Source organism: Actinophytocola sp. (genome assembly GCF_035762905.1).
Classification (GTDB): Bacteria; Actinomycetota; Actinomycetes; order Mycobacteriales; family Pseudonocardiaceae; genus DASYTH01.
In genome coordinates, this window is record NZ_DASUCC010000130.1 from 57,672 (window position 1) to 112,409 (window position 54,738).

Consider the following 54,738-nt stretch of genomic DNA (forward strand, 5'->3'; position numbering starts at 1 on the left):
GAAGGACGCCGGACTCATTCGGCCGCCGCTCTGGCGATCGCGACCATCTTCCGGCACGCGTCCCGGGCCGCCGTCGCCGGTGGCATGCCGGTGCCGAGGTCACGCACGAGTTGTTGCAGGACAAGCGCAAGGCCGTCGCGGCCGCCGACCGGGCCGAGCTGGTCGGCGAGCGCGAACCGGATCGGCTGCCTCGGGTCGCGCAGCTGGCGTTCGTGCCGGCGCAGGGTCCGGCTGTAAAGGCTCGAATCGGTGTCCTGGTTCGCCGCGATGAAGCCGCCGGTGTCCTTGATCCACGGGATCGGCGCATCCTCGCCACCCAGGTAACGCAGCAGATCGAAGGCGGACGCCCGCGCCGGCTTGACCGCGACCAGCAGGTCGCCGGCGATCGCGATCGGAGCGGTGACGCCCGGATCTGCCGGGAAGGTGAAGCTGTCCGCCTCGTCCTCCGGCGTGCCGAACCTGCGGATCACCGACTCCGCGAAGTCCGGTGCGACCACCATCGCGGCCCGCCGGTACGGGAACACCTCCTGCACCGCGTCCGGATACTGCAGTACCAGGGCGCGGTCCAACCCGCCCGAGACCGCCCCCGGCACCGCCCACATGCCGGCGAGCATGCGCAACGCCGTTTCGACTTCGGACCCGCGCCAGGTTTCGGGGTCAGCGGCGGGCCGGATCAACTGGTCGTAGGTGTCCGGAAAGTGCCGCAGCAGAACGTTTTGGAAGGAGACGGCCAGCAGCCAGCCGTCCGCACCGCCGACGGCGAGCGGCGCGATGCCGGCGCCACCCAGGTCCGGGTCGTCGATGATCCGCTGGTTCAGGTCCATCCACTCCGACCACGTCCGCGGTGCCGCAAGGCCGTGCTCGTCGAACAGCCGCTTGCGGTACCAAACCACCGACGAGTGCGCGACCTTGAACGGCAGCGCATGGTGCCGATCGCCCGATTCGGTGCCCGCGATCCGGTTGTACTCCGGGCGCCACATCGTGTCCGGTATCGGCTCCAGGTCGTCGATGCTGGCGCTGACCGTTCCGGGTTGCGGCATCGCCACCAGGTCGGGCCGCCCCGCGGTCCGTGCGCCGAGCGCGGCCGCGATGTCGTCGCCGAGCGGGACCAACTCGTAGCCGTTGGGATAGCCGGCGAGGATGGCCCGGAACGCCTCGAGTTCCCCGGCGCTCCACGCGACGGCCACCCGGACGTTGTCCCCGACCCCGGCGGTGCTCGCCAGCACGGAGCAGCCGGACAGCCCCGCCGCCGCGGCCGTGAACCCGCCGGCGCGGAGCAGGACCCGCCTGGACACACCGGCACCCGGCCGCGGCACGGCTCGCGAATCCGCCATTCCACCCCTCGGCACTGACCAATGGACGGGCATTCGCGCTCACCATACGCGCACAATCCGGCACCTGGGGCCAGGACATACCGGCCTCGACCACAACCCGAAAACCCATTTGCCCGCGACCCGACGCGACTGTCCGCGCTGGGCACAATGGCGCAAAGCGGATGCTCGAGTACGGCTCCGACGCCGACCGGGCGAAGCCGCTGCGCGGCATCGTCCCGGGCCGTCCGCACGGTCACTGAACGTTGTCCAAAACTTCGCCGTCTGGTAGAACGTGTTCTAATACTGCGAGGAGGCGGCGGTGGCCGACGTGCTCGACGGACAGGCCTGGTCGGAGTTCTGCCGGGCCCTGGAACGGGCCGGCGACGTGGTGCTCCGGGACACCGCCCCGGCCACCGCGCTGGACCGCGCCGAGGGCTTCCGCTACCTGACCCGACTGGTCCGCGAGATGCTCTACGCCACAGTGGAGAACGCCGACCCGGACTTCCCCCGGCTGCACGAGCTGGACCTGGTCAAGATCGGCGCGGACAACCCGGACAACGTCTACCTCTCGGCCACCGTCCGGGGCGACCGCGACTACCGGATCACCGGGCGGCGCGGCACGATCGCGTACTTCAGCGTGGGTTCCAAGGCCAACCGGTACGCCAAGGACGGCACGATGGCCTCGACCGGCGAGCTGTCCGACCGGGACCTGGTGGTCGAACCGGACGGCACGGTCGAGATCATCGCCAGCCGTACGCCGCGGGACCGCAACTGGCTGCCGCTCGCGCCCGACTCGACCGGTATCGTGGTCCGCCAGTCCTATTTGGACCGCAGCGCCGAGGAACCCGGCACGTGGCGGATCGAGCGCATCGGCGGCCCGGCGTTGCCCGCCGCGCTGGACCCGGACGCACTGGTGCGGGCACTGCGCCGGGCCGCGCTGGCCGTGCACGGCACCGCGGCCACCTTCGCCGGATGGACCGAGCTGTTCATGACCCGGCCCAACGAGCTGCCCGACTTCGGCCAGGAGCTGTTCCAGCGGGCCGGCGGTGATCCGGAGATCTTCTACCTGCACGGGTACTGGACGCTGCGGCCCGGCGAGGCGTGGCTGATCGAGACCGAGGTTCCGGACTGTCCCTACTGGAACTTCCAGCTCAACAACTGGTGGATGGAGTCGATGGACCACGCACACCGGATCACCGTGAACAAGCACACCGCCACACTGGACGACGACGGCAGGTTGACCATCGTCGTGGCCGACAAGGATCCGGGTTGGGGCAACTGGATCGACACCACCGGCCACACCAGCGGAACCGCGCTGCTGCGCTGGCTCGGCGCCACCCACCACCCCATCCCCCGCTGCCGGGTAGTGAAGCCGTGACCGAACCATGTCGGCCGCCCACCTGCCAACCGCACCCAAGGGGAACGGGACGCAACCCGGCCACCGAAACCCTGTCAACCGAGCGGGATCAACTCACCGCCACAACAGCAGTAAATTCCGGAGCGGCGGAACTGCGCGCTCTGCGGGTGGACGAACTGTTGGACGCGGCCAAGACCAAGGCGGGCCTGACCGAGTTCGGCGACGACTGGTTCGTCGAACCGCTGCAGGTTCTCGTCCGCAGCCTCAACGCACAGGCGCGGCTCTCGCCCGCCGGGCTGGAACTGACCCGCCGCAGGCTGACCGCGCTCCTCGTCGACCGGCTGCGGCTGCGGGCCCTGCAGCGGACCCACCCGGAAGTCCGGGCGGTCGAGGTGCCGGTGGCCGCCGCGATCTGCGGTCTGCCGCGTACCGGCTCGACCCTGCTGCACCGGTTGCTGGCCGCCTCGCCGCGACTGACCTCGACGCTGTCCTGGGAGGCCTCCTACCCGATCCCGTTCCCCGGCGAAGGACCGGACGCCGCGGAGCGCAAGCGGCGGGCGCGGGACCGGGCCGAGCTGTTCCTCCGGATGTCGCCGGAGTTCGCCGGCATCCACACCATCGAGTGGGACGGGCCGGAGGAGGACGTGATCCTCCTCGACCGCTCGTTCACCTCGATGAGCTTCGACTCCTTCTACCGGATACCCGACTATGGCGCCTGGCTACGCTCGGCCGACCAGAGCATGGCCTACCGGGAGCTGCGCGAGTGGTTGCAGGTGCTGCGATGGCAGCGGCCGGACCGCGCCGGGCGTCGGTGGATCCTGAAGTCGCCGCACCACCTGACCGCGGTGGACACGGTGCTGGACACCTTCCCGGGCTGCCGGATCCTGATGACGCACCGGTCGCCGGTCAGCGCGGTGCCCTCGTACGCCTCGATGGTGGTGTCGATGAGCTCGCAGTACAGCGCCGCGGTCGACCCGGTGGCGACCGGCCGGTACTGGAGCACGCGGTTCGCCGCGACCCTGCGCGGGTTCGCCGAGGCACGGCGGCACCGCCCGGACCGGTTCGTCGACGTGCCGTTCGCCGAGCTGACGGCCGATCCGCTGGCCGTGGCCCGCCGCGTGCTCGATGCCGTCGGCCTCGCCTCCGGCTTCGAGTCCGGCCCGTTCCTGGCCTACCTCGACCGCAACCGGACGCAGCGGCACGGCGCGCATTCCTACGCACCGGAGGACTTCGGCCTGTCGGCCGCGGAGTTGAAGCGGGACTTCGCTTTCTACACGGAGGCATTCCTGTGATCCTGTCCGGGGAGGTCGTGGTGATCGCCGGGGTCGGGCCCGGGCTGGGCGCCAAGCTGGCCGTGCGGGCCGCCGCGGAGGGCGCCAAGGTGGTCATGGCCGCCCGGTCCACCGCGGTCATGGACCAGGTGGCCACGGAGGTCGCGGCCGGCGGCGGTGCGGCCATCGGGGTGCCCTGCGACGTGCGCCGGGCCGAGGACGTCGCGGCCGTGGTGGCTGCGGCGGCCGACCGGTTCGGCACGATCACCGGGCTGGTCAACTCCGCGTACTCGCACCCGGGCTTCTTCGACCTGCTGGACACCCCGGACAAGGGATTGCGGCGCGCACTGGAGATCATCCTGCACGGCTCGCTGACGATGACGCGGGCGGTGCTGCCGCACATGAAGGCCGCCGGCCGCGGGTCGATCGTGAACATCGGCACGATGACCACCCGGGCGCCGATGCGCGGCGAGGGCGGCTACGCCGTGGCCAAGGCGGCGATGTCGTGCGCGTCCCGGTACCTCGCCCTCGAGCTCGGCGAACACGGCATCCGGGTCAACCAGGCCGTGCTGGGCTGGCTGGACGGGCCCGGAGTGCGCTACTACCTGCGGATGACCGCCGAGGCTCGGGGCGTCAGCGAGCAGGACGTGTACGACGAGATCGCCGCCCGCAACCCGCTCGGCCGGATTCCACCGGACGAGGCGTGCGCGGGCACCGTGCTGTTTCTGTTGTCCTCACTGGCTTCCGAGGTGACCGGCGCGGTGCTCGACGTCAACGGAGGGGAGTTCCTGCCACAATGAGCATGATCACCTCCATCACGGTCGACATCGCCGCTCCGGCGAGTTTCGTGTGGCGTGTGCTGATCGACTACCCGAACTATCCACAGTGGAATCCCTACACGGTGCGGGTGGAGACGACGCTGGCCATCGGCGACCCGATCGACCTCACCCTCCCGTCCCCGGACGGCTCCGGCGGCACGTTCGTCAACCGCGAGTTCATCCGCGTGGTGGATCCCCCGCATCACCTGCGCTACGACACCGGTGCGGCGATCCCGGGCCTGTTCGCCGTCCGGGACCAGTGGATCACCGAGACCGGCCCGGACCGCTGCGCCTATCACACGACGGACACCATCACCGGCGAGCACGCCGGGTTGGTGCTGGACCAGAACGGCGCCTGGGTCAAGGCCGGGTTCGACGCGGTGGCCGTGGCCCTCAAGGAGCGGGCGGAGCGCCTGTTCATTCCCGGGGTTCGGCGCGCGGACCGCTGAAGGTCACGACGCCCATCGCGAGCAGCCGGTCCAGCACGACCGCCGCCGCCGCCGACGGGGCCAGCACCGCCGTGTCCAGCCGCAGCTCCGGGTTCGCCGGAACCTCGTAGGGCGAGTCGATGCCGGTGAAGTGCGGAAGCTCGCCGCGGCGCGCCCGGGCGTAGAGCCCCTTGGCGTCGCGGGCCTCGGCGACCGCCAGCGGCGTGTCCACGTGGACTTCGCAGAACTCTCCCGCGGCGACGAGGCTTCGGGCCAGCGCGCGTTCCGCCTCGAACGGGGAGATGAACGACACCAGGACGATCAGGCCGGCGTCGACCATGAGAGCGGCGACCTCCGCCACCCGGCGGATGTTCTCCACCCGGTCGGCGTCGGTGAAGCCCAGGTCCCGGTTCAGGCCGTGCCGCACGTTGTCGCCGTCGAGCAGGTAGGTGCGATGGCCGGTCCGGTTCAGGCGCTGCTCGACCAGGTTGGCGACGGTCGACTTCCCGGCACCGGAGAGCCCGGTGAACCACACCACACAGCCCCGGTGCCCGCCGAGGGCCGCGCGCATCTCCTTGGTGACGCTGAGGGTCTGCCAGCGCAGGTTCGCCGGGCGGACGCGGTCCAGCAGGCCGGCGCCGACCGTGTCGTTGGTGAGCCGATCGATGATCAGGAAGCCGCCGAGGTCGCGGTTGACCGGGTACGGCTCGTAGGCCACTGCGGCGTCGAACCGAACAACGGTGCCGCCGATCTCGTTGCACCGCAACGAATCCGACCCGGTCACGCCGACCGTTCTGGCGCCGATCTTGGCGAGGTACGATCGGCCGGGCACCAGGTCCGCGGCCGCCATCCAGATCACCCGGGCATCGAACTCCGATCCCACGTCGCACGCGGACGACGCGGCCGCCAGGATCGCGCCGCGTCCCACGTCGAGATCCTCGGCCAGGACCACGGTCACCGACTGCCCTTCGACGGCGATGTCGAGGTCGCCGTCGAACGCCACGATCCGGGCCACCGTGGCCGGCAGGCCGGCGGGCAGCACGACGACCCGGTCACCGGGACGCACCGAGCCGCCCACGATCCGACCGGCGAAGCCGCGGAAGTCCGCGGCTGGCCGGATCACCCACTGCACCACCATCCGGAACGGCCCGGCCGGGTCGTCGGCGGGCACCGCGACCGACTCGAGCCAACCGAGCAGGGCCGGCCCGTCATACCAGGGCGTCTGCGCGCCACGCCGAACCACATTGGTCCCGTGCAGCGCGGAAACCGGAATGCAGGCGACCGAGGTGATCCCGAGAGCGGCCGCGAGAGCCGAGTACTCGGCGGCCACCGCGTCGAACACCGTCCTGGAGTAGCCGACCAGGTCGAGCTTGTTCACCGCCAACGCCACGGTCCGGACCCCGAGCAGCGCGACGATCTCGGTGTGCCGCCTGGTCTGCGGCAGGATTCCCGTGCGGGCGTCGACCAGGATCACCGCGGCGTCCACGACCGATGCCGCGGTGACCATGTTCCTGGTGTACTGCTCGTGGCCCGGTGCGTCGGCCACCACGAACTTCCGGGTCGCGGTGGCGAAGTACCGGTAGGCGACGTCGATCGTGATGCCCTGCTCCCGCTCGGCCAGCAGGCCGTCCAGCAGCGTTGCGAAGTCCATGCCGTGCCGCTCAAGGGCGGCCAGCTGGTCGTCGGGCAGGGTGCGGGCCTCGTAGAGCAGCCGGCCGATCAGCGTGCTCTTGCCGTCGTCGACGCTTCCGCAGGTCATGAACCGCAGCAGGGACATCAGAAGTAGCCCTCGTGCTTCTTGCGTTCCATCGAGCCGGACTGGTCGTGGTCGATGGCCCGGTCGGCCCGTTCGGAGGTGGTGACCTGCCGCAGTTCCTCGATGATCTCCGCGACACTCGCCGCGGTGCTGGGCACGGCGCCGGTGAGCGGGTAGCAGCCGAGCGTACGGAACCGTACGGTCGCCCGGCGGATCTCCTCCCCCGGCCGGAGTCGCAGCCGGTCGTCGTCGACCATGATCAGCATGCCGTCCCGGCGCAGCACCGGGCGCGCCGCGGCGAAGTACAGCGGCACCACCGGGATACGCTCGCGCCGGATGTACTGCCACACATCGATTTCGGTCCAGTTGGACAGCGGGAACACCCGCAGGCTCTCCCCCGGGTCCTTGCGCGTGTTGTACAGCCGCCACAGCTCCGGGCGCTGACTGCGCGGATCCCACCGGTGTGCCGCAGTGCGCAGGGAGAACACCCGCTCCTTGGCGCGGGAGCGCTCCTCGTCCCGGCGGGCCCCGCCGAAGGCGAGGTCGAACCGGTGCTTGTCCAGCGCCTGCCGCAGCCCCTGGGTCTTCCACATGTCGGTGTGCCGGGCCGAGCCGTGGTCGAACGGGTTGATGCCGAGAGCGAGGCATTCCGGGTTGCGGTGCACGATCAGCTCGACGCCGAGCCGCTCGGCCGTCCGATCCCGGAAGGAGATCATCTCCCGGAACTTCCAGGTGGTGTCCACATGCAACAGCGGGAACGGCACCGGCGCGGGATGAAACGCCTTGCGGGCAAGGTGCAACAGCACCGAGCTGTCCTTGCCGATCGAGTACAGCAGCACCGGGCGCTCGCTCTCGGCGACCGCCTCGCGCAGGATGTCGATGCTCTCCGCCTCGAGCCGGTCGAGCTGGGTGAGCGTCATGACCCCATGGTACAAAGTAAACTGGACAACGTTCAATAGTCTCTGAACGTTGTTCAACGTGCGGTACCGTTGCGCCCGTGGAAACCACTGCCGCCTGGGGCGACGCGAAGGCCCGCCGCGCCGACATCCTGTCCTCCGCCGAGCGCCTGCTCGAGCGGGACGGCTACGCAGGGCTGACCGTGCGCGCCATCGCGGACGGCGCCAAGATCAGCTCAGGCACCGTCTACCAGTATTTCCAGGGCAAGGAGGACGTGTTCGTCGCGCTCATGGCGGCTCGGCTGGACGCCCTGCGGGCCACGTTCGACGAGCTGGACCGCGAGCTGGGCATCCCCGGCCTGCTGACCGCGACGCTGCCACAGGTGCGGGAGCTGTGGCGGCTGTTCGGCCGCTCGGCCCAGCAGTGGGAGTCCAAGGTGCTGGCCGGCGGGCGGCGCGGCAAACAGGCGGTGACCTCGGCGACGGTGTTCCGGCGCACGATCCGCGCGCTGGACCGGGCCCTGCGCGAGACGGCCGCGGCCGGCGGCCGGACCGTGGTCGACGATCCCGCGCTGGCCCACTGGGTGTGGGATGCGCTGATCGGAGTCGCCGACGACCTGCTGCACGGCGGGTCGGTGCAGGGCCGGGTCCCGCCCCGCCGCCTGATCGAGTTCGCCATCGCCGCCATCGAACGCAGCATCATCACGAGCTGAGGAGACGGCCTGACGGGCCGGTGGCCGGTCGTCGCGGGACGACCGGCCACCGGGCGTTGATGTACCAGGGCTCAGACGGTGACGATCCGCCACTGCTGGTTGGTCTGCCCGGAGCCGAGGCAGTCGAACAGCTGGATGGGCGTGCCGTTGGCCGTCCCACCGTCGTTGTTGCGCACGTCCAGGCACTTGGTCTGCGCGTGCATCGGTCGCAGCTGGAAGAGGATCGGGGTGATCTGTACCGACCGCCAGAGCTGGTTGGCCTGTCCCGTCCCCAGGCAGTCGAACAACTGGATGGGCGTGCCGTTGGCCGTCCCGCCGTTGTTGTTGCGCACGTCCAGGCACTTGGTCGGCGCGTGCGCGGGACGCAGCTGGAAGAAGCCCCCGCCCACCGCGACCGCCTGCCACACCTGGTTGGTCTGCCCAGCACCCAGGCAGTCGAACAACTGGATGGGCGTGCCGTTGGCCGTCCCACCGTCGTTGTTGCGCACGTCCAGACACTTGGTCGACGCGTGCGCGGGACGCAGCTGGAAGAACGGACCCGCCGCGCTGGCCGCGGGCTCCGCACTGGACACCCCCGCGCCCCCGAAGAATGCCGCTGCCATTGCCAGGACGGCGGCGATCAGCGACACCCACGCGGCCGGACGGCCCCGCTTGGAATACTTACTCTTCTGCAGATTCATCGGATCTCTTTCTGTCGTGAATTGCGCCGGCCATTCCCCTCGTGATGCCGGCCGATTCAGTCCATCAAGCCCCCGACTGAACCGCAATACGCACTAATACGTATGAGCGTGAACAGTATTGTAGAACATTTCCAGAATAGTGGTGATCTACCGGCCAGAAGATGGCGGCGCGAACGACAGTGCAATGAGGCTCGCCCGATTGGGCAGCCCAAGCTTCCGGTAGATCTGTTCCAGATGCTTGTGCACGGTGCGGGGGCTGATCTCCAGGTGCCGGGCGATCTGGCGATCGGTCGTGCCGCGCGACACCTGCTCGGCCACCTGCCGTTCCCGTGGGGTGAGCTCCAGCCACCACGCCGGCCGCGAAAGACCCGGATCCGGCTTCCGGGCCGCGGCCAGCCGGTCCCGGCAGGCCATCGCCCTGGCCAGATGCGGCGCCACCAGTTCGACGACCGCGCGGTCCCGGTCGGAAAAGCCGGCTCTCGACCGGTTGAAACTCAGGCTGCTCCCGCGCCGTCCGTCCGCCCGCACGAGACACACCAACTGGTCGACCGTCCCACGTGGACGAAAGACGTCGGCATAGAGCGGTATCCGGCGCAACGCACTCAGTTCCGCGAGGTCGGTCAGGGCGACCGAAGATCCCGGCGCCAGCCGCCCGGACTCGTACGCGGCAAAACCCGGATGCTGGTGAGCGAGCGAATCGAACAGCGCCTTGTCGACCTCGTAGTGCTCCGGAGGATCGGTGACGGCGCCGACAATCCGGCGCTGCGGATACTCGACCCGGTTGAGGGCCGCGATGTCACACCCGACCAGCCGCCCCAACGCCGCCAAACCGGCATCCGACACCTCGGCGTCGTGCCCATCCTCGTGCAGGACACCGACCACGTCCAACACCCGAGACAGATCGCGGGCGCTCAGCACGTCCCTCGATGACCGATCCCCTCCCACACAGACAGGAGCCGGCAATCCGGTCACGGATACACGGGTGTTCTGGTCCCATCGTACGGTCGCACCGACAACGCAGTTGACCCAACAACCCGGCGAATGCTATTCCACAAATGGCGGCATGACCGCCACAGATACCCGCGGAACATCAATTGAAAGCAGCGGAGCCCACATCTCCGGTCCCGGCCTCCAAGGCGCCGTCCTCGACGCCATCAGACCCAACCCGGGTCTGACACAGGTCACCGTGACCGGATTCGAGACCGGAACCGGCACCACCGACCCGTGGTTCGTCGATGCCTACGCGACTCGCGCCAACCCGCTGCCGGGACTCCAACCGGCCACCGCCGCCATCGCGGCCCGCAAGCGCCTCAACGTCACCTGCCCTGGCGGAACCAGGACCGGTGGTGGTGGCCATGTGACCAGGTCGGATACTGCTCCCCCGGCTGGACTCGAACCAGCAACCCTTCGGTTAACAGCCGAATGCTCTGCCAATTGAGCTACGGAGGATTGGCGGGGTCAACTGTAGCGCACGGGGCGACGGGGTTACCCGGCGGAGGCCACCGGGGTGGGGGACGATGGAGGGGACAGCTTCGGCGGACGGGAGTTGACGTATGAAGGCGTTTCTGTTGGGTGCGGCGGTGGGGTACGTGATGGGCGCTCGGGCCGGACGGGAGCGGTACGAGCAGATCATCCGGATGTACCGCAAGCTGGCCGACCATCCGGCGGTGCAGGGGGCGGCGGGGATCGCCCGGGCGAAGATCGGGGAGAAGACCGGGTTCGGGCAGGGGCCGGGGTCGGACAACGGGCAGCGGACGGCCGACTCGACCGGGTATCAGCGGGCCTAGGCGGGGACGCGGGCCACGGCGAACACCCGGCGGAACGGGAACCAGGTGGTTCCGTCCGGGCGCTGGGGGTAGGCGTCGCGCAGCAGCGGGGCCAGGGCGGCCCGGAACCGGGTCCAGGCGTCCTCCGACAGGGCGGACCGGATCGGGCGCAGGGCGGTGCCGGCGATCCATTCGAGGACGGCATCGGCGCCGGTCAGACGGTGTAGGTAGGTGGTTTCCCAGGCGTCGACGGCGCAGCCTGCGGCGGCGAGCAGGGCGGCGTAGCCGGACGGGTCGAGCACCGCGTCCTCCGGGCGGAGGGGGAGGTCGGCCAGGTGCGAGCGCCATTCGGGGGTGCCGGCGAGGGCGCGGACCTGGGCGTGCGACGGGGCGTCGAAGTTGCCGGGGACCTGGAAGGCGAGCCAGGCGCCGGCCGGGAGGGCGTCGACCCAGGCGCGGAGCAGCGGGCCGTGGTCGGGGACCCACTGGAGCACGGCGTTGCACACGGCGACGTCGGTGTCCGGCGCCGGGATCCAGTCGCGGACGTCGCGGACCTCGGCGGCGATGCCGCGGTCCCGGGCGGCGGCGACCATCTCCGGCGACGAGTCGAACGCCTCGAGCCGGGCGCCGGGCCAGCGTTTGGCCAGGGTCTGGGTGAGATGGGCGGGCCCGCAGCCGATGTCCACCACCCGGCGCGGGGACTCGACGCGAATCCGGGCCACCAACTCGTCGAACGGGCGGGACCGGTGGTCGTCGAACATCAGGTACTGGTCCGGGTCCCACATGGAGCGACCTCCACCGAGCGGTAAACAGTACGAACGTACGGTTTACTCTACACTCCGGAGCCGCTCCGCGACCTCGGCGGCGAGCCGGCCAAGGGCCGCGCGATCGGCGCCCGGGTCCGGGCGGACCTGCAGCAGCAGGCCGTCCCGCCCGGGCACCTTGCGCTGCACGAACCAGGCACCGCCGCCGGGCAGGTCGTGGTGGTGCCGGGACCGGATCGACGACGTCACCCGGACCTGGACCGTCCTGGGCACCGTGCCGGGCCGGTCCAGCACGAACCGGCGAGGCGGCAGGTCGGCCAGCACCACGGCCTGGCCCACCGTCTCCTGCTCGGCCGCCTCGACCACCGCAAGCACGCCATCCGACCAGGTCGCCTTGCTGATCAGGTGCCAGCCGATCCGACGCACCCCGTCGTCATCGGGCACCCACAGGCCGAGCGAGGTGGCCACCAACCGGCCACCGCCGGCCACCGCCGCATGGCCCAACACGTTCTCGTCCTCGGCCAGCTCACCGGTGAAATCCGGCGGCACCCCGCCGGAGAGCAGCCGCTGCAACCACCGGGTCATGCCGCCGCCTCGCAAGCTCGGCGCCGGCCAACCCCGCCCATCGGTTCGCTCGCAAGCTCGCTCACGCCAACCCACCGGTGGCCTGCTCGCCGAGTGCCTTGCGGTACTGCTCCAGCGCGACCAGATCGCCGAACAGCGCCCGGTAGTCATCGGCGTCCTCGACCGGGTTCAGCCGGTGCAGCCGCGACTTCAGGTCCGCGATCTGCCCGGCGACCACGCTCTCCAGCAACCGGGCGACCAGGCTGCCGACATAGCGTGAATCGGGTTCCTGCTTGTGGTGCATCGGTTCCACCGCCAGCTCGGTGACCAGCGTCCGCACTGTCTGATGTGGACAGTTCCGCCCGGCCGCGTCCACCAGCGCCGGGCCGGACAGCCCGGACGAGGTGCCGCCGACCGCGAGCAACGCCTCGTACAGCTCGCGGTACGCGGGGTGGGTGAACGCCTCCTTGGGCACCGAGTTGTCGTAGTACGGCCCGGCCAGCTCCGGTGCCTGCAGCGCCGCCTTGAGCGCCTCGCGCTGCACCCACAGCCGCGGGTCGTTGCGCGGCGGGCGCGGCGGCCCGTCCACGTCCACCGCCAGCGCGCCCTGGCCCGGGTCGGCCGGCTGCCGGCCGCGCCGAGGCGGAACCGGCGAGCCACCGGCCGTCTCCCGGACCCGGCGCACCACGGTCTGGATGTCCTCCCAGCCGACCCAGCCGGACAGCTGCCGGGCGTACTCGTCGCGCAGCGACTCGTCCTTGATCCGGGCGATCATCGGCACCGCCCGGCGCAGCGCGTCCACCCGACCCTCCGCGGTGTCCAGGTCGTGCTCGGTGAGCTCGGCGCGGATCCAGAACTCGATCGCCCGCTGCCGCCGGGCGACCAGGTCGCGCACCGGCTGGTCGCCCTTTGCCTGGCGCAGCTCGCACGGGTCCATCCCGCCGGGGGCGACCGCGATGAAGGTCTGCGCGGCGAACCGCTGGTCGTCCTCGAACGCCTTGATCGCCGCCTTCCGGCCGGCCTCGTCCCCGTCGAAGGTGAAGATCACCTCGCCGCGGAAGAACGAGTCGTCCATCAGCAGCCGGCGCAGCACCGAGATGTGGTCGGTGCCGAACGCGGTGCCGCAGGTGGCCACCGCGGTGGGCACGCCGGCCAGGTGCATGGCCATCACGTCGGTGTAGCCCTCGACCACGACCACCTGGTGCCGCCGGGCGATCTCCCGCTTGGCCAGGTCTAGCCCGAACAGCACCTGGGACTTCTTGTAGATCGGGCTCTCGCTGGTGTTGAGGTACTTGGCCTCGATCTGGTCGTCGTCGAAGATCCGCCGGGCGCCGAAGCCGACCACGTCCCCGCCGAGGTCGCGGATCGGCCACAGCAGCCGGCGGTGGAACTTGTCGATCGGCCCCTGCCGGCCCTCCCGGGACACCTGCGCCTTGTACAGCTCGGTCAGCTCGAAGCCTCGCCCCAGCAGGTGTTTGGTCAGCCGGTCCCAACCGGCCGGCGCGAAGCCGCAGCCGAACCGGGTCGCCGCGGCCTCGTCGAACCCGCGCTGGGTCAGGAACTCCCTGGCCTTGGCCGCGTCCGGGGTGCGCAACTGTTCGGCGTAGAACTCGGCGGCGGCCCGGTGCACGTCGAGCAGCCGGGTCCGGGTGCCGCGGTCGCGCTGCACGGTGGCGCCGCCGCCCTCGTAGGTCAGCGCCACGCCGACCCGGTCGGCCAGCCGCTCGACCGCCTCCACGAAGCTCAGGTGGTCGATCTTCATCACGAAGGCGATCACGTCCCCGCCCTCGCCGCAGCCGAAGCAGTGGAACGTGCCGTGCGAGGCCCGCACGTTGAACGAGGGCGTCTTCTCGTCGTGGAACGGGCACAGGCCCTTCAGCGCGCCGCCGCCGGCCCGGCGCAGCGCCACGTACTCACCGATCACCTCGTCGATCCGGTTCCGCTCGCGCACCGTCGCGATGTCGCTTTCCCGGATTCGTCCCGCCACGAGGCCCAAGTCTAGGCTGGTTGCTGTGACCGTCAGCGATGACGTACTGGCCGAGCGGTTCGCCGCGCACCGGGCCCACCTCATCGGCGTCGCGTACCGGCTGACCAGCACGCTGTCCGACGCGGAGGACGCGGTGCAGGAGGCCTGGCTGCGACTGTCCGGTTTGGACGGTCAGCGCCGGGAAGCGATCCGGGACCTGCGCGCCTGGCTGACCACCGTGGTCGGCCGGATCTGCCTGGACCGGCTGCGGTCGGCGGCCGTGCAACGCGAACGCTACGTCGGGCCGTGGCTGCCCGAGCCGGTGGTCACCCCGTTCGGCGCACCGGTGTCCGATGATCCACTTGAGACGGTCGTGCGGGACGAGGGCGTGCGGATGGCCGCCATGGTGCTGCTCGACCGGCTGACCCCGGAACAGCGCGTGGCGTTCGTGTTGCACGACGCGTTCGGTGTGCCGTTCGGTGAGATCGCCGAGACCCTCGGGGTCTCCGAGGCGGCCGCCCGGCAGCACGCATCCCGCGGCCGGCGGGCCGCGGCCGAGGCCGATCCGCCGCGGCGGGTGCCGCTGGACGAGCAGCGGGCGGTGATCGAGCGGTTCACCGCGGCGCTGGCCAGCGGCGACCTGGCCGCCGTGGTCGAACTGCTGCATCCGGATGCGGTGCTGATCGGCGACAGCGACGGCAAGGCGCCCACCGCCCGCCGGATCATCGTGGGAGCCGACAAGATGGCCCGGTTCCTGCTCGGGCTGCTCCAGCAGTACGGCCCGCACCGGCTGCTCGCCGTCCAGCCGGTCCTGGTCAACGGCGATCTCGGGATCACGCTGCCGGACCTGCCGGGCGAGGAGGACTACCGGGCGATATCGCGTCGGGTCGGCACCTTCGCCATCCGGGACGGCAAGATCGTGACGATGTACGACATCGTCAACCCGGACAAGCTCACTCGGGTGCGGACTCCGTAGCCGCGTCGGCCGGAACCGGCACCCGGCACGCCGCACCGGAGGTGAAGCCCTGGTCGGTGATGCCCAACGCGCTGTTGAACCGGGCCCGGTGGTTTTCCAGGGCGATGTGGTAGGTCAACTCGAGCACGCCCTTGTCGCCGAACTCGGCGCGCAGCTCGGCGACCTGCTCGTCGGTCACCGACATCGGGTTCGCGGTCATCGCGTCGGCGTAGCCGATCGCCAGCCGCTCCGCCGCGGAGTAGGCGGGCGAGGTCTGATAGGCGTCGATCTGTTGCAACCGCTGGATGTCCAGGCCCTCGTGGCGCTGCAGCATGGTGCCGAAGTCAACACACCACGAGCAGCCGACCTGCTGCGCCACCCGGTAGACGGCGATCTCCCGGACGTTGGCCGGCAGGGACTTCGACGCCCGCTGCACGGCCAACTCGTGCCGGGCGCCGGCGATGGTCAGCTTCAGGTGGTGCGCCGAGACGGTGACCGGCTCGGGCACGGCGCCGAACCGGCGCCGCGCGAACCGGTAGATCAGGCGCAGCAGCGGGCCGGCGTCCCTGGTGGGGATCCCGGGAATCCTCGGCATGGTCGTCTCCTCCTGGTCGACGGGTTGTCGACCGGTGGACGGGCCGGCTCACCGGGGTGTGACAACGCGGGCCATGAAGTAGACCACTCCGGTCGCGGCGTGCTCGATGAGCAGCAGGAACGGGCGGTCGACGTCGACCGGAACCGGCTGCTCCACCGGCATCATCCCGGTGAGCGCGAACATCACCGCGGTGGCCGCGGCACCCTCGAGGCCCTGTTCGTCCACCTTCAGCACGGTGTCGTGCAGCACCTGCTGCACGGCCAACGGATCGGGGCTGATGCCGGACAGGTCGGCCCGGTCGGTGAACACCGTCCGCACCCCGAGCCGTTCGAGCGCCCCGGTCAGCTCGATGCTCAGGGACAACCGGAGCCGGGGCAGCCGCAGCCGCACCCGGGTCGGCCGCAGGGTGTCCAGCATCGCTTCGAACGCCGACCCGTCCAGCTCCGCCTCGGCGGCCCGCTTCGTCTCCGCCGGCAGGTCGCGGTCGAGCAGCAGCACGACCGCCCGCACCCCGCCGGCCGCGGGCAGCCGCACCACCTGCCAGGGGCCGACCCTGGCGTACTCGACCGTCTCGATCAGCTCCATGGTGGGCAGGTCGACCGGTCCGTCCGGGGTGTGGAACGGTCGCGGCCGGGTCGCGTGCTCGGCGAACGGGTACAGCCACGCGCACCTCAGGTACAGCGCGTTGACCAGCGCGGCCACCGTGTCCTCGGTGATGGCACCCGGCGGGACCAGCTCCCGGATGAGGTCCCTTGTGGTCTTCGCGACGTCGGCGTTGATCAACTCCTGGGCCCGGTCCGGCGCGTCCCGGAACGGCGCCGGCCGAACCGAGCCGACCTCGTCGGCGAACGACTCGTTGATCGTGATCGACCGATCGACCCACAGCGTGTCGGACACGGCAAGGACCGGTTGCTCGCCGTCCGCATCGGACTGGCTGAGCCGGCCGGCCCGCACGTGCAGCCGGCCGAGCGCGTCGAGGTCACCGGAGACGTCGCCGAGCAGCAGGGCGACCAGTTCGTCCCGGGTGATCCCCCGGGCGCCGGCGGCGACCAGCCGCAACGCGCAGGCCACGGAGAACGGTGCGAGGCAGACGTCCAAGGCCGGTTCGGGCGCCACGGCCCGGTGCAGCGCGAAGGCGAACTCGAGGGCGTGCGATCGGTCACCGGCGGGCGTCGGCGAGCCGCAGATAGGTGGGCGGCTCCGGCACCGGCAGCTCCCCGGCAGCGGACAGCGGGCCGTTCGGCTTCGGCCGACGCGGCTCGCGCACCCCGGCCGGGCCCGGGCCCGGGTCCTCGTCCCCCCACGGATCCACATCGTCGGCGTAGACCGGATCCCGCCGCGGCCCCAGCTCGGACCGGCCGGGCCCGTCGTAGTTCGGACTCCGTCGCGCTTTCCTGCTACCTCTCCCCATGCACTCGAGTGTGCCACGAGTCACACGAAAGTGGAGTGCCAGGCGACGGCCTGTGCGTCGGTGAGTGCGGCGACCTGATCCACGACGACCCGCAGCCGCGCCGCGTCGTCCGCGGCGACCTGCCAGGCCGGCCGGAACGCCGGCTCCAGCGCGTCGGGCACCCGGCGGGTCAGCGCTTCGACCAGCTCGGCCAGCAGCTCCCGCTGGCCGGCCTGCACGACCAGCCGGCTCGGGTCGCTCATCACCCAGCGCAGGGCCACGGCCTTGAGCAGCGCCACCTCGGCGGCCACCCGGGCGGGCACCACCAGGTCGGCGGCGTAGCGGGTCAGCTCCGCGTCGCCGTACTCCCGCCGGGTCCCGGTGACCGCGGCCGAGGCGAACCGCCCGACCAGCTCGCTGGTCAGCCGCTTCAGCGCGACCTGGGCGCCGAGCGAGCCGTCGTAGCCGGCGGCGGCCAGCTCCGCCACCACCGGCAGCCGCAGCAGTTCCTCGGCCGCGTCCTCCAACGCCGAGACCGGTTCGCCGGAGAAGTGCTTGGCGGCGAGCTCGGCGACCGCCCCGCGCTCGGCCGGATCGGCAAGGGCGCCAAGGGAGATCCGGCCGGAGCGGACGCCGTCCTCCACGTCGTGCACCGAGTAGGCGACATCGTCGGCCCAGTCCATCACCTGCGCCTCGAGGCAGCGCCGCTCCGCGGGCGCGCCCCGCCGCAGCCAGTCGAACACCGGCCGGTCGTCGTCGTAGACCCCGAACTTGACCAGGCCGGGCCGGCGCGGCCACGGGTACTTGGTGGCGGCGTCCAGCGACGCCCGGGTCAGGTTGAGCCCGTGCTCCCGGCCGTCCGCGCCGAGCGCCTTCGGCTCCAGCCGGGTCAGGATCCGCAGGGTCTGCGCGTTGCCCTCGAACCCGCCGCAGGACTGCGCGACCTCGTCGAGCGCCCGCTCCCCGTTGTGGCCGAACGGCGGGTGCCCGATGTCGTGCGCCAGCCCCGCGGTGTCCACCACGTCCGGGTCGGCGCCCAGCTCGTCGGCGATGCCCCGGCCGATCTGCGCGACCTCGAGGGAGTGGGTCAGCCGGGTGCGCGGGATGCCGCTGACCTCCGAGCTCTCGTCCGGCCCGACCACCTGGGTCTTGCCGGCCAGCCGGCGCAGCGCCGCCGAGTGCAGCACCCGGGCCCGGTCCCGGGCGAACGGGCTGCGCCGGGACCGCCAGGCGCCGGGCAGCGTGGCCGACTTGGGTTGCTCGGGTACCAACCGGGCGCTGTCGTGCTCGGTGTACCCCGGACTCGGCATGCTCACCGGATCCGATGGTTCGCTCGCAAACTCGCTCACCGGTCCGCCGTGACGTCCTCGGTGATGCTGATGCCCTCGGCGGTGGCCCTGGTGGCCCGGTAGTACAGCAGGGCGGCCGTCTCCCGGACGATGTAGCGCAGCTGGGTCTCGCGGGTCTGCACGATCGGCCCGCTGTGCGTCGGGGAGGTCCAGGCATCCAGGCCGACGTCGGCGGCCATGGTCCTGGCCCGCTGCGAGTGCCACGGGTCGCTGACGATCACCGCCGAGCGCCACCCCCTGGCCCGCACCTCCTCGGCCACGGCGCGCAGCGTGCCAAGCGTGTCGGTGCCCTCGTCCACCTCGACCACCCGGTCCCGCGGCACGCCGTGCGCGGTCAGCCAGCGGGCACCCGCGTCGGCCTCGGTGTAGTTGTCCCCGGCCTGGCGGCCGCCGCCGGTGACGATGTGGCCGGCCACGCCCTGCTCGAACAGCTCCTTGGCGTGCAGCAGCCGCGCCTCGAAGATCTTCGACGGCTTCCCGTCGTACTGCGCGGCGCCGAGCACCACGGCCACGTCGGCCGGGCTGCGGTCGTCGACCCTGGCCACCTGCCAGACCCGGATGCCGGTGCCGCCGACGACCAGCGCGCCGATCAGGAGCGCGCCGAGCACCAGTCGCCGAACGAACCTCACCGTCTCATCCTCGCAGATCTCGCGGGCGGCAACCGGTTTCAGCAGCCGAGCAGCTGGCCGGCCAGGTAGGACTCGAGCGCGTCGACGGATACCCGGTCCTGCGACATCGAATCCCGCTCCCGCACGGTCACCGCGTGATCGCCCAACGTGTCGAAGTCGACGGTCACGCAGAACGGCGTGCCGATCTCGTCCTGCCGCCGGTAGCGCCGGCCGATCGCGCCCGCGTCGTCGAAGTCGACGTTCCAGTGCCGGCGCAGCGCCGCGGCGACGTCCCGGGCCTTGGGCGAAAGGTCCGCGTTGCGGGACAACGGAAGCACCGCCACCTTGACCGGGGCCAACCGGCGGTCCAGGCGCAGCACCACCCGCTTGTCCACCCCGCCCTTGGCGTTGGGCGCCTCGTCCTCGGCGTAGGCGTCGAGCAGGAACGCCATCAGCGGCCGGCCCACCCCGGCCGCCGGCTCGATCACGAACGGCCGGTACCGCGAGTTGGTCGCCTGGTCGAAGTAGGACAGATCCACGCCGGAGTGGTTGGAGTGCGTGGTGAGGTCGAAGTCCGTCCGGTTCGCGATGCCTTCGAGTTCGCCCCATTCCAGCCCGCCGAACTGGAACCGGTACTCGATGTCCACGGTGCGCTTGGAATAGTGCGACAGCTTTTCCGCCGGGTGCTCGTACACCCGGAGGTTGTCCTTCGCGATTCCCAGATCGGCGTACCAGCGCATCCGCTCGTCGATCCAGTACTGGTGCCATTCCTCGTCGGTTCCCGGCTCGACGAAGAACTCCATCTCCATCTGCTCGAACTCCCGGGTGCGGAAGATGAAGTTGCCCGGCGTGATCTCGTTGCGGAACGACTTGCCGATCTGCCCGATGCCGAACGGGGGCTTGCGCCGCGAGGTGGTCAGCACGTTGAGGAAGTTGACGAAGATGCCCTGCGCGGTCTCCGGCCGCAGGTAGTGCATGCCCTCCTCGGTCTCCACCGGCCCGAGATGGGTGCGCAGCATCATGTTGAACTCGCGCGGCTCGGTGTACTGCCCGCGGTTGCCGCAGTTCGGGCACGGCACGGTGGACAGGTCGCCCTCGGCCAGCGCCGTCCCGGTGCGCGCGGCGAACTCCTCGGCGAGTTGGTCGGACCGGAACCGCCGGTGGCAGAAGGTGCACTCGACCAGCGGATCGTGGAACGCGGCGACGTGCCCGGAGGCCACCCACACCTGGCGCGGCAGGATCACCGAGGAGTCCAGGCCGACCACGTCCTCGCGGCCCTGCACCATCGACTTCCACCAGGCGCGCTTGATGTTCTCCTTGAGCTCGACGCCGAGCGGGCCGTAGTCCCACGCCGACCGGGTCCCGCCGTAGATCTCCCCGCACGGATAGACGAATCCACGACGTTTGCACAGGCTGACTACGGTCTCGATACGGTCGGCAGGCACGGGCTCTCCAGGAATTGGGCCACCGGTGGCGGGGAAGATGCCAGATTACCTGCGCGCGGGACGCCCCGATCGAGGGATGTGCGGTCTGTAGCAGGATGAAGCCGTGCCCCGAGATCGACGTTCCAGCCGGACCAAACTGCTCGCCGGCGACGGGCCCCTGACGCGGGTGCCGCCGGTCGCCGCGTTTCTGGTGGTCACCGCGCTGTTCGTGGTCGCCGTCGTGGTCCGGGGAGCGCTCGGCGCCGTCCTGCTCGGGATGCTGGCCCTTGGCGTCGGCGGGCTGCTCGCGGCCACCTGGGGCGTGCTCGCCCCGGCGCAGCGGGCCGCGCGGGTGCTGATCCTGGCCGTGCTGGTCGCCGTGACCGTGTCCATGTTCCTGACGGCATAGGTCCGGCCCCTACACTGTTGAACACGGTAACCACTGCCGAACGGGAGAGACCGTGACCTCGGAAGCCGCCTCGCAGACGCTGCCGGCGGCCGACCACTCCCCGGACCGGCCCGCGGTCGCCCCGGTCACCCGCCGGCCGGCCGCCACGCTTACCGCCGCCGGTGACCTGCTCCGCGCGCTCGCCGCGCCGGTGCGCATCGCCATCGTGCTCGAACTGCGCACGGCGGACCGGTGCGTGCACGAGTTGGTGGACGCCCTCGGCGTGGCCCAGCCGCTGATCAGCCAGCACCTGCGGGTGCTCAAGGCGGTCGGCGTGGTGCACGGCGAGCGGCACGGGCGCGAGGTGGTCTACCGCCTGGTCGACGAGCACCTCTCGCACATCGTCGTGGACGCGGTGGCGCACGCCGAGGAGGGCCGCCGGTGACGGCGGCCGACCGGTCCTCGCCGGTGGTGCCCGGCCGGCGGTCGACCCGGCAGCGCGCCGCGGTCGCCGACCTGCTCGAACAGACCACCGACTTCCGCTCCGCCCAGGAGCTGCACGAGGAGCTGCGCAAGCGGGGCCAGGGCATCGGGCTCACCACGGTGTACCGGACGCTGCAGTCGCTGGCCGACGCCGGCGAGATCGACGTGCTGCGCACCGACTCCGGCGAGGCGGTCTACCGGCGCTGCTCGGAGCACCACCACCACCATCTGGTCTGCCGCACCTGCGGGCGGACCGTGGAGGTGGAGGGTCCGGCGGTGGAGCGCTGGGCCGAGCGGGTGGCCGCGGAGAACGGCTTCTCCGAGGTGAGCCATACGGTCGAGGTGTTCGGCACCTGCGCCGGTTGCACGACCTGAGGAACGTCACGCCCATCCGGCCGACGAACGTGACGTTCCCCGCGAAGACCTAGCCGGCCGCTCGCGGCAGGCCGTTGTCGGCGATCACCTTGGAATACCAGCGGGCGCTCCGCTTGGGCGTGCGCAGCTGTGTGGTGTAGTCGACGTGCACGATGCCGAACCGCTTCGCGTATCCCTCGGCCCACTCGAAGTTGTCGAGCAGGGACCAGTAGAAGTAGCCGCGCAGGTCGACGCCGTGCTCGATGGCGGTGTGCGCGGCCCGCAGGTGGGCGTCCAGGAACGCGATCCGGTCCAGGTCGTTGATGGTGCCGTCGGCGTCGATGACGTCCCGGTAGGCGGCGCCGTTCTCGGTGATGTGCAGGGCGACCGGCGGGTACTCCTCGTGCAGCCGGACCAGCACGTCGACCAGTCCGGGCGGCTGCACCTCCCAGCCGCTGTCGGTGAGCGGCATGCCGCTGGACAGGAAGTCCACGTTGTCCACGCCGATCCAGTCCGTCGGACCGGTCCGCGGCTCGCCGGCGGCGACCAGGTGCCCGCGGTAGTAGTTCACGCCGAGCAGGTCGAGCGGGGCCGAGATGAGGTCGAGGTCGCCCTCCTTGATGAGCTCGACCAGGCCGTACGGGGCCAGGTGCTCGACCATGTCCGGCGGATACTGACCGCACAGCACCGGGTCCAGGAAGATCCGGTTCTGCATGCCGTCCACCAGCCGCGCGACCTCCCGGTCGGCCGGCGAGTCCGGGTCGGCCGCGGCCACCGGGAACAGGTTGAGCGTCACACCGGCGTCGGCCTTCAGGGCCAGCTCGCGAACCGCGGCCATGCCGAGACCGTGGGCCAGCAACAGATGGTGCACGGCGGCCACCGCGGCCCGCGGCTCGGTGCGCCCGGGCGCGTGGATTCCGCTGGCATAGCCCAGAAACGCCGAGCACCACGGCTCGTTGAAGGTGGTGTAGACCGGAACCCGGTCACCGAGCCGGCGCAGCACCGCGTCGACGTAGTCGGCGTACCGGTAGGCGGTGTCCCGGTTGGTCCAGCCGCCGCGCTCCTCGAGCGCCTGCGGGAGATCCCAGTGGTAGAACGTCGCCCACGGGGCGATGTTGTTCTCCAGCAACCGATCCACGAGTCGCTCGTAGAAGTCCAGCCCGCGCTGGTTGACCGCACCGCCGTCCGGCCGCACCCGCGGCCAGGCGATCGAGAACCGGTACGCGCCGAGCCCGAGCTCGGCCATCAGCGCCACGTCCCGCTCGTACTGGCGGTAGTGGTCGGTTGCCGGATCGCCGGTGTCCCCGGCCTTCACCGCCCCGGGTCGGCGGCAGAACTCGTCCCAGATGGAGTCCGACCGTCCGTCCACAGTGGTCGATCCCTCGATCTGGAAGGCCGCGGTGGCAGCACCCCAGACGAACCCCGGCGGGAATCTATGGGCTACCTCTTCCTCCACGTCCGATGTGGATCTGACCTCGTCTGGTATTACAGACACTTCTCACCCCTTCACGGCGCCATGCATGATCCCGGCCACGATCTGGCGGCCGAGCAGGATCAGAATGATCAAGATCGGGATGGTGGCCAGCGTCGTGCCGGCGAGCACCAACGAGTAGTCGACGTAGTAGCCGCTCTGCAGCTTCTCCAATGCGACCTGCACCGTCGGGTTCTCGGCGTTGAGCACGATCAGGGGCCACATGAAGTCGTTCCACGAAGTCATGAACACGAACATGGCCAGGAACGCGGCGGCCGGCCGAACCGCGGGCAGGCACACGTGCCAGTACACGCGGATCATGCTGCAACCGTCCACCCTGGCCGCTTCGATCAGCTCGTAGGGCAGCACCTGCGCGGTGTACTGCCGCATCCAGAACACGCCGACCGCGGTGACCAGGTTGGGCACCATCACGGCCCACAGGGTTCCGGTCCAGCCGAAGTCGGACATGGCGATGTAGAGGGGAATGATGCCGAGCTGGGTCGGCACGGCGAGCGTGGCGACCACGAACAGGAACAATCCGTTGCGGCCGCGGAACCGCAGTTTGGCGAACGCGAACCCCGCGAGGGTGGAGAAGAAGACCGTGGTCAGTGTGACCACCCCGCCGACGATCACACTGTTGCCGAGGGCCTTCCAGAAGGGCACCGTGTCGAACACCCGGCTGGCGTTGGCGAAGAAGTTCCCACCGGGCAGCAACGGTGGAATCTGCTCGGTCAGCATTCCCGAGTCCCGGCTGGCCACCAGGAACGACCAGTAGATCGGGAACGCCGAACCGAGCAGGAACGCGATCAACAGGCCGTAGACCCAGAACCGCGCCCGCTGGTCTCCGAATCCCCGGCGCCCCCGCCGCACCGGGGCCCGCCTGTCGGGGACTGTCAGCGCGGTCATCGGTCCGCCTCACCTGATGCGGCCAACCTTCTGGTCAACAGGAAGTTGGCTATCGCGAAAATGATGATCACCAGGAACAGCATCCAGGCGATCGCCGAGGCGTAGCCCAGGTCCTGGAACTGGAAACCGGACTGGTACAGGTACAGCGTCACGGTCTGGAACTGGTTCTGGGCTCCGCCGTTGCTCGAGCCCGGCAGCTCGGAGAACAGCTTGGGCTCGGTGAAGATCTGCAACCCGCCGATCGTCGAGGTGATCACCACGAAGATCAGCGTCGGGCGCAGCAGCGGCAGCACCACGCTGAAGAACCGGCGGGCGGCGCCCGCCCCGTCCATCACCGCGGCCTCGATCAGGTCCCGGGGTATGGCCTGCATCGCGGCCAGCACGATCAGCGTGTTGTATCCGGTCCACCGCCAGTTCACCATCATCGCGATGGCGACGTGGCTGGCGAACCGGTCGTTCTGCCAGTTGACCGGGTCCAGCCCCAGGATCTCCAGGGTGTTGTTGACCAGGCCGAACTGGACGCCGAACAGGTTGCCGAAGATGATTCCGACCGCCACCAGGCTGGCCACGTACGGCAGCAGCACGCCGACCCGCCACCCGGTGCTGGCCCGCAGGTTGGTGTTCAGCAGCGCGGCGAGCAGCACCGCGATGATGACCTGGGGGATGCTGGAGAGCAGGAAGATGCTGATCGTGTTGACCAGCGAGTTCCAGAACTGCGCGTCACCGAACAGCTCCGTGTAGTTCTCCAGCCCGATGAACGTGCCGGTCTCGTCGAGCAGTTCCCAGTCGAACAACGACACGTAGGCCGTGAACAGCAGCGGGAACAGCCCGGTGATGGCGAAGAGGATGAAGAACGGCGAGATGTAGAGCCACGGAGCGATCTTGACGTCCGCGATGCTCAACCGCTGCCGCAGGGTGAGCTTGGTGGGCGGTCTCGGGGGCGCCGGCGATGCCGGTGGCGACACCGGTCTGGCAATCGTTTCCGACATGCCACTCCCTCAGGGCGTGCGTGCGTGGCTTCGCGCCCGGTTCGGCGGGAACAACCCCCAGCCGAACCGGGCGCGACGATCCACTACCTGGCGATTCGCTTGGCGGCGTCGACCGCCTGCTTCCAACCATCCTCCGGAGATGCGCCCTGCTCAACAGCCTGCAAAGCCGGGCTGGTCGCGTTCTCCTGGATCTGGCCGTCGCCAGGGCCCTTGTACTGCGCCGGGCCGACCTTCTGGGCCATCTTCGCGAACAGCTCGCCGTCCTTGATGCCACCGAAGTACGGGTTGGTGGTGGACAGCAGCTCGCCCGCCTCGAGGGCCTTGACCTGACTCGGGAAGGTGCCCTTCGCCTTGAACGCCTTGATCTGCTGCTCGGGCGCGGTCAGCCACGCGGCGAGCTCTGCGGCCTCCTTGGGGTGCTTGCTCTGCTTGGGCACGGACAGGTACGAGCCGCCCCAGTTCCCGCCGCCGTTGGGGAAGGCGTCGGTGACGGCCCACTTGCCCTCGTTCTCGGGGCCGGCCTGGCCCTTGATGACACCGAGCATCCAGGCCGGGCACGTCTTGGTGGCGAACGCGCCGGTCTTGAAGCCGCTGTTCCACTCGTTGCTGAACGCCGCGAGCTTGGCGGTCTGGCCACGGGCGCCGGCCGCGGTCACCTTGTCCCAGTTCTTCTTGATGTCGGCGTTTTCCTCGATGACCAGCTTGTCGTCCTTGTTGACGTAGCCGACCGGCAGCTGGTTCTGCATCGCGTTGAAGATCTGCGAGTTGCTGTCGTACCACGCCTTGCCGGTGGCCTTGACGTAGGTGTCACCGGCCTGGAAGAACGAGTCCCAGGTCGCGAACAGAGGCTTGACCGCCTCCGGCTCGAACGGCATGCCGGCCGCCTGGAGCAGGTCCTTGCGGTAGCACATGGCCAGCGGACCGATGTCGGTGCCGTAGCCGATCAGGGTGCCGTCCTTGGCCTTGGCCGCGTCGTACTTCCAGCCCAGCCAGCGGTCCTTGGTGACGTCCTTCGGGCCGATCTCCTCGAGGTTGTTGAACAGCTGCGGCTTGCTCAACACGTCCGACAGGTGGCCCTCCTCGACGGCCGAGACGTCGTACGCACCGGAGCCGCCGGCCAACTTGGTCAGCAGGGCCTCGTGGTACGGACCGCCCTGACCGACCTTGTCGTGCTTGATCTTGATGTTGGAGTGCATACCCTCGTACTCCTTGATCAAGTCCTCGTAGCCGAACTCGCCGAAGGTGCCGAGGGTGAGCTCGATGTTCTCGTTACTCGAAGTGGTGCCGGAGCCGCCAGCGCTATCGTCGCCACCGCAACCCGCCAATGAGCCGGCGGTGACTAGGGCGATCGCGCCGATGAACGCCCTTTGTAGCTGTTGTCGCACGTCAAACCCCTTGCTGACGAGTGGGGACTCTGGGAGCGCTCCCAGAATTTGTGCCGCCGAGTCTCGCCCTGACCACCTCTTATGTCAAGACGTTGTGCATGTTGTGTTACGGCTTCGTTTGAGAGCGCTCCCAGATCCGGTAGGCTCCTGTCCGTGGCAGCCGGACCCAGCCAGGACGAACGCCCCACTCTCGAGGACGTCGCAGCATATGCTGGCGTCTCGCGATCGACCGCGTCGAGGGCGCTCAACGACGACGCCTACGTCAGCAGCCGGTCGCGCGAGGTGGTGCTCGCGGCCGCGGCGGCGCTCGGCTACTCACCGAACCAGGCCGCCCGGTCGCTGGTCACCAAGCGAACCGGGGCGGTGGCCCTGGTGCTGTCCGAGCCCGAGTCAAAAGTACTCGATGACCCGTACTTCGCCGCGATCATGCACGGCGCGTTTCGCGAGTTGACCGCGGCCGGCATGCAGATGCTGCTGATGTTCGTCGACACCCGGGACGACGTGCCGCGCACCATCCGGTTCCTCGAGGGCGGCCACGTGGACGGCGCCCTCGTCGTCGCCCCGCACAAGGGCGACCCGCTGCCCACCGCGCTGCGGCTGCTGCGGCTGCCGGTGGTGTTCGGCGGCCGGCCCGGCACGATCAGCCGCGGCATCCACACCGTGGACTTCGACAACCAGGGCGGCGCCCGGATGGCCGTCGAGCACCTGCTCGGCATCGGCCGGACCCGGATCGCCACGGTGACCGGGCCGCTGGACCACCCCGCGGCACGGGACCGGCTCACCGGCTGGGAGGACGCGCTGGTCGCGGCCGGGCTGCGCATCGAGGCGATGTCCGAGTCCGGCGACTTCACTCTGGAGGGCGGCGAGCGGGCGATGCGCTGCCTGCTGCACCGCGCGCCCGACCTGGACGCGGTGTTCGCGGCCAGCGACCCGATGGCGGCCGGCGCGATGCGCGCCCTGATCGCCGCCGGCCGGCAGATCCCGCAGGACGTGGCCGTGGTCGGGTTCGACGACCATCCGACCCTGGCCCCCGCGATGAACCCGCCGCTCACCTCGATCCACCAGGACCCGCGCGAGCAGATCGGCAACATGGTGCGCACCCTGATCGCCCTGCTGGCCGGCGACCCGGTCCGGCCGGGAACCAAGATCCTCCCGGTGTCCATCGCCCGGCGCGGCTCGGCGTAGGCCGGCACCTGCTCAGTGCTCGTAGGGATCCTCGGGGGCGGGGATCACCCGGATGCTCGTCGCCGTGGCCGCGGGCGTGTAGTCGTTGTCCCGGCGGGCCGAGCCGGGGACCAGGGTGACCACCGCCTCGATCCAGGTGTCGTCGCGCAGTCCCGCCGCCTCGGGGGCGTCGTCCAGCCGGACCTTGGTGGGGAACGCGTCCGCCGCGCAGCAGCCGATCGACAGCCGCGCCAGGTAGCTGGCCCCGCCGTCCTGGACCACGAACCCGGTGAGGGTCACCGCGCGGCCGGTCAGCGAGTCGCCGGTGTCCCAGGCCGCTCGGGCGGCGAACTCACCAACGGACACGGGGATCGCGTCGCCGGGCGGCAGCGGCGCGAACGCCTCCATCCCGTCCCCGGCGGCCACGGCCGAGCCGGAGCGCTGCACCGAGTCCGAGCCGAGCGCGGGCGGGGCCACCAGGAACACCGCGAAGACCGGAAGCAGCAGCAGCCAGGCGCCCCGGGACGAGTGCTGGTGGCCCTCGTCGCCGTGGCCGGACCCGGGCCGGCGCACCAGCGACACCAGCGCGAGCAGCACCATGACCGCACCCCCGGCGATCAGCAGCCACTGGTGGGACGGCTTGACGTAGCGCAGGTAGGTGCCGGTGAACGCGATCTTGAGCAGCGCCCCGCCGAGCAGCAGCAGCAGGATGTTCTGGGTCTCCCGCCTCACCGCCCCACCCCCAACGCGATCCCGGCCAGCACCGCGCAGGCGATGGCCACCACGAAGGTCAGCGGGGCGAACCGCACCGCGAACGCCCGGCCGAACGTGCCGGCCTGCAGGCTGATCAGCTTCACGTCCACCGCCGGGCCGACCACGAGGAACACCAGCCGGGGCAGCAGCGGCAGCGCCGAGAGCGAGGCCGCCACGAACGCGTCCGCCTCGCTGCACAGCGCCAGCAGCACGGCCAGCACGGCCATCACCAGGATGCCCAGCACGATCTGGTCGCCGACCGCGTTCACCCACTCCCGGGGCACCAGCACGTTGAGCGCGGCCGCGGCCAGTCCGCCGATCACCAGGAACCCGCCGGCATCCACCAGGTCCGCCCGCGCGGTCTCGGCGAACACCCGCCACCGGGACCGGCCGCCGGCCGGCTCGGGCAACCGGCGCAGCGCATGCTCGGCGAACCACTGGGCCTTGCCGAACCGGGCCCACAGCCAGCCCATCACCACCGCGGTGGCCATCGACCCGAGGAACCGGGCCGCCACCATGGCCGGCTCCCCCGGGAACGCCACCGCCGTGGCCACCAGCACGATCGGGTTCACCGCGGGCGCGGCCAGCAGGAACGTCAGGGCCACCGCGGACGGCGCACCCTGCGCGATGAGCCGCCGGGCCACCGGCACCGCCGCGCACTCGCAGGTCGGCAGCGCCACCCCGGCCACGCCGGCCACCGGCACCGCCAGTGCGGCCCGCCGGGGCAGCAGCCGGCGCAGCGCGTCGGCCGACACGAACGCCGCGATCGCCCCGCTGATCAGCACCCCGACCACCAGGAACGGCAGGGCCTGGATGCACACCGCGACGAACACCGTTGCCCCGGTGCGGATCGCCGGCACGTCCAGGATCCGGACGAAGGCGGCCTGCCCGACCAGCGCCAGCAGCAGCACCACGCACAGCACCTCGACCGAGGTGATCCGGAACCGGCGGGTCGGACCGGGGGCCTGGGGTTCCCGGACCTCCGTGCTCATCGCGCCGACTCCGCCGCGCCGAGTAGCTCGGTGCGCAGCTGCGAGGCGGTGGACACGACCAGCATGAGCAGCGTGCCGAGGGCCGCGGGGGCCAGGCCGTCGCCCGGGAAGGCGTAGCGCAGGGTCACGTCCATCCCGCGGTCGGTGTGCACCACGCCGAGCGTGCCGAACAGCCCCTGGCCGGCCCGCTCGGCCGCGGACACCGCAAGCGCCGGGTCGTCCGGCAGGTCCCAGGCCACCACGCAGGTCAGGCTGAGCACGGTCAGGCCCTCGGCCAGCTCCATCGCCTGCACCGCGCACGGGACCTCGCCGTGCCGGAAGGTGAGCGCGCCGTCGTCGTCGGCGCTGACGTCGTGGAACTGCTCAAGGGCGGTCCTGGCCCGGTCGATCAGGTCACTGCTCAAGCTTCTTCCCTCTCCGGGTCACCGGCACCGTCGATCGCGCCGCCGAACCGCCGGTCCCGGCCGGCGAACTCCTCGCAGGCCCGCCACAGGTCCCGGCGGTCGAAGTCCGGCCACAGGATGTCCTGGAAGACCAGTTCGGCGTACGCAGACTGCCAGAGCATGAAGTTGGACGTGCGACGCTCCCCCGACGGGCGGATGAACAGGTCCACGTCCGGCATGGCCGGCTGGTACAGATGCCGGGCCACGGTGCGCTCGTCCACCTTCTCCGGGTTGATCCGCCCGGCCGCGGCCAGCCGGGCGATCTCCCTGGCCGCGTCGCCGATCTCCGCCCGGCCGCCGTAGTTCACGCACATGGCCAGGTGCAGCACGTCGTTGTCCCGGGTGCGCTGCTCGGCCGACTCCAGCTCGCGGATCACGCTGCGCCACAGCCGCGGCCGCCGCCCGGCCCAGTGCACCCGCACCCCCATCGCGTCCAGCGTGTCGGTGCGCCGGCGGATCACGTCCCGGGAGAAGCCCATCAGGAACCGGACCTCCTCGGGGCTGCGCCGCCAGTTCTCGGTGGAGAACGCGTACAGCGACAGCCACCGCACGCCCAGCTCGATGCACCCCTCCGCGACCTCGACCACGACGCCCTCGCCGCGCTTGTGCCCCTCGATCCGGGTCAGCCCGCGCTGGTTGGCCCACCGGCCGTTGCCGTCCATCACGATGGCCACGTGCCGGGGTACCAACTCGGCCGGGATGTCGGGCGGCCGAGCCCCGGACGGGTGCGGTCGCGGTGGCTGGACCGGGCCGGCCCCGGCCCGCTCAGCCTTCCGCCGTCGCAGCATGGCTCCGACCGTACTTCAGGGCGCGCGGCGCTCCACCAGCGGCAGCGAGCGCAGTTGCCGTTCCAGATGCCACTGCAGCAGGGCGGCGACCAGGCCACTGCCCTCCCGCCGGGCCGCGGTCGGCGCCGCGTCGGCCCGGATCCACTGGCCGTGCATCAGGGCGTCCAGCAGGTCCAGCGTCTCGGCGGCCGGCGTGGCCGAGCCGGGTGGCCGGCAGCGCGGGCAGACCGAGCCGCCGGCGGCGACGCTGAACGAGCGGTGCGGGCCGGGCTCGTTGCACCTGGCGCACTCGCTGACCGCCGGAGACCAGCCGGCGAAGGCCATCGCCCGGAGCAGGAACGCGTCCAGGACCAGCGAGGCGTCCCGCTCGCCACCGGACAGCGCCCGCAGCGCGCCGGCGACCAGCAGATAGAGCCGCAGCACCGGCTCGCCCTCCTCGGCGGAGAGCCGGTCGGCGGTCTCCAGCACCGCGCACCCGGCGGTGTAGCGCTGGTAGTCGCCGATGATGCCGGCGCCGAACGCGTCCAGGGTCTCCACCTGGGTGATGATGTCCAGCGTTCGCCCGATGTAGAACTGGGCGTCGACGTGCGCGAACGGCTCCACCCGCGCGCCGAACCGGGAGGTGGTGCGGCGCACCCCCTTGGCAACCGCCCGGACCTTGCCGTGCCGCTGGGTGAGCAGCGTGATGATCCGGTCCGCCTCACCGAGCTTCTGCACGCGCAGCACCACGCCGGTGTCGCGGTACAGGGTCACTCGTTCATCGTCGCATAGCGCAGGTACACCACCCCGGAACCGAACGTCCGCGTCTGCACCAGTCGCAGCGGGATCCGGTCGGTCAGCGCCGGGAAGAACGGGGTGCCGCCGCCGACGACCACCGGGGCGACCACGTAGTGGTACTCGTCGATCAACCCGTGCTGCATCAGGCTGGCCGCCAGACCCGCCCCGCCGACCTGGATGTCCCCGCCCGGTTCCTCCTTGAGCCGGCGCACCTCGGCGACGGCGTCGCCGGTGGCCAGCCGGGCGTTGCCCGCGACCTCGGTCAGCGTGCTGGAGAAGACGACCTTGGGGGTGGCCTGCCAGAGCCGGGCGTAGTCGACCACGTGCGGCGGCGCGTCCGGATCCTGGTCGGCGGTCGGCCAGAACTCCTGCATGAGCTGGTACAGCCGGCGGCCGTACAGGTAGAGGTCGCTCTGCCGGGCCTGCTCGTTGTAGAACTCGTGCAGTTCCTCGTCCGGCGCGCTCCAGCCGATGTCGTCGTTGCGCCCGGCGATGAAGCCGTCCAGGGACACGGTGAACCCGTAGCTGATCCGTCGCATCTCTCAGAACCCCAGTCTGCGTAGTTGTTTCGGGTCGCGCTGCCAGTCCTTGGCCACCTTGACGTGCAGGTCCAGGTAGACCTTGCTGCCGAGCAGCGCCTCGATCTGCCGGCGGGCCGTCGTGCCCACCTCGCGCAGCCGCTCTCCCTTGTGCCCCAGGATGATCCCCTTCTGGCTGGACCGCTCGACGTAGAGCAGGGCGTGCACGTCGATCATGTCGTCCCGGTTCTCGTGCGGCACCATCTCCTCGACGGTGACGGCGATCGAGTGCGGCAACTCGTCGCGCACCCCCTCCAGCGCGGCCTCCCGGATCAGCTCGGCGACCAGGGTGGCCTCCGGCTCGTCGGTCAGCTCGCCACCCGGATACAGCGGCGGGCCCTCGGGCAGCTTGGCCACCAGCAGATCGGCCAGCTTGCCGACCTGGAAACCGTCCACCGCGGACACCGGGATCAGCTCGGCGAACTCCAGAACACCTTGTAGCTCAACGAGTTGCGCGGCCACCTGCTCCGGCCGGACCAGATCGGTCTTGGTCACGATGCCGAGCACCGGCGTGTGCCGGGCGATCTTGGCCAGTTCCCTGGCGATGAACCGGTCCCCGGGCCCCACCTTCTCGTCGGCCGGCACGCAGAGCCCGACGACGTCCACTTCGGACCAGGTCTCCCGGACCACGTCGTTGAGCCGCTGGCCGAGCAGCGTGCGGGGCCGGTGCAGGCCCGGCGTGTCCACGATCACCAACTGCGCGTCCGGCCGGTGCACGATCCCCCGGATCGCATGCCGCGTGGTCTGCGGCTTACTGGAGGTGATCGCCACCTTCGTGCCCACCAGCGCGTTGGTCAGCGTGGACTTCCCCGCGTTGGGCCGGCCGACGAAGCACGCGAACCCGGATCGGTGGATCATCCGGCCATTCTCGCAGTGCTGACTCATCGTTCCCGCATCCGCACCCGAACGGGCAGCCGGCGCTCGACCGGCAGCCCGTAACCGGGCGGCAGCGAGAGCAGCTCGGCCGGCGCGTCCCCTCGACCACCTCGTCCGCCTCGCCGAGGAATCGGAGGACCGCGGCTGGCTCCTCGCCTACAGCGACACCACCCCCAACTGGTTCGAGCGCTACCTCGGCGAAGAAGCCGAAGCCTCCGAAATCTGGACCTATGAAGCCGAGTTCGTGCCCGGCCTGCTCCAGACCGCCGAGTACTGCCGGGCGGTATCCGCCGCCAACAGCCCTGACGCCACAGAGGAAGACGTTGCCCGGCGAGTCGAGCTTCGCCTGGCGAGGCAACAACTCCTCGACCGGGAAGGGCCGCCGCGCCTGCAAGTGGTGATCAACGAAGCCGTGCTGCGCCGCCACATCGGCGGTCCGAAGGTCATGCGCGAACAGCTCCGGCACCTCACCGGACTGGCCGACCGCCCGAACGTGATCGTGCAGGTGCTGCCGTTCAGCGCGGGCGCCCACCCGGCGATGACAGGCTCGTTCAGCATGCTGCGCTTCCCCTCCGACGGCGGCGACCCGACGATCCTCGTCGAAGTGGACTCCGGCGCCCTCTACCCCGACCGTCCGGTCGACGTCGAGCGCTACACCTGGATGTTCGGCCGGCTGCGCGACCTCGCACTCTCGCCCGGCGAGTCAGGCGCCTTGATCAGTAGGGTGGCCGAGGAGCTATGAACCCGGGCGAGTAGTGAAAGGCGGTACGGGACCATGACCCCGGACCTGAGCACAGCGCGCTGGCGCAAGTCCACCCGCTCCAGCGGTCAGGGCGGCAACTGCGTCGAACTGGCCTGCCTGCACAAGGCGACCTGGCGCAAGTCCACCCGCTCCAGCGGCCAAGGTGGCGAATGCGTCGAACTGGCCCACGCGGGCGCCATCCGCGACAGCAAGAACCCCACCGGCCCCGTCCTGCGGACCGACCTCACCCCCCTCCTCACCGCCATCAAGGCCGGCCAACTCGACCACTGAACCGGTCGCCGATCATGTCCTTACCCGCGTCGTCGTTACACTTGGGATGTGAGCGTCGAGCGTGATGAGCTGATGCGCCTCGTCCAGGAGCTGCCTGAGGATGAGGTGCCGGCTGCGCTGACCGAGGTACGCAGACATCTACGGCCGGTCGAAGATCGCCCATGGCCGTCCCCGTGGTTCGCAATCGCCCCCGGTGACGGCACAGCGGCAGGCGCCCAGAGCGAGGAGTTGCTCCGGGAAGGCTTCGGTCGGTAGTGATCGTTTGCGACACCGGCCCACTCGTCGCGGCCGCGTTGTCCAAGGATCCGGATCATCGCCGATGCGTGGACCTGTTCACCGACCTACACCTGGCCAAGCGTCCGATGGTCCTCCCGGCGCCAGTCGTCGCCGAGGTCACCTACCTGATCGGTCACGAGCCGGCGCGGCCGCCGAATCGGCCTTCCTGATCTCCCTCGCCGAGGGCGACTTCATCCCGGTGGAACTGACGAGCACGGACTACCGGCGCATGGCTGAGTTGGTGGAGCGCTACGCCGATCTGCCACTCGGCACCTGCGATGCCGCTGTGATCGCCTTGGCCGACGCTTGGGCGTCAACGAGGTCGCCACCCTCGACCACCGGCACTTCACCGTCGTCCGGCCTCGCCACGTGACCGCGCTGACCCTGCTGCCGTCCTCTGATCAGCCTGATTCTCCCCCGTTTCCGCGCACAGCCCGGCCCTAGGCCGGACGAGCGTTCAGCCGTGCAGGGCGCCCGCGGGATCGGCGTGGTGGACCGGGGCGTCCGGGGACAGGTCGGCGACGGCGGCGAGCGATGCGGAGTCCAGAGTGGACTCTTCGGTGACCACGGCGGCGGCCTCGAGGGTGCGCACGCCGCTGGAGACGGCGGCGGCGACGGCGGCCTGGAGGGCGGTGAGGGACAGCGACGGCAGGGTGACCGTGGCGGCGGCGTAGGTGCGGCCGTCGGAGTCGCGGACGGCGGCGCCCTCGGCGGCTCCCGTGCGGGCGCGGGCGGACCGGGCCAGGGTGACCAGCTTGGCGTCCTCGGGGTCCAGGTCAGCCAAGGTCGACGCTCCTCTCCTCGGCGCGCACCATCGTGCGGGCCGCCGCCGTGCGGTTCTCCGCACCGCGCACGACCACCGACGTGATCCGCACCCGGCCCCGGCTGTCCTTGCCGCCCTCGGCGCGCATCCGTAATCCGGCGATCTCGGCCTCGGCCCCGGGCAGCGGGACCCGGCCGAGCCGCTGGGCCAGCAGGCCGCCGACGGTCTCCACGTCGTGGTCGTCCAGCTCCACGTCGAACAGCTCGCCGAGATCCTCCACCGGCAGCCGCGAGCTGACCCGCACCGCGCCGTCGTCCAGGTGCTCGATCGGCGGGCGGTCGTCGGTGTCCGACTCGTCGGTGATCTCCCCGACGATCTCCTCCAGGATGTCCTCGATGGTGAGCAGCCCGGCGGTGCCGCCGTACTCGTCCACGGCGATGGCCATGTGGTTGCGGGACAGCTGCATCTCGCCGAGCAGGTCGTCAAGGCGCTTGGTGTCCGGCACGAACGACGCCGGGACCATCAGCTCCCCGACGGTGACGGTCAGGTCGGCGAGCCGGTCCGGGCCGGCGTCCATCACCGCGCGCACCAGGTCCTTGAGGTTGACCACGCCGACCACGTCGTCCACGCTCTCGCCGATCACCGGCAGCCGGGTGTAGCCGGTGCGCAACGACAGGGCCAGCGCCTGGCGCACCGTCTTGCCCACCTCGATCCACACCATCTCGGTGCGCGGCACCATGACCTCGCGGGCGATCGTGCCGCGCAGCTCGAACACCGAGTGGATCATCTCGCGCTCGTCCGCGTCGACCACGCCGCGTTCCTCGGCCATGTCCACCAGCTCGCGCAGCTCGACCTCGGAGGAGAACGGGCCCTCGCGGAACCCCCGGCCGGGCGTGATCGCGTTACCGATCATGATCAGCAGCCGGGACAGCGGCCCGAGCACCGAGCCGAGCACCCGGACCGGACCGGCCGCGATCAGCCCGACCGCGTACGGGTGCTGCCGGCCCAACGTGCGCGGACCAACGCCGACCAACACGTAGCTGACCACGATCATGCCGAGCGCGGCGACCAGGCCGGCCAGCCAGGCCGGGTGGATCAGCTGCAGGCAGGCCACCGTGACCAGCACGGTCGCGGCCAGCTCACAGCTCAGCCGGAGCAGCAGCAGCAGGTTGATGTGCCGCGGCCGCTCGGCGAGCACGGCGAGCAGTTGGCGCGCACCCGGCCGCCCGAGCCGGACCATGCCCTCGACCCGGGCCCGGGACACGGCGGACAGGGCCGCGTCGGCGCAGCCGAACATGCCGGCGAACAGCACGAGCAATACCGCGATGACCAATAGTCCAGCCGAGCTCATCGCGATCCCCCACTCAGCCGGCCGTGTCCTCGTCGAGCCCGACCGTGCCCAACACCTTGTCGTCCTCGCGGCGCTGCGCGGCTCGTCGGCGCGCGTCGGCCTGTGCGACCCGGAAGTCGGCGAGGATCCGTTTCTGCAGGGTGAACATCTCCCGTTCCTCTGCCGGCTCCGCGTGGTCGTAGCCGAGCAGGTGCAGCACGCCGTGCACGGTCAGCAGGTGCAGCTCGTCGAGCAGGCTGTGCCCCGCCTGCCGGGCCTGGTCCTTGGCGTAGGCCGGACACAGCACGATGTCGCCGAGCAGCGCCGGGCCGGCGTCCGGGGCGTCCGGGCGGCGGGCCGACTCCAGCTCGTCCATCGGGAAGGCCATCACGTCGGTCGGGCCGGGCAGGTCCATCCAGCGCTCGTGCAGGTCGGACATCACCTCGAGGCCGACGAGCGACATCGACAGCTCGGCCAGCCTGCTCACGCCCAGCCGGTCAAGGGCGAACCTGGCGGCGGCGACGATGGACGGCTCGTCAACCGCCAGCCCCGACTCGTTGGCGATCTCGATGCTCATCAGACCTCATCGTCCCCGTCGGGCCTGGCCAACCGCTCCGCGCCGGCGCGGATCACGCGCCTCGGCCTTCGCATCCTGCTTCGCCTGCCAGCGGTCGTAGGCGTCCACGATGTTGCCGACCAGCTTGTGCCGCACCACGTCGTGGCTGTTCAGCGTCGCGAAGTGTACGTCGTCGACACCGTCGAGGATCTCCTGGACCACCCGCAGCCCGCTGACCTGACCGCCGGGCAGATCGACCTGGGTGATATCGCCGGTGACGACGATCTTCGAGCCGAACCCGAGACGAGTGAGGAACATCTTCATCTGTTCGGCGGAAGTGTTCTGCGCCTCGTCGAGAATGATGAACGCGTCGTTGAGGGTGCGGCCCCGCATGTACGCCAGCGGGGCGACCTCGATCGTGCCGGCCTGCATGAGGCGCGGGATCGACTCCGGATCGACCATGTCGTGCAGCGCGTCGTACAGCGGCCGCAGGTACGGGTCGATCTTCTCGTACAACGTGCCGGGCAGGAACCCGAGCCGTTCCCCGGCCTCGACCGCGGGGCGGGTCAGGATGATCCGGTTCACCTGTTTGGCCTGCAGCGCCTGCACGGCCTTGGCCATCGCCAGGTAGGTCTTGCCGGTGCCGGCCGGGCCGATGCAGAACACCACGGTGTGCACGTCGATCGCGTCCACGTAGCGCTTCTGGTTCAGCGTCTTCGGCCGGATGGTGCGCCCGCGCCGGGACAGGATGTCCAGGCTGAGCACCTCGGCCGGCGACTCGGCGGACCCGGCGGAGAGCATGGCCACGGTCCGCCGGACCGCGTCCGGCCCCAGGTGCTGGCCCTTGCTGGCCAGCACGACCAGCTCGGCGAACACCCGTTCGGCGAACGCCACGTCCCCCGACGTCCCGGACAGGGTCACCTCGTTGCCGCGCACGTGGATGTCGGCCTCGAGCAGCTCCTCGGCCGCCCGCAGGTTCTCGTCCCGGGATCCGAGCAGCGCCAGCACCGCGTCGTCGGGCACGGCGAACCGGGACTGCGCTGCGGACTCGACGCTCTCGGTCTCAGTTGGCGCACCAGAAGTACGGGTGGGATCACCCTCAGCGGTACCCGTCACGTGCTCTCGGTCCTGCCTTCTGCGCGTGTGCGCCAACTCGAACGATGCCTGTCCATCTTGATGCTAGCCGCAGCCCCCGACCAAGTGCATTGGCCAACCTTCACCCCCGTCACCCCACCCGCCCGAACAACCCCAGCCCCTCGCCACCCAGCACGTGCAGATGCGCGTGGAACACCGTCCGCCCCGCATCCTCGCCCGTGTTGAACACCATCCGGTACCCGGATCTCTCGATCCCCTCCTGCCGCGCCACCTCGACCCCGGCCAGCACCAGATCGGCCAGCAACGCCGGATCGTCCCCCGCCAACGCCCCCGCATCCTCGTAATGCTGCCGCGACACCACCAGCACATGCACCCGCGCCTGTGGGTTGATGTCCCGGAACGCATACACCGTTCCGTTCTCATACACCGGCGTCGACGGCACATCCCCCGCCACGATCTTGCAGAAAAGGCACTCAGGTTCGGTCAAGAACATGCGTGCAGGTTAGCCGCTCACTGATCAACAACCCCACCACCACCACCCCACGCACGAACAAAAGCTGAAGCCCAGGTAACCGAACCAAAAGGTGAGGACCAGGTAACCGGACCACCACAGGTAACCGGACCACCACAGGTAACCGGACCACAGGTGGGGGGTCCGGGGGGCGAAGCCCCGCCGGCCGGGGGTCTGGGGGCTTGGCCCCCAGAGGGCGCCGTCCGAGGAATCCGGCCAGCGCTCTCCGCTGGCAAGGAGGGGGGACGAGGATGCCGCGTCGCGGTGAAGCCTGGGGGTCGCTCCACCGCGACGCGGCGCCGCCGGACCGAGGGGGGAGGTGTCCGGCGGAAGTCCGTGCCGCACAGCGTCCGCTGTTTCAGGACGTCGTGCAGTGCAAAGCGTAGACCGTCGCGAGGCGTCAGCGCCAGCGTTGAGTTAGTACGCCTATTGCACTGACAGCAACGACGCCCGCCGTCGAGGCTCGCAGCACCGTCGGACCGAGCCGCACGACCTGCGCACCTGCCTGCTCCAACAACGTCGACTCGGCCGAAGAAATTCCCCCTTCGGGTCCCACGATGATCAGCAGGTCCCCTCGGGGTGGCAGCTCGGCGTCGGTGAGCCGGGCTCCGGCCGCGCTGTCCAGCAGGAACGCGGCCGCGCTCGACCGGACGAGGGTGGCGAGCCCGGCGGTGCTGACCGGCTCGGCGACGTCCGGAACCCAGGTGCGGCGGGACTGCTTGGCCGCCTCGCGGACCGTGCTGCGCCACCGGGCCAGGGCCTTGGCGCCGCGCGGGCCGTCGTCCCAGCGAGCGACCGAGCGCGCGGCCTGCCACGGGACGATGGCGTCGGCGCCGGCTTCGGTGGCGAGCTCGACGGCCAGCTCGCCGCGGTCGCCCTTGACCAGGGCCTGGGCGACGACGATCCGGGGCTGCGGGGGCGGTTCGGCCCAGCGGCGCAGCAGGCGCAGATCCAGCGCGTCGCGCCGGTCGGCGGACTCGATCACGCAGTGCGCCACGGCGCCGCGGCCGTCGCAGAGCATCAGCTCCTCGCCGGGGTGCAACCGGCGCACGGTGGCCGCGTGCCGGCCCTCGGGACCGTCCAGCACGGCGTGGTCGCCGGCCGGCAGCTGGTCGACCAGGAAGACCGGGGCGGTGGTCACCGGCCCCGGGAGCGCAGCCGGGAGAACAGTCCGCCGGGCCGGCCGTTCACCGTGGCCAGGTTGTGGTCCTCCTCGCCGCGCAGGCCGGACAGCTCGCGGAGCAGCTCGGTCTGCCGGGCGTCCAGCTTGGTGGGCACCTCGACCTCGATGTGCACGTACAGGTCGCCGCGGCCGTCCAGCCGGCCGGAGGAGCGCAGCTTGGGCAGCCCGTGCCCGGGAAGCAGCAGTTCGGTGGCCGGCTGGGTGCCGGGCTCGAGCTCCATGTCGACCCTGCCGTCCAGGGTCTCCAGCGGGATCACCGCGCCGAGCGCGGCGGTGGTCATCGGGACCCGCAGCGTGCAGTGCAGGTCGGCGCCGTTGCGCTCGAAGGTGGGGTGCGGCGCCTCGACGACCTCCACGTACAGGTCCCCTGCCGGGCCGCCGCCGGGGCCGACCTCGCCCTGGCCGGCCAGGCGCACCCGCATCCCGTCCGCGACGCCCGGCGGGATCTTCGCCGCGATCGTGCGCCGGGCCCGCACCCGGCCCTCGCCGCCGCACTGCCGGCACGGATCGGGGATGACCTCGCCGAGCCCGCGGCAGACCGGGCAGGTGCGCGCGGTGACCACCTGGCCGAGGAACGAGCGCTGCACGGTCTGCACCTCGCCGCGGCCGGCGCAGGTGTCGCAGGTCTCCGGGATGGAGCCCTTGGCGCACCCGGAGCCCTGGCAGGAGTCGCAGACCACGGCGGTTTCCACGTTCAGCTCGCGGGTGACGCCGGTGTTGCACTCCTCGAGGGACAGCTCGATCCGGATCAGCGCGTCGGCACCGGGCTGCACCCGGCTGCGCGCGCCCCGGGTGGAACCGCCGCCCGCGGCGCCGAAGAAGGCGTCCATGATGTCGCCGAAGCCGAACCCGGCGAACGGGTCGCGCATGCCGCCGGCGGCGCCGTTGCCGAGCGGGTCGCCGCCCATGTCGACGATCTTGCGCTTCTGCGGGTCGGAGAGAACCTCGTAGGCCGCGGTGACTTCCCTGAACCGCTGCTGCGCCTCGGCGTCCGGATTGATGTCGGGATGCAGCTCGCGCGCCAGCTTGCGGTATGCGCGTTTGATCTCGTCGGAGCTCGCGTCCGGCCGAACTCCGAGAGTCCCGTAGTAGTCCCTCGCCACCTTGTCCGTTCCTCCTGCCCCGTGCCCCTCGGGGCCTCGTTCCATACCTCGTGTGCCGCGCCGCGCTGTTAGCGCCCGGACAGGATCTCTCCCACGTAGTTCGCAACGGCCCGAACCGCCGCTATCGTTCCCGGATAATCCATTCGGGTGGGTCCCACCACACCCATTCCGCCGAACAACAGGTCGCGGGAGCCGTAACCGACGGACACCACCGACGTGGAGCGCAGGTCCTCGGCCTCGTTCTCCTCGCCGATCCGCACCGTGACGGTGCCCGGCACCCGGGCCGCGGCCAGCAGCTTGAGCACCACGACCTGCTCCTCGAGCGCCTCGAGGATCTGCCGCAGGGAGCCGGGGAAGTCGGCGGCGTTGCGGGTCAGGTTCGCGGTTCCGCCGAGCACCAGGCGCTCCTCCGGGTGCTCGACCAGCGACTCGATCAGCACGGTCGACATCCGGGTCATGGCGTCGCGCAGCTCCGCAGGCGCGTCCTCGAGCAGCTCCCCCACCTTGGCCGCGGCGTCGGTCAGCGGGTGGCCGGTCAGGGTGGCGTTGAGCATGGTGCGCACCCGGGCCACGGTCTCCTCGGTGAGCACGTCGCCCATGTCGACGATGCGCTGGTCGACCCGGCCGGTGTCGGTGATCAGCACCAGCATCACCCGGGCCGGGGTGAGCTGCACGACCTCGACGTGCCGCACGGTGGACCGGGTCAGCGTCGGGTACTGCACCACCGCGACCTGCCGGGTGAGCTGGGCCAGCAGGCGCACGCTGCGGCGCAGCACGTCGTCCAGGTCGAGCGCGCCGCCGAGGAACGACTGGATCGCCCGCCGCTCGGCGACCGAGAGCGGCTTGACGTCGGAGAGCCGGTCGACGAACAGGCGGTAGCCCTTGTCGGTCGGGATCCGGCCGGCACTGGTGTGCGGCTGGGCGATGTAGCCCTCCTCCTCCAGCGCGGCCATGTCGTTGCGCACGGTGGCGCTGGAGACGCCGAGGTTGTGCCGGTCCACGATGGCCTTCGAGGCGACCGGCTCGTTGTTCGACACGTAGTCCGCGACGATGGCACGGAGCACCTGGAAGCGGCGCTCGTCCGAGCTCACCACGTGCCACCTCCGCGTCCGTACGACCGTCCTTACGGCAAGTTTACGGAGCCCCGGGCTCGCGGCGCCGGAACCCGATTCAAGCATCGCCGGCAACAAGGTGGATACGGCTCTTGCCTTTTTGTCGGGTTCTTGCGAACGTCGCTCAGCTTCGCCGCGAGCAGAGGAGCCGCCATGACCTCATCGATCGTGACCACGGTGTTTCTCCCGGCCAGCCTGGCGGTGATCATGTTCGGGCTCGGGCTGGCGCTGACCGTCGGCGACTTCGCCAGGGTGGCCCGCCATCCGAAGGCCGCGGGGGTCGCCCTGGTCTGCCAGATCCTGGTGCTGCCGATGATCTGCCTCGGCCTGGTGCTGCTGTTCGACCTCGAGCCGGCGCTGGCCGTCGGGATGATGCTGCTGGCCGCCTCGCCCGGCGGCACCACGGCGAACATCTTCAGCCACCTGGCCCGCGGCGACGTGGCCCTGAACATCACGTTGACCGCGATCAACTCGGTGCTGGCCGTGCTCACGCTGCCGATCGTGGTCAACCTGGCGGTGTCCGGCTTCATGGACGACGGTGACTCGCTCGGGTTGCAGGCCGGGAAGTTCGCCCAGGTGGTCGCGATCGTGCTGGTGCCGGTGGCGATCGGGATGTACGTCCGGCACCGGTTCACCGACTTCGCCGACCGGATGTACCGGCCGGTGAAGATCGCCTCGATCGTGGTGCTGGTGGGCGTCATCGCGGTGGCGATCTTCCAGGAACGGGCCAACATCGGCGGCTACCTCCAGTCGGTCGGCCTGGTCGCGTTGCTGCTCTGCGTGCTGTCCCTGTCGATCGGCTACGCCGTGCCGCGGCTGTTCCGGGTGAACCAGGAGCAGTCGATCGCTTCCTCGTTCGAGATCGGCATCCACAACGCGACGCTGGCGATCACCATCGCGCTCAGCCCGACGTTGCTGAACAACTCGCAGATGGCGATCCCGGCGGCGGTGTACGGCGTGGTGATGTTCATCCCGGCCGGGCTGCTGTGCTGGTACTTCGCCCGCTACCGGACGCGCTCCACCCTGGCCTCGTCCCAGACCGGCTCGGCCACCTCGGCCACCACGCCGTCGGAGCGGAACACCAGGTAGCGGTCGAACGAGCGGGCGAACCAGCGGTCGTGGGTGACCGCGAGCACCGTGCCCTCGAACGCCTCGAGCGCGTCCTGCAGCGCCTCCGCCGAGGTGAGGTCCAGGTTGTCGGTGGGCTCGTCGAGCAGCAACAGGGTCGCCCCGGACAGCTCGAGCAGCAGGATCTGGAACCGCGCCTGCTGCCCGCCGGAGAGCGTCTCGAACCGCTGCTCGCGGCAGCCGGCCAGGCCGTAGCGGGACAGCACGGCCGACGCGGTGCCCTGGTCCATGCCGGACCGGCCGTCCTCGCCGTGCCAGAGCACGTCCAGCAGGGTCCGGCCGACCCACTCCGGGTGCCGGTGGGTCTGCGCGAACAGGCCGGGCACCACCCGGGAGCCGAGCCGGGCGGTGCCGGTGTGCGCGACCTCCGGGTCACCGGCGAGCAGCCGCAGGAAGTGGCTCTTGCCGGAGCCGTTGGAGCCGAGCACGGCCACCCGGTCGCCGAAGAACACCTCGGTGTCGAACGGCCGCATCAGACCGGTCAGCTCCAGCCCGGCGCAGGTGATCGCGCGCACCGCGGTGCGCCCGCCGCGCAGCCGCGGCTTGACCCGCTGCTCGCGCGGCGGCAGCGGCGGCGGGCCGGGCTCCTCGAACTTGCGCAGCCTGGTCTGCGCCGCCCGGTACCGCGGCGCCATCCCGTCGTTGTACTTGGCGATCTGGCCCAGCCAGCGGACCAGCTCGACCAGCTTGTCGTGCTCCTCGTCCCAGCGCAGCCGCAGCTCGGCCATCCGGTCCCAGCGGGCCAGCCGGGCGTCGTGCCAGGTGGCGAATCCGCCGCCGTGCACCCAGGCGGTGCCGCCTTCCACCGCCACAACGTGCGTGGCCACGGTGGCCAGCAGCTCGCGGTCGTGGCTGACCAGCAGGACCGCCTTGCCCACCTCGGCCAGCCGCCGCTCCAGCCAGCGCTTGCCGGGCACGTCCAGATAGTTGTCCGGCTCGTCGAGCAGCAGCACCTGTTCCTGGCCGCGCAGCAGCGCCTCGAGCACCAGGCGTTTCTGCTCGCCGCCGGACAGCGTGCTCACCTCGCGGAACCGGGCGCGGTCGAACGGGACGCCGAGGGCGGCCACGGTCACCGTGTCCCACAGCACCTCGGCGGTGTAGCCGCCGGCCTCGCCCCACTCGTGCAGCGCGTGCGCGTAGCGGAGCTGGGTCTGCTCGTCGTCGGTCTCCATCAGGGCCAGCTCGGCGGCGTCCAGCTCGGCGGCCGCGGCCCGCAGCGCCGCCGGGGCGACCGCGAGCAGCAGGTCGCGCACGGTCTTGTCGTCCCGCAGCGAGCCGATGAACTGCGGCATCACGCCCAACCCGCCCTGCACCGACACGCCGCCGTCGACCGGTGCCAGCTCCCCGGCGAGGATGCGCAGCAGCGTGGTCTTGCCGGCCCCGTTCGCCCCGACCAGCGCGACGACCTGGCCGGTGCTCACCCGGAACGAGACGTCCGAGAACAGCTGCCGGCCGTCGTCGAGCCGGTAGCCGAGCCCGTTCGCCTCGAGGAAACCCATGGCGGAAATGGTCGCCTACAACTCGTGGTGATCGCGATCGATATTGTTCGACGCATGACCATCGCGTTCGTCACCGGCGGATCGGGCTTCGTTGGCGGGGCGCTGGTCCGCCGGCTGGTCGGCGACGGGCACACGGTGCGCGCCCTGGCCCGCGGCGACGCCTCGGCCGCGCGGGTGGCCGAGCTGGGTGCCGAGCCGGTGCGCGGCGACCTGTCCGATGTGGACTCGTTGGCCGCCGGCTGCGCGGGCGCGGACGTCGTGTTCCACGCCGCGGCCTGGACCACACCGGGCGGCAGCTGGGCCGAGTTCACCGCCGGCAACGTGGACGGCACCCGCAACGTGCTGGCCGCGGCCCGCCGGGCGGGCGTGACCCGGCTGGTGCACGTCGGCACCGAGGCCGCGCTGATGGCCGGCCAGCCGCTCGTGAACGTGGACGAGTCGGCGCCGCTGCGGCCGAACTCGAGGGCCCCGTACCCGGCCACCAAGGCCGCGGCCGAGCTGCTGGTGCGTTCGGCCGAGGGGCTGGAGACCGTGGTGGTGCGGCCCCGGCTGGTCTGGGGCGCCGGGGACACCGGTGTGCTGCCGGCACTCGTCGCGATGGTCAAGGCGGGCCGGTTCGCCTGGATCGGCGGCGGCACCCACCGCACCGCCACCACCCACATCGACAACACGGTCGAGGGCCTGGTGCTGGCCGCGGAGCGGGGCCGGCCGGGCGAGGCCTACTTCGTCAGTGACGGCGAACCCGTGGTGTTCCGGGAGTTCATCACCGAGCTGCTGGCCACCCAGGGGGTCGAGGCGCCGACCCGGTCGGTGCCGCTCGGCCTGGCCCGGCTGCTCGCCGCGACCGGCGAGCGGGCGTGGAAACTGTTGGGGCGCAAGGACTCCCCGCCGCTGGACTACTTCACCGTGTGGGCCGCCGGGCAGGAGTGCACGATCGACATCGGCAAGGCGCGGGCCGAGCTGGGCTACGCGCCGGTGCGCACCCGCGCCGAGGGCCTTTCCGGGCTGCGGGCATAACCGGCCGGGGGTGTCGATCGTTGTGCGTACCAGTGCGTAGCCTGTGCCGGAGTGCGCTGAGCCGAAGGAGGGACGCCGGGTGACCGACACGCCGATCTACGACGAGATGCAGTGGGAGTTCCGGTCCGCGAACAGCCCGATCGACGAGCAGCCCCGATCGGCCAACTCCGGTTCGCGCAGGCAGGACGGATCCCGCCGCCAGGTCTCGGTGTGGGCGCTGCTCGACGAGCACCGCAGGCGGTCCTGAGCCGGTGCACCGGCTGTTTCCCGAGCCCCCGGCCGACCTGGACGACCGGGAGCTCGAGCGGATCTACGGCTATCCGGACGGGCTGGACCGGCCGTGGGTGCAGGTGAACTTCGTCAGCTCGGCGGACGGCGCGGTCGCCGTCGAGGGCCGGTCGGCGGGCCTGTCCAGCCCGGCCGACAAGCGGATCTTCGCGCTGGGCCGGGATCTGGCCGACGTGGTCCTGGTCGGCGCCGGCACCGCGCGGCTGGAGGGATACCGGGGGGTCAAGCCGACCGAGGTGCGCGCCGAGCGGCGCGCCCGGCTGGGCCTTGCCGAGGTGCCGCCGATCGCGGTGGTGACCCGGCGGTGCTCGATCGGGCCGGACGCCCTGCTGGTCACCGACACGGTGGTGGCGCCGATCGTGCTGACCTGTGCGGCCGCGCCGGCCGAGCGGCGTGCGGCGCTGGCCGCGGCCGGCGCGGACGTGGTGGTGGCCGGGGACCACACGGTCGACCTGAGTGCGGCGCTGGCCGAGCTGGCGGCGCGCGGGCTGCGCCGGGTCAACTGCGAGGGCGGGCCGCACCTGTTCGGCGAGCTGATCGCCGAGGGCCTGGTGGACCAGCTGTGCCTGACCCTGGCGCCGCTGCTGGTGAGCGGGGACGCGCCGCGAACCGCGGTCGGACTGCCGCCCGCGGCGCCACTCGAGCTGGAGCTCGCCTCGGTGCTGACCGCGGACGGTCACCTCATGCTTCGGTACCGACGCCTCCGGTGAGCACATCGGCCAGGTTGAACCGGACCGGTTGCTCGAGCTGGTCGTAGGTGCACGAGGCGGGCTCGCGGTCCGGGCGCCAGCGGACGAACTGGGTGGTGTGCCGGAACCGGGGGCCCTCCATGTAGTCGTAGCGGACCTCGAGCACCCGCTCCGGGCGCAGCGGCACGAACGACAGGTCCTTGTTGGCGTTCCACCGGCTGCCCTCGTTCTTGCGCGGGGTGCGGTTGCCCACCAGCTGCTCGGCCCAGGCCCACGGGTGGTCGGTGAAGTCGGTGACCAGTGGTTGCAGTTCCTCGAACAGCTCCTTGCGGCGGGCCATCGGGAACGCGCCGACCACGCCGACCGAGGCGAGCTTGCCGTCCTCGCCGTAGAGCCCGAGCAGCAGCGAGCCGATCAGGCCGGGGCCGGACTTGTGCACGCGGTAGCCGGCCACGACGCAGTCGGCGGTGCGCTCGTGCTTGATCTTGGCCAGCACCCGGCGGTCCGGCTCGTAGACGCCGTCGAGCGGCTTGGCGATCAGCCCGTCGAGGCCGGCGCCCTCGAACAGCTGGAACCACTGGCGGGCAAGGTCGATGTCGGTGGTCGCCGGGGTCACGTGCACCGGTGGCTTCGCGTCGGCGAGCGCGGCCTCGAGGGCGGCCCGGCGCTCCGCGAACGGGCGCTGGGTGAGGTCGGTGTCGTCGATGGCGAGCAGGTCGAACGCGATGAACGACGCCGGGGTCCGCTCGGCAAGCAGGTTGACCCGGGACGCCGCGGGATGGATCCGCTGCTGCAGCGCCTCGAAGTCCAGGCCCTTGCCCTCGGTGTCGGCGACGATGATCTCGCCGTCCACCACGCACCGGCGCGGGAGGTTCGCCTTGACCGCGGCCACGAGCTCGGGGAAGTACCGGGTCATCGGCCGCTCGTTGCGGCTGCCGATCTCGACCTCGTCCCCGTCCCGGAAGATGATCGAGCGGAACCCGTCCCACTTCGGCTCGTAAAGTCGCCCGGGCGGGATGTCGGCGACCGGCTTGGCCAGCATCGGCGCCACCGGCGGCATCACAGGTAACTGCACGGGCCTCATTCTGCACCGCACCCCCGACCCCGGCCGGGGAGCTACACCGGGAGTTCACCAAGGGGGTGGCAGGGTTTGGCGCGATGAGACGCCGAGGGATGTTGCTGGTCGTCGCCTCGGTGCTGGGGGTGACCCTGGGAGGGTGCACGGCGGGGCCCTCGGAGCGGCCGGAGATCGTGGTGCGGGACGCGCCGGGCGGGGAGCAGACCCAGCCGAACCAGCCCGGCTCGGTGCCGATCCCGCCACTGGACGAGCCACGCCAGGCCAGCGTGCGGTGGCTGACGTGTCAGGACAACATGCTGGCCAGGCTGACGGACCCGCCGCTGCCGGAGTGGCTGCCGGTGCAGTGCGGACGGGTGAACAGCACGCTGGACTCGCCGTACGCGCCGGGCCGGGGCAACGTCCGGCTGCAGCTGACCAAGGTGGGCACCGGGAGCGTTCCGCTGGTCGTGGTGAACGAGGCGGGGGGCCAGCCCGGCTCGATCTACGCGGCGCGGTTCGCGGCGACCCTGCCCCGCGAGTTCTTCGAGAAGTTCTCGCTGGTGGGCGTGGACCGGCGGGGAACAGGCAACTCGGAGCCGCCGGACTGCGTGCCGGCCCCGGTGCGGTCCCGGATCGTCGAGGCCGACCCGACCACCGTCGCGGTGGACGACTGGCTCGAGCCGGCGAAGACGGCCGGACAGCAGTGCTCGATCGAACTGGAGGCCCGGCTGCCCGCGCTGGACAGCTGGCGCACCGCGGTCGACCTGGACGTGGTGCGGCGCGCACTGGGCCTGCCCCGGTTGAACGCGATCGGGCACGGCGAGGGATCCCGGGTGCTGACCGTGTTCGCCGAGCGGTTCCCCGACCGGGTCGGCCGGGTCGTGCTGGACGGGCTGCCGGACGTCGCGCAGGACGCGGCGAACGCCATGGAGGGCGTCGCGGCCGGTGCCGAGGCGACCTGGCAGGCGTTCGCGGCGGACTGCCGGTCCCGGGGCTGCGAGCTGGGTCCCGACCCGCATCAGGTGCTCCCCACGCTGCTCGCGCAGCTGCGCGAACAGCCGCTGGCGGTGAGCTCCGGTCCGGATGTCGGCGCGGGGGTCGCGGTGCGTGCGGTGCTCGCCGGGCTGGCCGACCGGCCGGGCTGGCCGGCGTTGTCGGCGGCGCTCGCCGCCGCCCGCTCCGGCGCCGGTGACCCGCTGGCCGCGCTGCTGGCACCGGTCGTGCAGGGCAGCGACGTGCAGACGCCGTTGCTGGACAGCGAGCTGGTGATCGGCTGCAACGACCAGTTGGCCCGGCTCACGGTCACCCAGCTGACCTCGATCGCGGAGGACTGGACCAGGAAGTACCCGACGTTCGGCGGCGTGATGGCCCAGCGGCTGGCCCTCTGCGGGGTGTGGCCGGTGGCCAGCCAGCCGGTCCGCGCCCAGGTGGCCGAGGGCGCGCCGCCGATCGTGGTGCTGGCCACCGCGACCGATCCGGTGACGCCCTACCCGGGGACCGAGCGGGCGGCGCGCACGCTGAACGACGCGGTGCTGGTGTCCTGGCAGGGCGCCGGGCACGGCGCGCTCGGGTTGTCCGCCTGCGCCACCGACGCCGCCCGGGCCTTCCTCGCCGACGGCAAGCTGCCGCGGGACGGCTTGGCATGTCCGCCCTGACCGGTCAGCCCAGCTCGGTCAGCGCCCGCTGGGCCTGCTCCAGCTCGGCCTGGAGCGCGGCCACCCGGTTCTGCTGCTGACGGCGGGCGGAGTCCAGGGCCCGGTCCACGGCGTCGGCCACCGGGCCGGGTAATGCCCGCGCGGCCCTGGCCACGTCGGCCGGGGGCACCGGCAACGACCGCACGGTGCGCTTCTTGCCGACGACCACCTCGACCCGCCAGTCCCCGTCCGGGGTCGAGCTGAGCGTCACGGTCACCTCGGCGGGCGGCGCGGACCGGCCGGGGCGGCGGGGCGCGGGCCGGGTGGGCGCGGCGGTCGGCCGGATCTCGGGTGGTTGGGCCGGGGCCGCGGACGGCGCCGCGGGCGGCTTGGCCGGGGCCGGGTCGGGCATTCGTGGCCCGGATGCCTTGGCCGGTGCCGGCGCGGCGGCCTTGGCGGTCTTCGGGGCGGCCTTGCGCCGGGGTGGCCGGGTGCGGGTCAACTCGGCCGGGGCGAACGACAACACGTCCTTGGATCCGGCCGGTCGCACCTGGATGAAGTCGCCCTCCGCGGGCTCGTCGAACGCCACCACCTTCGCCGATGCGCCGGCCGCGACCCCGACCGCCGCCTTGGTGAACCACACCATCGACGGCCGGCCGGCGGCCAGCTCACTGCGCAACTGCGCGATGTCCTCGTCCGACAACGAGATCAGCTGCGCCATGTTTCCTCCGTGGGGAGCACCGATCAAGGCTTCAGAGGCGTAGTTTGCCCTGGTGCCCTGACAAGACCAAGGGGTTCGCATGAGTGCGCGATACCTGTGGTGGCGCAGCTGTTACGACGGAGTGCTGCACGCGTTCCCGGTCGTCCCGGACGCACCGTTGCTCCATCAGCATTACCGCGCGTCCTGTGCCCATGCCGCACCGCCGGATCTGGCCGGCACCGTGCTGGACGGGCCGCGCTGCGACCTGTGCCTGCTGATCATCGGGTCTGCCGAGAACGGCTCCTGACCGTTAGAGTGTCACCAGACAATGATGCGAATGGTGAGAAAGACACGACGGAGGCACCGATGGGCCGGCGCATCGCTCTGCTCCTGCTGACGTCCTGCCTCGTGCTGACCGGAACCGGCGCGGCACAGGCCCGGCCGTTCGCCTCGATCCGGGTGCTGACCTTCAACATGCACACCGGAATCGGCGAGGACGGCCGGCTCGACCTGGCCCGGACCGCGGCCGCCATCCGGGACAGCGGCGCGGACGTGGTCGGCCTGCAGGAGGTCGACGTGCACTGGGCGGCGCGCAGCGAGTTCCGCGACCAGGCCGCCGAGCTGGCCGCACTACTCGGGATGCGGGTGTTCTTCGCGCCGATCTACGACCTGCCACCGCTGACCGAGGGCGCCCCGGCACGCCGGTACGGGGTCGCCGTGCTCAGCCGCTTTCCCATCCTCCACACGGAAAATCACCTGATTACCCGACTGTCCACACAGGATCCCGAGCCCGTTCCCCTGCCGATGCCCGGATTCGCCGAGGCGGTCGTGCTCGCCCGCGGCGTGCCGGTGCACGTCTACGTGACCCATCTGGACTTCCGGCCCGATCCCGCGGTGCGCGCCGCCCAGGTCGCCGACACCGTGCGGATCCTCGCCGGAGACCGGCGCGGCGCCCGGCAGGTGCTGCTCGGCGACTTCAACGCCGAGCCGGCCGCGCCGGAGCTGACGCCGCTGTTCGCCGCGGTGCGCGACACCTGGTCCGGCGCCGATCCCGGGCTGACCTATCCGGCCGGCACCCCGGTCAAACGGATCGACTACGTGACCGCGACACCGAACCTGCGGGCGCGGGACCGGGCGGTCATCGACACCGGCGCCTCCGACCACCGCGCGGTCCGGGTCACTCTGCGGATCTGACCCGGTACTCGCACCCGTACTCGACCGCGTACTGCAGGTCGTAGTGATGCACGATCTTGGGGCCGTCGTTGAGATGCACGTGCGTGACCGTGTCGAGGGGCGCGGTGGGCAACCGGTCGAGGGTGTCCACCCGGCCGTCGAGCGGGCCGCCGACGTAGCGGACCACGTACTGCCGAATCGCCACGGCGACCTCCTCTCGACGCTGGCGCCGACCGGTACTCCGATTCCGATGGTTCCTGCCGGGTGGCCGGAAAGCAACAGCTCATGAGCGCTTCTCAACCTTTAATCCGGTGGGGCTCAGGATCCGGCGTTGGATAAATTGAGCAGGTGAAGACCGACCTCAGCCCCGCACGGGGCATGCGTGACCTGCTGCCGGCGACCGTGGCCGTCCGCGATCACGTCCTGGCGGCGATCACCGACGTCTACCGCCGGTACGGCTACCGGCGCATCGAGACGCCGGCCCTGGAGAACATCGAGCGGCTGCAGGGCGGCCAGGGTGGCGAGAACGAGAAGCTGATCTACCGGGTGCTGCGCCGCGGGCTGGACGAGCGGGTTGCGGCCGACACCGCGGTCGGCGACCTGATCGACCTCGGGCTGCGCTACGACCTGACCGTGCCGCTGTCCCGGTTCTACGGGCAAAACCGGGCGAGCCTGCCGGATCCCTTCCGCTCCTTCCAGGTCGGCCCGGTGTGGCGGGCCGAGCGCCCGCAGAAGGGCCGGTACCGGCAGTTCTACCAGTGCGACATCGACATGCTCGGGGAGCCGAGCGTGCTGGCCGAGATCGAACTGGTCGAGGCCACCACCGAGGCGCTGGCCGCGACCGGCCTCGCCGACACCACCGTCCGGGTCTCCGACCGCCGGTTTCTGTCCGCCCTCGCCGCCCGGGCCGAGGTGCCGGAGGCCGCGTGGGACGGGCTGTTCATCACGCTGGACAAGCTGGACAAGATCGGCTGGGCCGGCGTGCGGGCCGAGCTGACCGGCCGCGGCCTGCCCGAACCGCAGGTCGACCGGCTGACCGACACGATCGAAGGGCTGCACGGGGTCGAGGCGGGCAAGCTGGTCGACGCGCTCGCCGACGCGCTGCCCAACCTCGGCGAGGACGTCCTTGCCGACCTGCGCACGACCGCGGACGCCCTGGCGGTGCTGGCCGAGCAGCGGGACCTCCGGTGGGAGTTCGACCCGACCCTGGTGCGCGGGATGGGTTACTACACCGGACAGATCTTCGAGATCGTGCACCCGGCGTCGGCCGGCTCGGTGGCCGGCGGCGGGCGCTACGACCGGCTGATCGGGCGGCTGTCCGGCACCGACGTGCCGGCCTGCGGCATCTCCATCGGCTTCGAGCGCATCGTGGACCTGCTCGGCGGCACGCCAGAGCGGGCGTCGGTCGCCGTGCTGTACGACGCGGACGTCCCGCTGGCCGAGGTGCTTGCCGCGGCCCGCAGGCTGCGCGCGGCCGGCCGGACGGTGTCGCCGGTGCGCCGCCGGGGCAAGTTCGGCGCGCAGCTCGGCCGGCTCGAGGAATGGGGCTTCGGCTCGTTCGTGCACCTGCGGGCGGATCTGCTCGACGCGACCGCGGAACTCCAGGAACGCCACCTGGGCGAGGCGTGACGCGCAAGCTACCGTGGTGGCCATGGCGGCGACCGGAATGCCTGACCCGCACGAGGATGACCGGTTCCGCGCGTCCTCCGAGCGGTTCTCCGACGACCTGACCGGGCTGGACCCGGAGGACCCGGAGGCGCGGGCGTTCGCCGAGCACCTGGACCGGGTGGAGCGGGTGCGGCCGAACTACACGGTCGAGGGCTACATCTCCGGGATGAGCGACTTCGCCGACGGCGCCAACCGGCTCGGCGGGCACTACCGGCTGATGGCCAGCCTCCTGGTGCTGCTGATTCTGCTCGGCGTGGTGCTGGCCGCCTGGGACGCGGTCGTCTACGTGTTCGCGGTGATGTTCAACTAAACCCGGGCTACCGTGGAACCCATGACCCCGAAGGTGACCAAGTCCGAGCAGGAGTGGCGCGAGCAGCTCAGCCCGGCCGAGTATCGGGTGCTGCGGCAGGCCGGCACCGAGGCTCCGTGGACCGGCGAGTACACCGACACCAAGACCGCAGGCGTCTACAACTGCCGGGCCTGCGGCGCCGAACTGTTCCGCAGCGACACCAAGTTCGAGTCACACTGTGGCTGGCCGTCGTTCTTCGACCCGGCCGACACCGACGCGGTCATCCTGCGCGAAGATCGCTCGCTCGGCATGGCCCGCACCGAGGTCCTGTGCGCCAACTGCCACAGCCACCTCGGCCACGTCTTCTCCGGCGAGGGCTACCCCACCCCCACCGACCAGCGCTACTGCATCAACTCGATCTCCCTCACCCTGGTCCCGGAGACCACCGAAGGCTGACCCGGCCTGCGCGCGTCAAGGGTGCCCGGCCGCCGATGATCAGGCCTGCGTAGGGTCACACCGGCACGCTCCCCGGCGCCCCTTTCAGGTGGCGTCCAAAAAGAGACGGCCCCGTTTCCGGGGCCGTCGGGCCAGGGCTGCTCACCCTGGCGTGGTGTCTCTTCAGCATACCCCACAACCGCACCCGCTCAGGAGTTACGCCGTGGTCCGTGTGGCTGCCTACGTCGATGGCTTCAACCTGTATTTCGGGCTGAAGGCCAGATACGGTCGACGCCACCTGTGGTTGGACCTGCAGGCTTTGGCTACGAGTCTGTTGCGGGCGGACCAGAGCCTCGAGCGGCTCACCTACTTCACGGCTCGGGTGCGGAACAACCCCGACAGCGAGCAGCGCCAGTCCGACTACCTGGATGCGCTGGCGGTGCACAGCCCACTTGTCACCGTCGTCGACGGGCGGTTCCAACAGAAGGATCGACGCTGCCGGAGTTGCGGGGACACCTGGGTGGTCTTCGAAGAGAAGGAGACAGACGTCAACAATGCCGTCGCCCTCGTCGAGGACGCCGTGCGGGATCGCTTCGACACTGCGCTACTTCTCTCGGCCGACAGCGACCTGTGTCCTGCGGTTCGTGCGACGAAGCGGCTCCGGCCAGAGAAGCGGATCATCGCGGCCTTTCCGCCAAGTCGACATTCCGCCGACCTGAGGCGGGAGGCCGACGGCTTCGTCCACATCGGCGACGACAAGATCCGCAGAGCGCAGTTGCCCGACACGCTGACAAGCGGCACCGGCATCGTCCTTCGGCGACCTGCGTACTGGTCCTGACGGAACCCTCGTCGAACGCCACCCGTGGTCGGACACACTGTCCGGACACTACGTCTTGACGGTGCGTTCGGCGTGCCGCCATACTTGGGACGCAAATTCTGGGTGGAGGTGGGCGATGACGCAGTTCTTGCTGGCTGTTTTCGTTCTTTCTTTGTTACCCATTGTCGTGGCGGCGATGATGGTTTTGTTCGCGCACGGAAGAAAGGAGCAGGCGTTCGGGTTCATTATCGCGCCGGTGCTGCTCGTGGCCATTATCGGCGTGTTCACGGGCGGCTTTTCGGGGGTGCTGCTCGCGGTTCGGCTCGAGACACCCGGCGCGCGGATCGCGACCGGGGTCATCGGGGGGTTGCTGCTGGCCTTCGCCGTGCTGCTGGTCGTGGCGTTCGCCGTGCAGGCGTCCC

Annotated in this window: 64 protein-coding genes and 1 tRNA gene (2 of these 65 running past the window's edge); 26 read left to right on the forward strand and 39 right to left on the reverse strand. The window is 71.1% G+C overall.

Translation table 11 applies throughout. From position 1 onward, the window contains the following. Both VFV67_RS27335 and VFV67_RS27340 read right to left on the reverse strand, forming a co-directional pair. Nucleotides 1–18 carry the start of a hypothetical protein gene (locus VFV67_RS27335; protein ID WP_326473528.1) on the reverse strand. 1,701 nt of this gene lie to the left of the window's left edge, so the window shows 18 of its 1,719 coding nt (coding positions 1–18); it begins with the start codon at nt 16–18; the stop codon falls past the left edge of the window. Next, a complete protein-coding gene (locus tag VFV67_RS27340; protein WP_326473529.1) occupies nt 15–1,295 on the reverse strand; it encodes an ABC transporter substrate-binding protein in 1,281 nt (426 codons plus the stop codon). The genes VFV67_RS27335 and VFV67_RS27340 overlap by 4 nt, the downstream gene beginning before the upstream one ends. Before the next feature lie 337 nt (nt 1,296–1,632). On the opposite strand from VFV67_RS27340, the gene VFV67_RS27345 reads away from it, so the two are divergent. The 4 genes from VFV67_RS27345 to VFV67_RS27360 all read left to right on the forward strand — a co-directional run bounded on the left by VFV67_RS27345 (nt 1,633) and on the right by VFV67_RS27360 (nt 5,208). Beyond that, nucleotides 1,633–2,691 carry a DUF1214 domain-containing protein gene (locus tag VFV67_RS27345; RefSeq protein ID WP_326473530.1) on the forward strand — a complete coding sequence of 353 codons (1,059 nt, stop codon included), beginning with the start codon at nt 1,633–1,635 and terminating at the stop codon, nt 2,689–2,691. Between the two features lie 146 nt (nt 2,692–2,837). Then, on the forward strand, nt 2,838–3,962 hold the full coding sequence (locus VFV67_RS27350) for a sulfotransferase (protein ID WP_326473531.1): 1,125 nt from the start codon (nt 2,838–2,840) through the stop codon (nt 3,960–3,962). Then, nucleotides 3,959–4,741: an SDR family oxidoreductase gene (locus VFV67_RS27355; RefSeq protein ID WP_326473532.1), complete on the forward strand. Its 783-nt coding sequence runs from the start codon at nt 3,959–3,961 to the stop codon at nt 4,739–4,741. The genes VFV67_RS27350 and VFV67_RS27355 overlap by 4 nt, the downstream gene beginning before the upstream one ends. Further along, the gene (locus VFV67_RS27360; RefSeq protein ID WP_326473533.1) at nt 4,738–5,208 is read left to right on the forward strand and encodes an SRPBCC domain-containing protein; all 471 of its coding nucleotides are present in this window, start codon (nt 4,738–4,740) and stop codon (nt 5,206–5,208) included. The genes VFV67_RS27355 and VFV67_RS27360 overlap by 4 nt, the downstream gene beginning before the upstream one ends. Here VFV67_RS27360 and cysC read toward each other — a convergent pair. Further along, nucleotides 5,177–6,964, reverse strand: a complete 1,788-nt coding sequence (gene cysC, locus VFV67_RS27365; RefSeq protein WP_326473534.1) for an adenylyl-sulfate kinase — start codon at nt 6,962–6,964, stop codon at nt 5,177–5,179. The genes VFV67_RS27360 and cysC overlap by 32 nt on opposite strands. Next, nucleotides 6,964–7,863 (reverse strand): sulfate adenylyltransferase subunit CysD, encoded by a 900-nt coding sequence (gene cysD / locus VFV67_RS27370; protein ID WP_326473535.1) that lies wholly within the window; start codon nt 7,861–7,863, stop codon nt 6,964–6,966. Before cysD ends, cysC begins: the two co-directional genes overlap by 1 nt. Before the next feature lie 77 nt (nt 7,864–7,940). Between cysD and VFV67_RS27375 the strand changes: the two genes are divergently transcribed. Beyond that, nucleotides 7,941–8,552: a TetR/AcrR family transcriptional regulator gene (locus VFV67_RS27375; RefSeq protein WP_326473536.1), complete on the forward strand. Its 612-nt coding sequence runs from the start codon at nt 7,941–7,943 to the stop codon at nt 8,550–8,552. Between the two features lie 71 nt (nt 8,553–8,623). Here VFV67_RS27375 and VFV67_RS27380 read toward each other — a convergent pair whose 3' ends face one another. From VFV67_RS27380 to VFV67_RS27390, 3 genes are all read right to left on the reverse strand, one after another. Further along, nucleotides 8,624–9,232, reverse strand: a complete 609-nt coding sequence (locus VFV67_RS27380; protein WP_326473537.1) for an RICIN domain-containing protein — start codon at nt 9,230–9,232, stop codon at nt 8,624–8,626. Between the two features lie 147 nt (nt 9,233–9,379). Further along, nucleotides 9,380–10,114 (reverse strand): helix-turn-helix transcriptional regulator, encoded by a 735-nt coding sequence (locus tag VFV67_RS27385; protein ID WP_326473538.1) that lies wholly within the window; start codon nt 10,112–10,114, stop codon nt 9,380–9,382. 494 nt (nt 10,115–10,608) lie between these two features. Beyond that, nucleotides 10,609–10,681: transfer RNA gene (locus VFV67_RS27390), tRNA-Asn, on the reverse strand. A gap of 104 nt (nt 10,682–10,785) precedes the next feature. Between VFV67_RS27390 and VFV67_RS27395 the strand changes: the two genes are divergently transcribed. Then, on the forward strand, nt 10,786–11,019 hold the full coding sequence (locus VFV67_RS27395; protein WP_326473539.1) for a hypothetical protein: 234 nt from the start codon (nt 10,786–10,788) through the stop codon (nt 11,017–11,019). Here VFV67_RS27395 and VFV67_RS27400 read toward each other — a convergent pair. The 3 genes from VFV67_RS27400 to dnaG all read right to left on the reverse strand — a co-directional run bounded on the left by VFV67_RS27400 (nt 11,016) and on the right by dnaG (nt 14,313). Continuing rightward, complete coding sequence (locus tag VFV67_RS27400) at nt 11,016–11,783, reverse strand: trans-aconitate 2-methyltransferase (RefSeq protein ID WP_326473540.1); 768 nt, start codon at nt 11,781–11,783, stop codon at nt 11,016–11,018. The two genes, VFV67_RS27395 and VFV67_RS27400, sit on opposite strands and share 4 nt — an antisense overlap. Nucleotides 11,784–11,825: 42 nt before the next feature. Next, entirely contained in the window at nt 11,826–12,347 is a 522-nt protein-coding gene (locus VFV67_RS27405; RefSeq protein ID WP_326473541.1) for a hypothetical protein, read from the reverse strand. A gap of 61 nt (nt 12,348–12,408) precedes the next feature. Continuing rightward, on the reverse strand, nt 12,409–14,313 hold the full coding sequence (gene dnaG / locus VFV67_RS27410) for a DNA primase (RefSeq protein ID WP_326473542.1): 1,905 nt from the start codon (nt 14,311–14,313) through the stop codon (nt 12,409–12,411). Nucleotides 14,314–14,329: 16 nt separating this feature from the next. Between dnaG and VFV67_RS27415 the strand changes: the two genes are divergently transcribed. Continuing rightward, entirely contained in the window at nt 14,330–15,268 is a 939-nt protein-coding gene (locus VFV67_RS27415) for a sigma-70 family RNA polymerase sigma factor (RefSeq protein WP_414636361.1), read from the forward strand. Here VFV67_RS27415 and VFV67_RS27420 read toward each other — a convergent pair. From VFV67_RS27420 to VFV67_RS27445, 6 genes are read right to left on the reverse strand one after another with little or no spacing between them, the layout of a single operon-like run. Next, nucleotides 15,246–15,842, reverse strand: a complete 597-nt coding sequence (locus VFV67_RS27420; RefSeq protein WP_326473544.1) for a carboxymuconolactone decarboxylase family protein — start codon at nt 15,840–15,842, stop codon at nt 15,246–15,248. The two genes, VFV67_RS27415 and VFV67_RS27420, sit on opposite strands and share 23 nt — an antisense overlap. A gap of 48 nt (nt 15,843–15,890) precedes the next feature. Further along, complete coding sequence (locus VFV67_RS27425) at nt 15,891–17,066, reverse strand: serpin family protein (RefSeq protein WP_326473609.1); 1,176 nt, start codon at nt 17,064–17,066, stop codon at nt 15,891–15,893. Next, nucleotides 17,002–17,253 carry a hypothetical protein gene (locus VFV67_RS27430; RefSeq protein WP_326473617.1) on the reverse strand — a complete coding sequence of 84 codons (252 nt, stop codon included), beginning with the start codon at nt 17,251–17,253 and terminating at the stop codon, nt 17,002–17,004. Before VFV67_RS27430 ends, VFV67_RS27425 begins: the two co-directional genes overlap by 65 nt. Before the next feature lie 20 nt (nt 17,254–17,273). Then, nucleotides 17,274–18,542, reverse strand: a complete 1,269-nt coding sequence (locus VFV67_RS27435; RefSeq protein WP_326473610.1) for a deoxyguanosinetriphosphate triphosphohydrolase — start codon at nt 18,540–18,542, stop codon at nt 17,274–17,276. A gap of 35 nt (nt 18,543–18,577) precedes the next feature. After that, nucleotides 18,578–19,210 (reverse strand): YdcF family protein, encoded by a 633-nt coding sequence (locus VFV67_RS27440; protein WP_326473545.1) that lies wholly within the window; start codon nt 19,208–19,210, stop codon nt 18,578–18,580. A gap of 38 nt (nt 19,211–19,248) precedes the next feature. Next, a complete protein-coding gene (locus tag VFV67_RS27445) occupies nt 19,249–20,634 on the reverse strand; it encodes a glycine--tRNA ligase (protein ID WP_326473546.1) in 1,386 nt (461 codons plus the stop codon). A gap of 103 nt (nt 20,635–20,737) precedes the next feature. On the opposite strand from VFV67_RS27445, the gene VFV67_RS27450 reads away from it, so the two are divergent. The 3 genes from VFV67_RS27450 to VFV67_RS27460 are packed head-to-tail and all read left to right on the forward strand — an operon-like array spanning nt 20,738 to nt 21,859. Next, nucleotides 20,738–21,022, forward strand: coding sequence for a DUF6703 family protein (locus VFV67_RS27450; RefSeq protein ID WP_326473547.1), 285 nt, complete (start codon nt 20,738–20,740; stop codon nt 21,020–21,022). 52 nt (nt 21,023–21,074) lie between these two features. Next, on the forward strand, nt 21,075–21,446 hold the full coding sequence (locus VFV67_RS27455; protein WP_414636356.1) for an ArsR/SmtB family transcription factor: 372 nt from the start codon (nt 21,075–21,077) through the stop codon (nt 21,444–21,446). Further along, entirely contained in the window at nt 21,443–21,859 is a 417-nt protein-coding gene (locus tag VFV67_RS27460) for a Fur family transcriptional regulator (RefSeq protein ID WP_326473548.1), read from the forward strand. The genes VFV67_RS27455 and VFV67_RS27460 overlap by 4 nt, the downstream gene beginning before the upstream one ends. 49 nt (nt 21,860–21,908) lie before the next feature. Here VFV67_RS27460 and VFV67_RS27465 read toward each other — a convergent pair whose 3' ends face one another. The 4 genes from VFV67_RS27465 to VFV67_RS27480 all read right to left on the reverse strand — a co-directional run bounded on the left by VFV67_RS27465 (nt 21,909) and on the right by VFV67_RS27480 (nt 26,529). Beyond that, on the reverse strand, nt 21,909–23,324 hold the full coding sequence (locus tag VFV67_RS27465) for a GH1 family beta-glucosidase (RefSeq protein WP_326473612.1): 1,416 nt from the start codon (nt 23,322–23,324) through the stop codon (nt 21,909–21,911). Between the two features lie 12 nt (nt 23,325–23,336). Then, a complete protein-coding gene (locus VFV67_RS27470; RefSeq protein ID WP_326473549.1) occupies nt 23,337–24,215 on the reverse strand; it encodes a carbohydrate ABC transporter permease in 879 nt (292 codons plus the stop codon). Further along, nucleotides 24,212–25,204 (reverse strand): sugar ABC transporter permease, encoded by a 993-nt coding sequence (locus VFV67_RS27475; protein ID WP_326473550.1) that lies wholly within the window; start codon nt 25,202–25,204, stop codon nt 24,212–24,214. The genes VFV67_RS27470 and VFV67_RS27475 overlap by 4 nt, the downstream gene beginning before the upstream one ends. 83 nt (nt 25,205–25,287) lie before the next feature. Then, the gene (locus VFV67_RS27480) at nt 25,288–26,529 is read right to left on the reverse strand and encodes an ABC transporter substrate-binding protein (protein WP_326473613.1); all 1,242 of its coding nucleotides are present in this window, start codon (nt 26,527–26,529) and stop codon (nt 25,288–25,290) included. Between the two features lie 213 nt (nt 26,530–26,742). Between VFV67_RS27480 and VFV67_RS27485 the strand changes: the two genes are divergently transcribed. Next, the gene (locus tag VFV67_RS27485; RefSeq protein WP_414636357.1) at nt 26,743–27,774 is read left to right on the forward strand and encodes a LacI family DNA-binding transcriptional regulator; all 1,032 of its coding nucleotides are present in this window, start codon (nt 26,743–26,745) and stop codon (nt 27,772–27,774) included. A 12-nt stretch (nt 27,775–27,786) separates the two neighbouring features. On the opposite strand, the gene VFV67_RS27490 is transcribed toward VFV67_RS27485, so the two are convergent. Genes VFV67_RS27490 through era form a run of 7 tightly spaced genes read right to left on the reverse strand, consistent with a single transcriptional unit; the run spans nt 27,787 to nt 32,942 of the window. Next, the gene (locus tag VFV67_RS27490; protein ID WP_326473552.1) at nt 27,787–28,485 is read right to left on the reverse strand and encodes a TIGR03943 family putative permease subunit; all 699 of its coding nucleotides are present in this window, start codon (nt 28,483–28,485) and stop codon (nt 27,787–27,789) included. Beyond that, nucleotides 28,482–29,498 (reverse strand): permease, encoded by a 1,017-nt coding sequence (locus VFV67_RS27495; protein WP_326473553.1) that lies wholly within the window; start codon nt 29,496–29,498, stop codon nt 28,482–28,484. Before VFV67_RS27495 ends, VFV67_RS27490 begins: the two co-directional genes overlap by 4 nt. Then, entirely contained in the window at nt 29,495–29,902 is a 408-nt protein-coding gene (locus VFV67_RS27500) for a YbjN domain-containing protein (RefSeq protein WP_326473554.1), read from the reverse strand. The genes VFV67_RS27495 and VFV67_RS27500 overlap by 4 nt, the downstream gene beginning before the upstream one ends. Then, a complete protein-coding gene (locus tag VFV67_RS27505; protein ID WP_326473555.1) occupies nt 29,899–30,729 on the reverse strand; it encodes an isoprenyl transferase in 831 nt (276 codons plus the stop codon). Before VFV67_RS27505 ends, VFV67_RS27500 begins: the two co-directional genes overlap by 4 nt. Before the next feature lie 15 nt (nt 30,730–30,744). Further along, nucleotides 30,745–31,482, reverse strand: coding sequence for a DNA repair protein RecO (gene recO / locus VFV67_RS27510; protein ID WP_326473556.1), 738 nt, complete (start codon nt 31,480–31,482; stop codon nt 30,745–30,747). Beyond that, the gene (locus tag VFV67_RS27515; protein ID WP_326473557.1) at nt 31,479–32,045 is read right to left on the reverse strand and encodes a dihydrofolate reductase family protein; all 567 of its coding nucleotides are present in this window, start codon (nt 32,043–32,045) and stop codon (nt 31,479–31,481) included. The genes recO and VFV67_RS27515 overlap by 4 nt, the downstream gene beginning before the upstream one ends. 3 nt (nt 32,046–32,048) lie before the next feature. Next, nucleotides 32,049–32,942, reverse strand: coding sequence for a GTPase Era (gene era, locus VFV67_RS27520; RefSeq protein ID WP_326473558.1), 894 nt, complete (start codon nt 32,940–32,942; stop codon nt 32,049–32,051). Between the two features lie 25 nt (nt 32,943–32,967). Between era and VFV67_RS27525 the strand changes: the two genes are divergently transcribed. From VFV67_RS27525 to VFV67_RS27535, 3 genes are read left to right on the forward strand one after another with little or no spacing between them, the layout of a single operon-like run. Further along, nucleotides 32,968–33,702: a DUF5753 domain-containing protein gene (locus tag VFV67_RS27525; protein ID WP_326473614.1), complete on the forward strand. Its 735-nt coding sequence runs from the start codon at nt 32,968–32,970 to the stop codon at nt 33,700–33,702. A gap of 33 nt (nt 33,703–33,735) precedes the next feature. Further along, nucleotides 33,736–33,993 (forward strand): DUF397 domain-containing protein, encoded by a 258-nt coding sequence (locus VFV67_RS27530; RefSeq protein ID WP_326473559.1) that lies wholly within the window; start codon nt 33,736–33,738, stop codon nt 33,991–33,993. Nucleotides 33,994–34,041: 48 nt separating this feature from the next. After that, nucleotides 34,042–34,248: a hypothetical protein gene (locus VFV67_RS27535; protein ID WP_326473560.1), complete on the forward strand. Its 207-nt coding sequence runs from the start codon at nt 34,042–34,044 to the stop codon at nt 34,246–34,248. Nucleotides 34,249–34,726: 478 nt separating this feature from the next. Here VFV67_RS27535 and VFV67_RS27540 read toward each other — a convergent pair whose 3' ends face one another. The 8 genes from VFV67_RS27540 to hrcA all read right to left on the reverse strand — a co-directional run bounded on the left by VFV67_RS27540 (nt 34,727) and on the right by hrcA (nt 41,904). After that, nucleotides 34,727–35,053 (reverse strand): cytidine deaminase, encoded by a 327-nt coding sequence (locus VFV67_RS27540; RefSeq protein ID WP_326473561.1) that lies wholly within the window; start codon nt 35,051–35,053, stop codon nt 34,727–34,729. After that, nucleotides 35,046–36,383, reverse strand: coding sequence for a hemolysin family protein (locus tag VFV67_RS27545; protein WP_326473562.1), 1,338 nt, complete (start codon nt 36,381–36,383; stop codon nt 35,046–35,048). The genes VFV67_RS27540 and VFV67_RS27545 overlap by 8 nt, the downstream gene beginning before the upstream one ends. Before the next feature lie 13 nt (nt 36,384–36,396). Beyond that, the gene (gene ybeY, locus VFV67_RS27550) at nt 36,397–36,939 is read right to left on the reverse strand and encodes an rRNA maturation RNase YbeY (protein ID WP_326473563.1); all 543 of its coding nucleotides are present in this window, start codon (nt 36,937–36,939) and stop codon (nt 36,397–36,399) included. 6 nt (nt 36,940–36,945) lie between these two features. Further along, on the reverse strand, nt 36,946–38,034 hold the full coding sequence (locus VFV67_RS27555) for a PhoH family protein (protein ID WP_326473564.1): 1,089 nt from the start codon (nt 38,032–38,034) through the stop codon (nt 36,946–36,948). 109 nt (nt 38,035–38,143) lie between these two features. Further along, nucleotides 38,144–38,500, reverse strand: a complete 357-nt coding sequence (locus tag VFV67_RS27560; RefSeq protein ID WP_414636362.1) for a histidine triad nucleotide-binding protein — start codon at nt 38,498–38,500, stop codon at nt 38,144–38,146. 424 nt (nt 38,501–38,924) lie between these two features. Further along, nucleotides 38,925–39,665, reverse strand: coding sequence for a 16S rRNA (uracil(1498)-N(3))-methyltransferase (locus VFV67_RS27565; RefSeq protein WP_326473566.1), 741 nt, complete (start codon nt 39,663–39,665; stop codon nt 38,925–38,927). Then, a complete protein-coding gene (gene dnaJ / locus VFV67_RS27570; RefSeq protein WP_326473567.1) occupies nt 39,662–40,810 on the reverse strand; it encodes a molecular chaperone DnaJ in 1,149 nt (382 codons plus the stop codon). The genes VFV67_RS27565 and dnaJ overlap by 4 nt, the downstream gene beginning before the upstream one ends. A gap of 68 nt (nt 40,811–40,878) precedes the next feature. After that, a complete protein-coding gene (hrcA, locus tag VFV67_RS27575; protein WP_326473568.1) occupies nt 40,879–41,904 on the reverse strand; it encodes a heat-inducible transcriptional repressor HrcA in 1,026 nt (341 codons plus the stop codon). A 171-nt stretch (nt 41,905–42,075) separates the two neighbouring features. Here hrcA and VFV67_RS27580 point away from each other — a divergent pair, with 171 nt between their 5' ends. Beyond that, nucleotides 42,076–43,011 (forward strand): bile acid:sodium symporter family protein, encoded by a 936-nt coding sequence (locus VFV67_RS27580; RefSeq protein ID WP_326473569.1) that lies wholly within the window; start codon nt 42,076–42,078, stop codon nt 43,009–43,011. On the opposite strand, the gene VFV67_RS27585 is transcribed toward VFV67_RS27580, so the two are convergent. Further along, nucleotides 42,927–44,549 carry an ABC-F family ATP-binding cassette domain-containing protein gene (locus VFV67_RS27585; protein WP_326473570.1) on the reverse strand — a complete coding sequence of 541 codons (1,623 nt, stop codon included), beginning with the start codon at nt 44,547–44,549 and terminating at the stop codon, nt 42,927–42,929. The genes VFV67_RS27580 and VFV67_RS27585 overlap by 85 nt on opposite strands. 54 nt (nt 44,550–44,603) lie before the next feature. Between VFV67_RS27585 and VFV67_RS27590 the strand changes: the two genes are divergently transcribed. The 3 genes from VFV67_RS27590 to VFV67_RS27600 all read left to right on the forward strand — a co-directional run bounded on the left by VFV67_RS27590 (nt 44,604) and on the right by VFV67_RS27600 (nt 46,564). Then, complete coding sequence (locus VFV67_RS27590; RefSeq protein ID WP_326473571.1) at nt 44,604–45,566, forward strand: NAD-dependent epimerase/dehydratase family protein; 963 nt, start codon at nt 44,604–44,606, stop codon at nt 45,564–45,566. Nucleotides 45,567–45,645: 79 nt separating this feature from the next. Continuing rightward, on the forward strand, nt 45,646–45,813 hold the full coding sequence (locus VFV67_RS27595; RefSeq protein ID WP_326473572.1) for a hypothetical protein: 168 nt from the start codon (nt 45,646–45,648) through the stop codon (nt 45,811–45,813). 4 nt (nt 45,814–45,817) lie between these two features. Next, on the forward strand, nt 45,818–46,564 hold the full coding sequence (locus tag VFV67_RS27600; RefSeq protein WP_326473573.1) for a pyrimidine reductase family protein: 747 nt from the start codon (nt 45,818–45,820) through the stop codon (nt 46,562–46,564). Here the strand turns inward: VFV67_RS27600 and VFV67_RS27605 are convergent. Continuing rightward, the gene (locus VFV67_RS27605) at nt 46,536–47,618 is read right to left on the reverse strand and encodes an ATP-dependent DNA ligase (RefSeq protein WP_326473574.1); all 1,083 of its coding nucleotides are present in this window, start codon (nt 47,616–47,618) and stop codon (nt 46,536–46,538) included. The genes VFV67_RS27600 and VFV67_RS27605 overlap by 29 nt on opposite strands. 83 nt (nt 47,619–47,701) lie before the next feature. Between VFV67_RS27605 and VFV67_RS27610 the strand changes: the two genes are divergently transcribed. Beyond that, nucleotides 47,702–49,255, forward strand: coding sequence for an alpha/beta hydrolase (locus tag VFV67_RS27610; RefSeq protein ID WP_326473575.1), 1,554 nt, complete (start codon nt 47,702–47,704; stop codon nt 49,253–49,255). 4 nt (nt 49,256–49,259) lie between these two features. On the opposite strand, the gene VFV67_RS27615 is transcribed toward VFV67_RS27610, so the two are convergent. Then, on the reverse strand, nt 49,260–49,955 hold the full coding sequence (locus tag VFV67_RS27615; protein WP_326473576.1) for a DUF6319 family protein: 696 nt from the start codon (nt 49,953–49,955) through the stop codon (nt 49,260–49,262). 79 nt (nt 49,956–50,034) lie between these two features. Between VFV67_RS27615 and VFV67_RS27620 the strand changes: the two genes are divergently transcribed. Together VFV67_RS27620 and VFV67_RS27625 are read left to right on the forward strand one after the other, a co-directional pair. Next, nucleotides 50,035–50,241 carry a hypothetical protein gene (locus tag VFV67_RS27620; RefSeq protein ID WP_326473577.1) on the forward strand — a complete coding sequence of 69 codons (207 nt, stop codon included), beginning with the start codon at nt 50,035–50,037 and terminating at the stop codon, nt 50,239–50,241. Nucleotides 50,242–50,300: 59 nt separating this feature from the next. Further along, nucleotides 50,301–51,128: an endonuclease/exonuclease/phosphatase family protein gene (locus VFV67_RS27625; RefSeq protein WP_326473578.1), complete on the forward strand. Its 828-nt coding sequence runs from the start codon at nt 50,301–50,303 to the stop codon at nt 51,126–51,128. Here the strand turns inward: VFV67_RS27625 and VFV67_RS27630 are convergent. After that, a complete protein-coding gene (locus tag VFV67_RS27630; protein WP_326473579.1) occupies nt 51,112–51,312 on the reverse strand; it encodes a hypothetical protein in 201 nt (66 codons plus the stop codon). The genes VFV67_RS27625 and VFV67_RS27630 overlap by 17 nt on opposite strands. Nucleotides 51,313–51,455: 143 nt before the next feature. On the opposite strand from VFV67_RS27630, the gene hisS reads away from it, so the two are divergent. The 5 genes from hisS to VFV67_RS27655 form a co-directional block, all read left to right on the forward strand. Beyond that, the gene (hisS, locus tag VFV67_RS27635; RefSeq protein WP_326473580.1) at nt 51,456–52,736 is read left to right on the forward strand and encodes a histidine--tRNA ligase; all 1,281 of its coding nucleotides are present in this window, start codon (nt 51,456–51,458) and stop codon (nt 52,734–52,736) included. A 22-nt stretch (nt 52,737–52,758) separates the two neighbouring features. Then, a complete protein-coding gene (locus tag VFV67_RS27640; RefSeq protein ID WP_414636358.1) occupies nt 52,759–53,085 on the forward strand; it encodes a hypothetical protein in 327 nt (108 codons plus the stop codon). 21 nt (nt 53,086–53,106) lie between these two features. Continuing rightward, nucleotides 53,107–53,520, forward strand: a complete 414-nt coding sequence (msrB, locus tag VFV67_RS27645) for a peptide-methionine (R)-S-oxide reductase MsrB (protein ID WP_414636359.1) — start codon at nt 53,107–53,109, stop codon at nt 53,518–53,520. Between the two features lie 202 nt (nt 53,521–53,722). After that, on the forward strand, nt 53,723–54,337 hold the full coding sequence (locus VFV67_RS27650; protein ID WP_326473582.1) for an NYN domain-containing protein: 615 nt from the start codon (nt 53,723–53,725) through the stop codon (nt 54,335–54,337). Between the two features lie 175 nt (nt 54,338–54,512). After that, nucleotides 54,513–54,738, forward strand: partial view of a hypothetical protein gene (locus VFV67_RS27655; RefSeq protein ID WP_326473583.1) — the 5' portion only. It continues 494 nt past the right edge of the window; 226 of the gene's 720 nt are visible here — the first part of the coding sequence; its start codon is at nt 54,513–54,515; its stop codon lies off the right edge, out of view.

What these genes read in the sequence shown, in the direction of transcription:
- VFV67_RS27360 (WP_326473533.1), top strand. Translation starts at nt 4,738, where the DNA reads ATGAGCATGATCACCTCCATCACGGTCGACATCGCCGCTCCGGCGAGT.
- cysC (WP_326473534.1), bottom strand. Translation starts at nt 6,964, where the DNA reads ATGTCCCTGCTGCGGTTCATGACCTGCGGAAGCGTCGACGACGGCAAG.
- cysD (WP_326473535.1), bottom strand. Translation starts at nt 7,863, where the DNA reads ATGACGCTCACCCAGCTCGACCGGCTCGAGGCGGAGAGCATCGACATC.
- VFV67_RS27380 (WP_326473537.1), bottom strand. Translation starts at nt 9,232, where the DNA reads ATGAATCTGCAGAAGAGTAAGTATTCCAAGCGGGGCCGTCCGGCCGCG.
- VFV67_RS27395 (WP_326473539.1), top strand. Translation starts at nt 10,786, where the DNA reads ATGAAGGCGTTTCTGTTGGGTGCGGCGGTGGGGTACGTGATGGGCGCT.
- VFV67_RS27400 (WP_326473540.1), bottom strand. Translation starts at nt 11,783, where the DNA reads ATGTGGGACCCGGACCAGTACCTGATGTTCGACGACCACCGGTCCCGC.
- VFV67_RS27405 (WP_326473541.1), bottom strand. Translation starts at nt 12,347, where the DNA reads ATGACCCGGTGGTTGCAGCGGCTGCTCTCCGGCGGGGTGCCGCCGGAT.
- VFV67_RS27420 (WP_326473544.1), bottom strand. Translation starts at nt 15,842, where the DNA reads ATGCCGAGGATTCCCGGGATCCCCACCAGGGACGCCGGCCCGCTGCTG.
- VFV67_RS27430 (WP_326473617.1), bottom strand. Translation starts at nt 17,253, where the DNA reads ATGGGGAGAGGTAGCAGGAAAGCGCGACGGAGTCCGAACTACGACGGG.
- VFV67_RS27435 (WP_326473610.1), bottom strand. Translation starts at nt 18,542, where the DNA reads ATGCCGAGTCCGGGGTACACCGAGCACGACAGCGCCCGGTTGGTACCC.
- VFV67_RS27470 (WP_326473549.1), bottom strand. Translation starts at nt 24,215, where the DNA reads ATGACCGCGCTGACAGTCCCCGACAGGCGGGCCCCGGTGCGGCGGGGG.
- VFV67_RS27475 (WP_326473550.1), bottom strand. Translation starts at nt 25,204, where the DNA reads ATGTCGGAAACGATTGCCAGACCGGTGTCGCCACCGGCATCGCCGGCG.
- VFV67_RS27495 (WP_326473553.1), bottom strand. Translation starts at nt 29,498, where the DNA reads ATGAGCACGGAGGTCCGGGAACCCCAGGCCCCCGGTCCGACCCGCCGG.
- VFV67_RS27505 (WP_326473555.1), bottom strand. Translation starts at nt 30,729, where the DNA reads ATGCTGCGACGGCGGAAGGCTGAGCGGGCCGGGGCCGGCCCGGTCCAG.
- VFV67_RS27515 (WP_326473557.1), bottom strand. Translation starts at nt 32,045, where the DNA reads ATGCGACGGATCAGCTACGGGTTCACCGTGTCCCTGGACGGCTTCATC.
- era (WP_326473558.1), bottom strand. Translation starts at nt 32,942, where the DNA reads ATGATCCACCGATCCGGGTTCGCGTGCTTCGTCGGCCGGCCCAACGCG.
- VFV67_RS27530 (WP_326473559.1), top strand. Translation starts at nt 33,736, where the DNA reads ATGACCCCGGACCTGAGCACAGCGCGCTGGCGCAAGTCCACCCGCTCC.
- VFV67_RS27545 (WP_326473562.1), bottom strand. Translation starts at nt 36,383, where the DNA reads ATGAGCTCGGCTGGACTATTGGTCATCGCGGTATTGCTCGTGCTGTTC.
- ybeY (WP_326473563.1), bottom strand. Translation starts at nt 36,939, where the DNA reads ATGAGCATCGAGATCGCCAACGAGTCGGGGCTGGCGGTTGACGAGCCG.
- VFV67_RS27580 (WP_326473569.1), top strand. Translation starts at nt 42,076, where the DNA reads ATGACCTCATCGATCGTGACCACGGTGTTTCTCCCGGCCAGCCTGGCG.
- VFV67_RS27585 (WP_326473570.1), bottom strand. Translation starts at nt 44,549, where the DNA reads ATGGGTTTCCTCGAGGCGAACGGGCTCGGCTACCGGCTCGACGACGGC.
- VFV67_RS27590 (WP_326473571.1), top strand. Translation starts at nt 44,604, where the DNA reads ATGACCATCGCGTTCGTCACCGGCGGATCGGGCTTCGTTGGCGGGGCG.
- VFV67_RS27610 (WP_326473575.1), top strand. Translation starts at nt 47,702, where the DNA reads ATGAGACGCCGAGGGATGTTGCTGGTCGTCGCCTCGGTGCTGGGGGTG.
- VFV67_RS27615 (WP_326473576.1), bottom strand. Translation starts at nt 49,955, where the DNA reads ATGGCGCAGCTGATCTCGTTGTCGGACGAGGACATCGCGCAGTTGCGC.
- VFV67_RS27620 (WP_326473577.1), top strand. Translation starts at nt 50,035, where the DNA reads ATGAGTGCGCGATACCTGTGGTGGCGCAGCTGTTACGACGGAGTGCTG.
- VFV67_RS27625 (WP_326473578.1), top strand. Translation starts at nt 50,301, where the DNA reads ATGGGCCGGCGCATCGCTCTGCTCCTGCTGACGTCCTGCCTCGTGCTG.
- VFV67_RS27640 (WP_414636358.1), top strand. Translation starts at nt 52,759, where the DNA reads ATGGCGGCGACCGGAATGCCTGACCCGCACGAGGATGACCGGTTCCGC.
- msrB (WP_414636359.1), top strand. Translation starts at nt 53,107, where the DNA reads ATGACCCCGAAGGTGACCAAGTCCGAGCAGGAGTGGCGCGAGCAGCTC.